This is a genomic window from Blastococcus sp. SYSU DS0753, assembly GCF_054051175.1.
In genome coordinates this window covers 1-56,340 of sequence record NZ_JBJHAT010000005.1, presented here as the reverse complement: position 1 = coordinate 56,340, position 56,340 = coordinate 1, and the positions used below count along the sequence as shown (strand labels likewise).

Sequence of the window (56,340 nt, the reverse complement as noted above, 5' to 3'; positions counted from 1 at the left end):
GAGCGTCCGTCGACCTGCTCCTCGCCGAGCTCCCGGGTGCGTGGGAGCTCAGGTGCCGGCGGGCTCGTCGGTCCAGCGGGCGAGGAACTCCTTCTCCTCTGCGGTGATCCGGCGGGGCCGGTTCAGGGCGAAGTCGAACGGCACGAGCAGCGTGCTGCCCGTGACGGCGAGCGCCCCGTGGTCGAAGAGCTCGTAGTGGCAGGTGAACGCTGCGGCGCGGATGCCGGACACCCAGACCTGCACCTCGAGGGGCTCGGCGTCGTAGACGACCGACCGCTTGTAGGCGATCTCGTGCGATGCGACGACGAGCCCGCGGCGCATGCCGGTGCTCTCGTCGTGCGTCGGCTGCTCGAAGAAGAGGTTGACCCGCGCCATCTCGAAGTAGCCGAGGAAGGCGACGTTGTTGATGTGCTGGTAGGCGTCCATGTCCGACCAGCGCATGGGGACGTGCACCGTGTGCCTCACGCCGCCACCCTGCCCTACGCCGACGGGCGAGCCGTGCCGGGGCGGCTGCATCGGGGGGCACCGGGGATCTAGCGTCGTCGATGTGGAGCCGTGGGCGGCGGATGCGCCGGGCGTGCTGACGCTCCCCTCGGGGCGGCGCGTCCGCGGGAGGTCGCTCCGGCGGGTGGCAGCGGGGCCGCAGCCGACGTTCGGGGTCTACCTGGGCGGTCGCCGGCCCCGCGTCCCGTGGGAGAGCCGCTGGGTGCGCTGGCGCGACTTCTCGCTGCCGGCCGACCCGGCGGCGCTGCGGGAGGCACTGCGGGCCGCGCTGGAACGCACCGTCGATGGTCGGGTCGAGGTCGCCTGCCGGGGCGGGACCGGGCGCACCGGTACGGCGCTGGCCTGTCTCGCGGTGCTGGACGGCGTCCCGTCCGACCGGGCCGTGGCGTTCGTCCGTCGCGGCTACCGACGTCGCGCGGTGGAGACGCCGTGGCAGCGCCGCTTCGTCGAGCGGTTCGGCTGACACGCCGGTGGCCGGCAACCGATGCCGGGGGTCATCCGCGGAGGCGCCGGGCCAGCCGCTCCTGGCCGGGTCCGGACAGTTCCCCGACCACACCGCGGCGCCCGGCCACGGTCATGAGGAGCGCCTCAGCCGTGCCCGTGACCTCGGGGCCGCGCCCGAACGTCCAGTCGACGTCCGTGGCCACCAGCCGCACGCCGCGCACGCGGAGCACCCCCAGCAGCGTCGGGGCGAACAGCGCGGTCCGCAGCGCCGGCACCACCCGCTCGGCCGGGATGGACCGGGGCACACCGAGGGGACGGCGGATGTCCTGCTGGTGGATCATCCCGTCGGTCAGCGCGATGGCTCCCCCCATCCCGGCGGTCAGCCCGGAGGGCGTGAGGTGGTCGTCCAGGAGCCGGACCAGCTCAGCAGGTGTCCGGGTGCCGTACTCGCGCAGCCCCACGGCGTTCGTGCGGTCCACCGTGAAGCGGCCGCGGAGGAACCGCTCGGCCAGCTGCCGGGTGCCGAGCTCCTCGTAGCTCAGCACGTGCGCCACCACGTCGCGGACCGACCAGCCCTCGCACAACGACGGGGCAGCCCACTGCTCGGGGGCGAGACCCACCAGGAGCGCGCGGAGGTCCTCGCGTTCGGCCCGGGCCAGGTCCAACAAGTCCATGCGCACCCCGCGGATCGCGGTCGTGCCGGTGCACGACGAGGACGACGCGAGGCTAGGAGGCCGGAGCGCGGTGGACCAGGGGGCACGGAGCCGGACGTCCCCGGTCCCCGCCCCGGAACGCCGACGGCCGGTCCGGAGCAGATGCTCCGGACCGGCCGAGGGTGCGGCGATGGAACGGCCCCGCTGCGGGGACCCGCACCGAACGTGCGAGGCGTGGGGGGCAGCGGGCGGAAGGACCCTCTTCCCCTCGGCCCCCGCAAGCTCGGGCCGAGCCTCCGAAGAGGGCCTTAGTCGCGGGTGAGCTTGCGGTAGGTGGCGCGGTGCGGACGGGCCGCGTCCGGGCCGAGCCGCTCGACCTTGTTCTTCTCGTAGTCGGCGAAGTTGCCCTCGAACCAGAACCACTTCGAGTCGCCCTCGTAGGCGAGGATGTGCGTCGCCACGCGGTCGAGGAACCACCGGTCGTGGCTGACGACGACGGCGCAGCCGGGGAACTCCAGCAGCGCGCCCTCGAGGCTGGTCAGCGTCTCCGTGTCGAGGTCGTTGGTGGGCTCGTCGAGCAGCAGCAGGTTGCCGCCCTGCTTGAGGGTCAGCGCCAGGTTCAGCCGGTTGCGCTCACCGCCGGAGAGCACCCCGGCCGGCTTCTGCTGGTCCGGGCCCTTGAACCCGAACGCGGCGACGTAGGCGCGCGAGGGCATCTCGACGTTGCCGACCTTGATGTGGTCGAGGCCGTCGGAGACGACCTCCCACAGGGTCTTCTTCGGGTCGATGCCGCTGCGGTTCTGCTCCACGTAGGAGAGCTGCACCGTCTCGCCGACCTTGATCTCGCCGTCGTCCGGCTTCTCCTCGCCGACCAGCATCTTGAACAGCGTGGTCTTGCCGACGCCGTTCGGGCCGACGACACCGACGATGCCGTTGCGCGGGAGGGTGAAGGTCAGGTCGTCGATGAGGACGCGGTCGCCGAAGCCCTTGGTGAGGTTCTTCGTCTCGACCACGACGCTGCCCAGCCGCGGGCCCGGCGGGATCTGGATCTCCTCGAAGTCCAGCTTGCGGAACTTCTCGGCCTCGGCGGCCATCTCCTCGTAGCGGGCCAGACGCGCCTTGCTCTTGGCCTGGCGGGCCTTGGCGCCGGAGCGGACCCACTCCAGCTCCTCCTTGAGGCGCTTCTGCCGCTTGGCGTCCTTGGCTCCTTCGACCTGCAGGCGCGCGGCCTTGGTCTCCAGGTAGGTGGAGTAGTTGCCCTCGTAGGGGTACGCCCGGCCCCGGTCGAGCTCGAGGATCCACTGGGCCACGTTGTCCAGGAAGTACCGGTCGTGGGTGACCGCGACGACGGTGCCGGCGTACTTCTCCAGGTGCTGCTCCAGCCAGGCCACGCTCTCGGCGTCGAGGTGGTTGGTCGGCTCGTCCAGCAGCAGCAGGTCGGGCGCCTCGAGCAGCAGCTTGCACAGCGCGACGCGGCGGCGCTCACCACCGGAGAGCACGGTGACGTCGGCGTCGCCCGGCGGGCAGCGCAGCGCGTCCATCGCCTGCTCGATGCGGGCGTCGAGCTCCCAACCGTCGGAGTTCTCGATGACCTCCATGAGCTCGCCCTGCTCGGCCATCAGCGCGTCGAAGTCGGCGTCGGGCTCGCCCATCGCCGCGCTGACCTCCTCGAAGCGGCGCAGGGCGTCGCGGAGCGGCTTGACCGCCTCCTCGACGTTGCCGCGGACGTCAAGCTCCTCGTTCAGCGGCGGCTCCTGCAGCAGGATGCCGACGGTGGCGTCGGGGGCGAGCGTCGCGTCACCGTTGGAGGGCTGCTGCAGGCCGGCCATGATCTGGAGCACGGTCGACTTGCCGGCCCCGTTGGGACCGACCACGCCGATCTTCGCGCCGGGCAGGAAGGACAGGGTGACGTTGTCGAGGATCACCTTGTCGCCGTGCGCCTTGCGCGCGCGGACCATCGTGTAGATGTACTGAGCCACTGGCTTGCCGAGCCTTCCGTCGTCTCGCGAGCGGGGGCGGGGCCGCGGGTCGCGACCCCACCCCGTACGTTCTCGCCTCCGATCCTCCCAGCCCGGGCAACTAGATGTGCGCGGGCTCCTCCGAGGGATCGAGGTCGTCCACCGAGGACAACGTCTCGTCGTCCCCCACGTAGTCCCGTCCCGCCCGCAACTCCTCGGTCGTCGGGTACGCCTCGGCCGGTTCGTCGGCCTCCGGGTGCAGCTCACCGGTCGCGGTGTCGACGCCATCCCTGCCCTCCAGGGCTCGCTCCGACCGGTCGCGCCGGAACACGGCCCTGCCCCGGGTGAGGTCGTGGCCGACCTCGAAGGCCTTGATCTGCGGCTTGCTCCGGCGACCCGTGTCGGAGTCCCAGCTGTGCGTGGTGATCGCGCCCCGGACGATGACCGGGTCGCCCTTGCTCACCGAGGCGGACACGTTGCCGCTCAGCGTGTTCCAGCACTCCACGTCGATCCAGAACGTGCCGGAGTCGACGTACTGCCCGCTGCCGGAGTCGTAGCGGCGGGCGGTGGAGGCCATGCGGAAGTTGGTCACCGCGCCGTTCTGCGTGGTCTTGCGGCGCGGGTCGTCGGCGACGTTGCCGACGACGGTGACGATGGTGTCGTTCACGGTGCTCCTCGGAGGGTGCTGCGCCGGGTGGCGCGACCGGCGCGGTGCCGGTGTGCCGTCGACCCTCACCGCCCGCCGGGGACCGGAGCAGGCCTTTCCCGGAACTGTGGACACGCCTGCCCCTTGTGGACGACCCCGCACCCGGGCGCGGTCCCCCGCGAGCGGGGCGGTGCGATGATCGGTCGCGAGCGCCCGTAGCTCAGCGGATAGAGCAGGTGCCTTCTAAGCACTTGGTCGCAGGTTCGATCCCTGCCGGGCGCGCCGCCGGTCGGCCTTCTCGTCACTCCCCTGCTGCAGGATGCGCGCTGCCGGCACCCCCACCGGGTGCCCGACCCGCAGGAGATGGTGACCATGGCGCCTCCCGACCACCGCACCGAACCGCCGCTGACGGGCGGGGAGGTGACGCTGCTGACCGGCTTCCTGGAGTTCCACCGGCAGACGCTGGAGTGGAAGTGCGCCGGCCTGACCCCCGAGCAGCTGGCCACGCGGGCCGTCCCGACCTCCGAGCTCACGCTGCTGGGCATGGTGCGCCACCTCGCGGCGGTGGAGACCGGCTGGCTCGTCGGCTTCGGCGGCCTCCCCCACGACCTGTGGCCCGACGTCGTCCGCGACCGCGACGAGCAGTGGCGGGTCGACCCCGGCACCGTCACCGCGGACGACGTGACCCGGGCGTGGGCGACCTGGCGGGCGGCGGCCGACGCGGTCGGCGGGGTGGCCCGCCGGCTGCCGCTGGACACCGAGGACCGACCGTGGGGCCGCGAGGACGCGTTCTCGCTCCGCTGGATCCTCCTCCACCTGATCGAGGAGTACGCCCGGCACAACGGCCACGCCGACCTGATCCGCGAGGCCCTGGACGGCGCCACCGGCGAGTGACCCGACCGCGGGGCTCCGGGGACGGGCACCCGTCCGGCGGGCTGTTGGGAGCGCCGGCGACCGGGTAGGGGGCGGACCATGGTGACGAAGGGGACGACGACGCTGGAGGTCCACGAGGCGGGGTTCGACGGGACCGTGACGATCGAGGACGGCACCGTCCGGGTGACCGGGACCCGCCCGCAGGACGGGGCCGCCGTGGTCAAGGACGTGCCCGCCGACCGGGACCCCGAGCTGACCCGGCTGGTCGAGCGCGCCATCGGCGGGGACACCGGGGTGGCCGGACAGCTGCTGGCCCACGTCGGCGTCACCGATCCGGTCTGAGCCGGCCGGTCAGCGGGGCGCGGGCGGCTTCAGGACGGCGAACGGATCGGTGACCTCCAGCCCCGACGTGACGAAGCGGTAGAGCGCCGCGGGGCGGCCCCCCGCCCGGCCGGGCGCCGCGAGCTCGCCGGTCGGCTCCAGCACGCCGCGCCGCAGCAGCACCCGCTGCAGGTTGGTCGCGGTCACCTCGTAGCCGAGCGCGGCGACGTAGATCTCGCGCAGCTCGGCGATGGTGAACGTCGGCGGGGCGAGGGCGAAACCGACGTTGGTGTACGAGAGCTTCGCCCGCAGCCGCTCCAGGGCCGATCCGACGATCGAGCCGTGGTCGAAGGCCGTCCCCGGCAGCGCGTCGACCGGGTGCCAGGCGGTGTCCTCGGGCAGCACCGGGTCCAGGTCGCCCGGGATCAGGCCGAGGTAGGCGGTCGCCACGGTGCGGCTGCGCGGGTCGCGGTGCGGGTCGCTGCGGGTCTCCAGCTGTTCCAGGTGCGCGAGCTGGGCCACCTCCACCTTCGACGCGAGCTGCCGACCGACCGATGCGCCGAGCGTCTCCTCCGGCAGCAGCGGCCCGCCTGGCAGCGCCCAGGAACCGGCGAACGGCTCCTTGGCCCGGTGCCAGAGCATCACGTGCAGGCGCGCGCTCCGGACCTGCAGCACCACCGCGAGCGCCTGGTGCGGATAGGCCGGCCGCTCGGGCGAGGACCAGACGGACGTCACGGATTCCATGCTAGGTTTCTCGGCAGAGGTTTTCGCCTGGTAGTCCGAAACCCCCACTCCTCCGGAGGTCCCGGTGACCGCAACGCTCCCCGCTCCCACCACCGCGCAGTGGACGCCGGAGCAGTGGCAGGACTGGCGCGACGAGGTCCGCCGGCTGGCCGCCGAGCGCGACGCCGTCGTCCTCGCGCACAACTACCAGGCCGCCCCGATCCAGGACGTCGCCGACCACGTGGGCGACTCCCTCGCACTGTCCCGCATCGCGGCGGCCAGCACCGCGAGCACGATCGTCTTCGCCGGCGTCCACTTCATGGCCGAGACGGCGAAGATCCTCAGCCCCGAGAAGACCGTGCTGGTGCCCGACGCCGCCGCCGGCTGCTCGCTGGCCGACACGATCACCGCCGACCAGCTCCGCGCGTGGAAGGCCGAGCACCCGGGCGCCGCCGTCGTCTCGTACGTGAACACCACCGCCGAGGTGAAGGCGGAGACCGACATCTGCTGCACCTCCTCCAACGCCGTCGAGGTCGTGGACTCGATCCCCGCCGACCGCGAGGTGCTCTTCCTCCCCGACCAGTTCCTCGGCGCGCACGTCCAGCGGGTCACCGGCCGGCAGAACATGCGCATCTGGATGGGCGAGTGCCACGTGCACGCCGGCATCTCCCCCACCGACCTGCGGCAGAGCATCGAGGACGCGCCCGACGCCGAGGTGCTCGTGCACCCCGAGTGCGGCTGCGCCACGAGCGCGCTCTGGATGGTCGGCCAGGGCGACCTGCCGTCGGACCGGGTGCACGTCCTCTCCACCGGCGCGATGCTCGACCAGGCGAAGCGGACGACGGCGAAGCGCGTGCTGGTCGCCACCGAGATCGGCATGCTCCACCAGCTGCGCCAGGCCAACCCGGCCGCCGCCTTCGAGGCGGTCAACCCGCGCGCCGAGTGCCCCTACATGAAGATGTCGACGCCGGAGAAGCTGCTGCGCGCGCTGCGCGAGGGCCGCGACGAGGTCACCGTCGACCCGGAGATCGCCGCCCGCGCGCGGTCGGCCGTCGAGGCGATGATCGCCCTCGGCACCCCGTCGCTGGTCGGCGAGTGACGGTGGGGCACCGCCGCACCGCGCCGGTCGCCCCCGCCGTCGTCCCGGCCCTCGCCCTGCCGGCACCGGGCTGGTCCCGCACCACGGAGGTCGCGGTGGTCGGCAGCGGCGCCGCCGGGCTGATGACCGCGCTCGCCCTGGCCGAGGCAGGACGCCGGGTCGCCGTCGTCACCAAGGGCCCGCTCGGCGCCGGCAGCACCCGCTGGGCGCAGGGCGGCCTGGCGGCCGTGCTCGGTGCAGACGACGAGGCCGAACTGCACCTGCGGGACACGCTCACCGCCGGGGCGGGGCTGTGCGACGAGGCGGCGGTGGCCGCGCTCGTCGCCGAGGCCCCGGCTGCGGTCCGCCTGCTGCAGCACCTCGGGGCGCGGCTCGACGTGGATGCGCACGGCGCCCCGGCGCTGACCCGCGAGGGCGGCCACAGCCGCGACCGGATCGTGCACGCCGGCGGTGACGCCAGCGGCGCCGAGGTCACCCGCACGCTCGTCGAGGCGCTGGGCGCGGCGGGCGTGGAGGTGCTCGAGCACACGGTCGCGCTCGACGCGCTGCGCGCCGCCGACGGCACGGTGGTCGGGCTGCGGGTCGCCCGGGTCGCCGCCGACGGCACCCTCGCCGACGCCGGGGACCTGCGCTCGCACGCCGTCGTCCTCGCGACCGGCGGCTACGGGCAGGCCTACGCCGCCGCCACCAGCCCCGCGGGCACGACCGGCGACGGGCTGGCGCTCGCGCTGCGCGCCGGCGCCGAGGTCGCCGACGTCGAGATGGTGCAGTTCCACCCGACCGTGCTCTGGCAGGGGCCGGGCGCCGCCGGGCAGCAGGTGCTGATCTCCGAGGCGGTGCGCGGCGAGGGCGCGGTACTCGTCGACGGCGACGGACGGCGGATCATGGCCGGCGCGCACCCGCTGGCCGACCTCGCGCCCCGCGACGTCGTCTCGGCCACCATCGCCGCCCACCTGGCCGCCACTGGCGAGGACTGCGTCTTCCTCGACGCGACGGACCTGGGGGCCGGCTTCCTGGAGCGCCGGTTCCCCGGCATCCTCCGCGCCTGCCGCGCGGCCGGGTTCGACCCGGCCACCGAGCCGGTGCCGGTGGCCCCGGGCGCCCACTACACCTGCGGCGGCGTGCTCGCCGACCTCGACGGCCGCACCAGCGTCCCGGGGCTCTTCGCCGTGGGCGAGGTCGCCTGCACCGGTGTGCACGGTGCGAACCGGCTGGCGTCGAACTCGATCACCGAGGGGCTGGTCGCCGCCCGCCGCTGCGCCGACCTGCTGGACGCCACGCTCCCCGCGGGCACACCCGCCACCCCCGCCTCCCCCCGCGCCCTGGCGACCGGTGCGGTGGACCCCGCGTCGCGTGCGGCCATCGGTGCGGCCACCAGCCGGCACGCCGGGGTCGTCCGCACCGCCGACGGCCTGACCGAGCTCACCGGCACGCTGGCCGCCGCGCCCCGCCTGCCCGCCGGCCGGCCGCTCGACCTGGCCGCCGTCGAGGCGACCGCGGTGCACACGGTCGCCACCCTGCTGGCCACCGCGGCACTCGCCCGCCCGGAGAGCCGCGGCTGCCATCGGCGCGCCGACGCCCCCGGCACCCGGCCCGAGTGGCAGCTGCGGCTCGCCCACCGCATCGACGCCTCCGGCCACCTGCACACCCGCACCGTGCCGCTGAGCGCGCGCGGCACCCGGCAGACCCAGGGAGTGGCATGACCGGCACCGAGTGGCACCCGCTGCGACCGGAGCTGGCCGATGTCCTCCGCGACGGCGGCCTGGACCCGGCGGGCGTCGAGCGGGTGATCCGCCGGGCGCTGGACGAGGACCTGGCGCTCGGCCCCGACGTCACCACGGCCGCCACGGTGCCGGCCGACGCCCGCGCCTCCGGTGACGTGGTGCCGCGTTCGCCCGGCGTGCTGGCCGGTGTCCCGGTCGCCGCGGCGGTGTTCGCCATCGTCGGCGGGGACGACGTCGCCGTGACGGTGCAGGCCGCCGACGGGATGGCGGCCCGCACGAACGCCCCCGTGCTCACCGCGACGGGGCCGACGCGGTCCCTGCTGACGGCGGAGCGCACCGCGCTCAACCTGGTCGGCCACCTCTCCGGCATCGCCACGTTGACCCGGCGCTGGGTCGACGCCGTCGAGGGCACCGGCGCCGCCATCCGCGACACCCGCAAGACGCTGCCCGGGCTGCGCGTGCTGGAGAAGTACGCCGTCCGCTGCGGCGGCGGGGTCAACCACCGCATGGCCCTGGGCGACGCCGCCCTGGTCAAGGACAACCACGTGGCGGCAGCAGGCGGCATCGCAGCGGCGGTGGAGGCGGTGCGAGCGCACTCCCCGCAGATCCCGCTCGAGGTGGAGTGCGACACCCTCGACCAGGTGCGCGAGGCGATCGACGCCGGCGTGCAGCTGGTGCTGCTCGACAACTTCTCGCTCGCCGACACCCGCGCGGCGGTGGAGCTGGTGGGCGGCACCGGCGTTCGGCTGGAGGCCAGCGGCGGGCTGTCGCTGGAGCGGGCCGCCGAGGTGGCGGCGACCGGCGTCGACTATCTCGCCGTCGGCGCGCTCACGCACAGCGCTCCGGTGCTCGACCTCGGCTTCGACCTGCGCTGACCCGCTGCCCGGCCGCCGCTCTGGGGGTATTCCTCGCGCCTCGGGAGTCCTGCAGCACCCCCAGAGCGCGGGCAGCACCCTTAGAGCGGCTCGCGGGCGGGGCGCTCAACGAGGAATCGGCGGGCCCGCCGCTCGTTGCGGAGCACCAGCGGGAGGAGCACGGCCATGCCGAGGGCCATCACCACGACCAGGCCCAGGCGCCAGGGCGACGGCGAGCCGATGAACTGCCCGACGAACATGAGCAGCAGGCCGAGCTGGAGGATCAGCAGCCACCGCTGAGCGGTCAGCCGCTCGGCCAGGTGGCGTACCAGGGGCACGTGCGTCGGATCGACCGGCACGCTGCCGCGCAACTCCTGCAGGAGCAGCTTCTGCTGTCGACGGTCCAGCACCGTCAGGGGGCTGCGCAGGCCGCCGAGCCGACGGGTGGCACGCCACTGCCCGATCGCGCCGACCGCCACGAGCACCCACGCGGACATGGCGGCGACGAGCGCTGCGATCTCCTGCCAGAGCGGTTCGTCCTCCGTCGCGGACGGCTCGCCGCCCGCCCACGCAGCCACCGCGAAGGCGATGGCCACGCACAGCACGAGCAGGCCCGCCACCAGCAGGACGACGAGCCGGCGTCCCCGGCGGACGCGCGCCTCGAGCGCCTCGGACGGCAGCCCGTCGAGAATCCGCCGGGCTTCAGCCCAGGCCTCGGCATCGGTGGTGGGCACCCGCAGAGTCTGGTGTGGAACCGGCACCGACGCGCCCGCCTCCAGCGGATTCCACCGGGCGGGTGACGCCGCCCGACGTCAGCAGTTGTCGACACGTGGTGGTGTCGACAGGCCGGAAGACGACGACGAGTCGACACGGAGGCCGTCGGGGCGGGCCCGCGGCGCTACCGCGAGTCCGGGTGCACCCAGCCGATCGCGGGCGCGACGTGCTCGACGATGGTCCGCAGCAGGTGGGCGTTGTACTCGACGCCCAGCATGTTCGGCACGGTGAGCAGAAGGCTGTCGGCCTCGCGGACGGCGGCGTCCTTGGCCAGCTCCTCGGCGAGCACGTCGGGCTCGCCGGTGTAGCTCTTGCCGAAGCGGGCCCGCACGCCCTCGAGGATGCCGACCTGGTCCTCACCCTCGCGGCCGCCGCCGAAGTACTGCCGGTCCAGGTCGCTGGTGATCGGCAGCACGCTGCGGCTCACCGAGACCCGCGGCTCGCGCTGCCACCCCGCCTCGGCCCAGGCGGCGCGGTAGCGGGCGATCTGCTCGGCCTGCAGCTCGTCGAAGGGGACGCCGGTGTCCTCGACCAGCAGGGTGGAGCTCATCAGGTTCAGCCCCTGCCGCGCCGTCCACTCCGCCGTCGCGCGGGTGCCCGAACCCCACCAGATGCGGTCGGCCAGCCCCGGCGACTGCGGCTGGATCGCGAGCTTCCCCGTCGCGCCACCGGTCATCCGCGGGTCGGCGTCCACCACCGGCTGCCCGTTGATCGCCGCGAGGAAGAGGGCGGTCTTCTGCCGGGCCAGCTCGGCGTCGGTGCTGCCCTCGCCGGGCACGTACCCGAACGCCTCGGACCCGCGCAGCGCCGTCTCCGGTGATCCCCGGCTGACGCCCAGCTGCAGCCGGCCGTCGGCGAGCAGGTCGGTCGCCGCCGCCTCCTCGGCCATGTAGAGCGGGTTCTCGTAGCGCATGTCGATGACGCCGGTACCGAGCTCGATCCGGCTGGTGCGGGCCGCCATCGCGGCCAGCAGCGGGAAGGGGGAGGCGAGCTGGCGGGCGAAGTGGTGCACCCGCACGTAGGCGCCGTCGAGCCCCAGCTCCTCGGCGGCCACCGCGAGCTCCACGCTCTGCACGAGGGCGTCCCGCCCGGTGCGCACCTGCGAGCCCGGGATGGGCTGCCAGTGCCCGAAGGACAGGAAGCCGATCCGCTTGTCCACGACTGGTCCTTTCGTCGATGTCTGCTCCAGCAGCACCCGGGGACCGGCCCGGATTCCCGTGCCCTGTGGCAGATCACCGCAGCGGACGCGATGGGTGGGACGGGTGAGGTCTCCTGCGACGGAGTGTGACGGGACGATCACGACTCTCCGTGAACCGGTTCCGTCACTTCTCGCCTGCGATGCGTGACGCTGTCCGGGTGAGCCTCCCCGCACCCGAGATGCCCCGTTCCCCGGGCACGCCCGGCGGTGGCGCCGGGCAGCGCTTGCGGGCGATCGACACGCTGCTCGCCGACCGGGGCCAGCTGTTCCAGGCCCTGTTCCTCGGCGCTCCGATCGCCAAGGCCCTCGTCGACCTCGACGGGCACGTGCTGGTCGCCAACCCGCGGATGTGCGCCCTCACCGGCCGCACAGCCGAGAACCTGGCCGGCCGGCACATCGACCTGCTGGCCCACCCCGACGACCCGCCGGTGGGCGACCTCGGCCTGGAACCAAGCCCGGGTGAGCCCGCGCTCGATCCGAACCTGCTGCTCGACGGCGAGCGCCGGCTGCGCCGCTCCGACGGCACGGAGCTGTGGGTGGTCCAGTCCCACGAGGTGGTGCGGCAGAACAACGGCACGGCGCAGTTCGTCGTCCTCTCGCTGGTCGACGTCACCGACCGCCGCCGCGCGGAGGAGGACGCCGTCCGCCGCGCGTTCATGGACCCGCTCACCGGCCTGCCCAACCGCCGCGCCCTCACCGACCGGCTGCGGCACGCCGTGGCGCTCTCCCGGCGCCGGGGCCTGCAGGTCGGCCTGGTGCACCTCAACATCGACCGGTTCCAGGCGGTCAACGACGCCCTCGGCCACGAGGCCGGCGACCTGCTGCTCAGCCAGTTCGCCGACCGGCTGCGGTGGAGTACCCGCGTCGAGGACACCGCCGTGCGCCTGGGCGCCGACGAGTTCCTGGTGGTCGCCGAGGACGTCGAGGACCTCGACGGGCTGCGCGCCCTGGCCGACCGCCTGCTGAGCGTGCTCGACGAGCCGTTCGTGGTGAGCGGCCGGGAGATCACCCTCTCGGCCAGCGTGGGCCTCACCCTCGGCGCCGACATGACCCCCGACGACCTGCTGCGCCAGGCGCAGAGCGCGCTGACGAAGGCCAAGGCCGACGGCCAGCGTGCCCGCATCGAGGTACACGAGGGGGCGCTCAGCCGCAGCGACGTCGACGCGCTGCAGCTGGAGACCGAGCTGCGGCACGCCCTCGACAACGACGAGCTGCGGCTGTTCTACCAGCCGATCGTGCACCTGGCCGACGAGACGCTGCTCGGCTACGAGGCGCTGATCCGCTGGCAGCACCCCACCCGCGGCCTGCTGCCGCCCGGTGTCTTCCTGGACGTCGCGGAGAACAACCGGCTCACGTCCAAGCTCGGCGCGTGGGTGCTGCGGCGGGCCTGCCTGGACGCCGCCACCTGGACCGACGACCTGCGGGTGCACGTCAACATCTCCGCCCGCCACCTCGCCGAGGACGGCTTCAGCGAGCTGGTCGCCGCCGCGCTGGAGGAGTCCGGCCTGCCGCCGCACCGGCTCGAGCTGGAGATCACCGAGTCGACCGCGCTGTTCGCCGCCGAGGCGACGCTGCACTCGGTCGCCGTCGTCACCGAGCAGGGCGTGACGCTCGCGCTGGACGACTTCGGCACCGGGTACTCGGCGATCACCGCGCTGCACCGGCTGCCCATCCACACGGTGAAGATCGACCGGTCGTTCGTGGCCGACGTCGTCACCGAGCCCTCGACGGCGGCGCTCGTGCACGGGCTGCTGCAGCTCGGCCGCGGCATGGGCCTGCAGGTCATCGCCGAGGGCATCGAGGACCTCGACCAGGCCGCCTGGCTGCTCGACCACGGGTGCGCCATGGCGCAGGGCTACGCGTTCGGCCGCCCCGCGCCGCTGCCCAGCCCGGCGGAGGTGCTCATCGGCGAGGTCACCGAGACCCCGGCCGAGGACGTCGCCGGCGAGCTGCTGCCCGAGCCGCCGGCGCCGCTCCCGCTCCCCCGGCAGCGGCCGCCCTCGACCCCGCAGGGGCACGACGTCACCGACACCGGCCGGTTGTCGGCCCGCACGCTCTTCGACGAGCTCGCCGACCCCGACGAGGACTAGGTCCTCACTGCTTCATGGCGGCGAGCTGGATCAGGTTGCCGCAGGTGTCGTCGAGGACGGCGGTGACCACCGGCCCGAGGTCGGTGGCGTCCTGGGTGAACTCCACACCCAGGCCCTTCAGCCGCTCGACCTCGGCGTGCACGTCGTCGACGGCGAACTGGGTGAACGGGATGCCGTCGGCGACCAGCGCCTCCTTGAGCGGGCGTGCCGCGGGGTGGCCGTCGGGCTCCAGCAGCAGCTCGACGCCGTCCGGGTCGGCGGGCGAGACCACGGTGAGCCAGCGCGCCTCGCCGGCGGGCACGTCGGTCTTCCTCACGAACCCCAGCTTCTCGGTGTAGAAGGCGAGCGCCTTCTCCTGGTCGTCGACCCACACGCTGGTGAGGTGGATGCGCATCACGGTGTCGGTTCCTCTCGCTGGATCGGCCACCGCTCGACGATCGAGCGCAGCGGGCCCGTGTCGAGGTGGTGGAACTTGTACCGGCCCTGCCGCCGGGTGCGCACCAGACCGGCCTGCTCCAGCACCGCGAGGTGCTGGGAGATGGCCTGGCGCGAGGAGGCCAGCCCGTGCTTCATGGCCAGCCGGCCGCAGATCTCGAACAGCGTCTGACCGTCCCGGTCGTGCAGCTCGTCGAGGATCGTGCGTCGGGTCGCGTCACCGAGCGCCTTGAACAGCTCCGGGTCCGTGTCCACGGCTCAGTATCAGGCAAGTGCGCACTTGCCTGTCAAGAGGTTTCGTCGTCCGTGCCGGTACGGGGCGTCAGGGACGCGGGAGCGCCAGGGGCACGGGACGCTTGGGCGCCCGGCCGTCACCGGAGGACCGGCCGCGCAGCCGCCGGCCGATCCAGGGGGCCACGAAGCCGCGCACCCAGGCCGCCTCCTCGGCCAGGGCCGCCCGCAGCTCGCGCGGCGGCTGCGGCGGGAGCGGGGTGCGCCAGTCCTCGCCGTCGGCCCCGGGAAGGCCCAGCGCCGCAGCGGCGGCCAGCGCCATCCGGCGGTGCCCCTCGTCCGTCAGGTGGATGCGGTCGGTGTCCCAGAGCCGGAAGTCCTGGAGCCACTGCGCCCCCCACTGGTCCAGGACGACGGCGCCCTGGCGGGTGGCGATCGACCAGATGTTGGCGTTGAAGACGGCGATCTTGCCGCGGACCCGCCGCAGGATCGGGGTGTTGCGGGTGTCGACCGCGGTGGCCAGCAGCACGTCGGCGCCCGCGGCGCGGAGGCGGACGACGGCCGCCTCCAGAGTGGCGGCGAGCTGGTCCGGGTCGGCGCCGGGACGCATCAGGTCGTTCCCGCCGGCGACCAGGCTGACCAGGTCCGGCTCGGCCTCGAGCGCCACCGGCACCTGCTCGTCGACGACCTGGTGCAGCAGCCGGCCCCGGATCGCCAGGTTCGCGTACTCGACGTCGGCGTGCGGCGCCGCGGCCACGAGGTGCTCGGCCAGCCGGTCGGCCCAGCCGCGGAACTCCCCCGGACGCCCGGGGTCGGGATCGCTCAACCCCTCGGTGAACGAGTCGCCGAGAGCGATGTAGCGGTGCCAGGGTGAACGCGACGAACGGTCGAACTGCACGACGCAACTCCAGCACGCGCGCCGGCGTCGCCGTCGCGGGGGTGCGGCCGCCGCGACCTCCCGCCCCTGCACCGCGGTCGCGAGCCCAGCCGTACGCGCACGGGGCGGTGGCCACGGGGCTGGGGTGACGGGCCGCTCAGCCGCGGTAGGTCTCCAGCAGCCGCAGCCAGATCTCGCTGATCGTCGGGTAGGCCGGAACGGCGTGCCAGAGCCGGGCGATCGGCACCTCGCCGACGACGGCGATCGTCGCCGCGTGCAGCAGCTCGGCGACCGCCGGGCCGACGAAGGTCACACCCAGCAGCACCTCGCGCTCGGTGTCGACCACCGCGATCGCCGTCCCGGTGTAGCCGTCGGCGAACACCGAGGCGCCCGCGACGCTGCCGATCGGGTACTCGACGACGCGGTGCGGCAGCCCCGCCTCCTGCGCCTGCGCGGCGGTGCGCCCCACGCTGGCCACCTGCGGATCGGTGAAGACCACCGACGGCGTCGCGACGTCGTCCGCGGTGTCGACGAACGGCGACCACGGGGAGGTGTCCACCTGCTCGCCGCGGGCCCGTGCGACGATCGCCGCCCCTGCCTGGCGGGCCTGGTACTTGCCCATGTGGGTGAGCTGCTGCCGGCCGTTGACGTCGCCGACGCCGTAGAGCCAGGGCACCCCCTCGACCTGCAGCGTGGCGTCGACGGGCAGGTACTCCCCCGGCTCCAGCCCGACGGTCTCCACCCCGAGGTCGGTGGTGCGCCCGGCCCGGCCGATCGCGACCAGCACCTCGTCCCCGCGGACCTCGCCGTCCGCCGTCGTCAGCACGACCTCGGTGCCGTCGCGGCGGGCGGCGGTGACCTCCGTGCCCAGCCGCACGTCCACGCCGGCTTCCCGCAGCGCGCCGGCGACGGCGTCCCCCGCCTGCGGCTCCAGCCGCGGCAGCAGGCGGTCGCCGCGCTGCAGGACGGTGACCTGCGAGCCCAGCGCCTGCCAGGCCGTGGCCATCTCGCAGCCGACGTAGCCGCCACCGAGCACGAGCAGCCGGCCCGGCGCCTCCTTGGCGCTGGTGGCCTCGCGCGGGCCCCACGGGTCGACGTCGGCCAGCCCCTCGATCGGCGGGGTCGCCGCCGCAGACCCGGTGCACACGGCGACCGCGTGGCGGGCCGTCAGTCGGATCGCGGTCCCGTCCTCGGCGGTGACGACGACAGTCCGCTCGCCGTCGAGCCGGCCGGCGCCCCGCAGCAGGTCGATGCCGGCGCCCTGCACCCACTCGACCTGGCCCGAGTCGTCCCAGTGGGAGGTGAAGGAGTCGCGGCGGGCGAGGGTGGCCGCCACGTCCTGGTCACCGGTGACCGCCTGGCGGGCGCCGTCGACGGCGCGCGCCTCGGCCAGCACCTCGGTGCCGCGCAGCAGCGCCTTGCTCGGCATGCACGCCCAGTACGAGCACTCGCCGCCCACCAGCTCCGGTTCCACCAGGACGGCCGACAGGCCGCCCCGGACGACGATGTCGGCGACGTTCTCCCCGGTGGACCCGGCCCCCAGGACGACGACGTCGTAGGTCCGCTCCGCTGCATCGCTCACCGGCTCATCCTGGTCATGTGGTCGACTGGCCGCCATGCCGGTCGACGCCCGCGAGTTCACCGCCGCCCTGGCCCAGTACGCCGCCGGGGTGTGCCTGCTGACCGTGCAGGACGACATCGACGACGTCGGGACGACGGTCAGCTCGGTCATGAGCGTCTCGGCCGCCCCCCCGCTGGTCGCCGTCGGCCTGACCGCGGGCGGCTACCCCGCCGAGGTGCTGGAGGCGGTCGGCCGCTGCGCGCTGACCGTGCTGGCCGCGCCGCACGCCATCGTGGCCTCCCGGTTCGCCTCGGCGGGGCGGCCCAGCGCGCGGCACCTGCTGGAGACCGTGCCCTGGACCCGGGCCGCCGGCAGCGGCGCCATCGTCCTGAGCGAGGCGCCGGCCGCCCTGGACTGCCGCCTGGAACGGCTGGTCGAGGCCGGCGACCACGTGCTGGCGCTGCTGACCGTGGACGACGTGCCGGTGCTCAACCCTGACGCCCGCCCGCTGCTGCGACTGCGCGGGCGGTTCGTCGACGAGACGGGGGCCGCCGCCGGGCGCGGTTGAGCGACTGGTCGGAGGTCTCCGGGGCCGGTTGTCACATCCGCGGGCCCGGCGGTGCTATCCGTACATGGACCTCGTACGGCACGGACGGCCGGCACCGGCAGCCGTCCTGACTTTTCCCGGCGCGCTCGGCCGGGTCGGAGGGGCGGGCAGCGTGCCGGCAGCAGCGACCCGCGGTGCGGTGCGGCCCGACCTCGAGGAGGTCTTCCGCCGCGACTACCAGCGGGTCGTCGGGGTCGCCGCGAGGGTGCTCGGTTCCCGCGACCAGGCGGAGGACGTGGCGCAGGAGGTGTTCCTGTCCTTCGGCCGCTCGTCCGTGCCCGCGGCCGAGGCCGCCGGCTGGCTGTCGGTCGCCGCCGCGCACACCGCGCTGAACCTGATCCGCTCGGGTCGCCGCCGCGCCGCCCGGGAGGAGACGGTGGCCTCGGCCGCCGACCCCACCACCCCCGACGTGGCCGACGCGGTCCTCACCCTCGAGGACCGCAGCCGCGTCCGGGCGGCCCTCGCCCGGCTCCCCCGCACGCAGGCGACCGCGCTCGTGCTGCGCCACAGCGGCCTGAGCTACGCCGAGGTCGCCACCGCACTCGATCTGTCCCCCGGCAGCGTCGGCACCACCGTCCGCCGCGCCGAAGCCGCACTTCGCAAGGAGCTGAACCGCCATGCGTCATCCGAATGAGGGCGTCCTCCGCCGGCTGATCGACGAGCCGGCCGGGGTCTCCGACGCCGACCGCGCGCACGTCGCCGGCTGCCCGGTCTGCCTGCGCGCCCTCGACGACGCCCGCGCGGACGCGCAGCTGGTCGGTGCGGCGCTCGGCGGGTCCGATACCGCCTCCGGCGCCGTCGACACCGACGCCGCGTGGGCCCGGTTCTCGGCCGCCTCGGCCCCGTCGACCGTGACCGCCTTCCGCCCGGCGCGCACCGCCGGCCGCAACCGCTGGGGCACGGCCGTCCGCCGTCCCGCCGTGGCGGCGCTCGGCGCGGTGGTCCTGCTGACCGGCGCCGGGGTCGCGGCCGCGAACGACTGGCTGCCGATCTTCCAGACCGAGCGCGTCGACCCGGTCGAGGTGAGCGCCACCGACCTGGTGCAGATCCCGGACCTCTCCGCCTACGGCGACCTCGAGTTCGCCGAGGAGCCCGCGCCGGAGCCGGTGACCGACGCCGAGGCGGCGCGGGAGCGCACCGGCCTCACCGTCCCGGAGGTCGCCGAGCTGCCCGCGGGCGTGACCGGCGAGCCTGCCTACCTGGCGGCCGACGTGGCCCGCGCGACGTTCACCTTCTCCGCCGCCAAGGCCGCGCAGGCCGCGGCCGCCGAGGGCGAGGTCCTGCCTCCCCCGCCGCCCGGGCTCGACGGCGCCCAGCTGCGGCTGGAGGCCGGCCCCGGGGTCGCGGCGGTGTGGTCGCAGCCGACCGGCGTGCCCAGCCTCGTCGTCGCCCGGGCGAACGCGCCGACGGTGCTCTCCTCGGGGGTGCCGTTCGAGACGGTCCGCGACTACCTGCTGTCGCTGCCCGGCCTCCCCGACGGCCTGGCCGACCAGCTGCGCGACCTCTCCACCGACGCCGCGACGCTGCCGCTGCCGGTTCCCGCGGAGATGGTGACCAGCTCGACGGCCGACGTCGACGGGGCGGAGGCGACGGTGCTCACCTCCCGCAACGGGCTCTTCGCCGGCGTGGTCTGGGTGGAGGACGGCGTGATGACCGGCGTCGCCGGAACGCTCAGCGCCGACGAGCTCCTCGACGTCGCCCGTGACCTCCGCTGACGCCGCTACCGTCCGCGGGGTGACCTCGAACGCTCCCGCGGCGGGCGGGCTCGACGGCCTGCCGCCGTCGCCGGCGGTCTGGTGCTCCGGGCTGCGCAAGCGGTACGGACGCCGGACCGCCGTCGACGACGTCTCCTTCACCGTCGGCCGCGGCGAGGTCGTCGGCCTGCTCGGCCCCAACGGCGCCGGGAAGACCAGCGTCATCAAGATGCTGCTCGGCCTCGTGCGACCGGACGCCGGTGAGGTGCTGCTGCTCGGCCGGCCCGCGTCGGACCCGCGCAGCCGCAGCGCCGTCGGGTACCTCCCCGAGCTGTTCCGCTACCAGCCGTGGCTGACCGCGGCGGAGGTGCTCGACCTGCACGTGAAGCTGGCCCGCCTCGACGTCCCCGCCGAGGAGCGCCGCGCGTGCCTGGCGGCGGTCGGGCTGGCCGAGCGGAGCGGCGACCGCGTGGGGAGCTTCTCCAAGGGCATGCAGCAGCGGCTGGGGCTGGCGGTCGCCCTGGTCGCCCGGCCGCAGCTGGTCGTCCTCGACGAGCCCACCAGCGCGCTGGACCCGCTGGGCCGGGTGGACGTCCGCGACCTCGTGCTGGCGCTGAAGTCCCGCGGCGTCGCCGTCCTGCTCAACTCGCACCTGATCGGCGAGGTGGAGCGGGTGTGCGACCGGGTGGTGATCCTCGACAAGGGCCAGGTGGCGGCGTCGGGCACGCTCGCCGAGCTGCTCGGCCAGCGCGAGGTCCGGCTGCGGCTGGCCGACGTCGACGAGCGGGTCGAGCAGCGGCTCCGGGCGGCCGGCTCGCTGACCCGCAGCGGTGACTGGTTCACCGTCGCCCTGGCGTCCGAGGACGACGGCGTCACCGTGCCCGACCTGGTGCGCGACCTCGTCGGGCTCGGGGTCCGGGTGCACGCGGTCGAACCGGTGCGGATCAGCCTCGAGGAGCGGCTGCTCGCCGTCCTCCGGCACGACGAACCCATGCACCAGGAGCCGGCCCCGTGACCGTGCTGACGATCGCCGGCCTCACCCTGCGCGAGGCGTTCCGGCGCAAGGTCGTCTGGGCGCTGCTGATCCTGACCGTGGCGCTGCTCGCGCTCAGCGGCTGGGGCTTCTCCAGGCTCATCGGCCTGGACACCGAGCTCGGCACGCTCACCAGCGGCGAGGCCCGACTGGTCGCCTCCATGCTGATCAACCTGATCATGTTCGGCTTCAGTTTGATCGCGGCGATCGGCACCGCGTTCCTCGCCGGGCCCACGCTCGCCGGCGAGGTCGAGTCGGGCCAGGCGCTGGCGATGCTCGCCCGGCCGGTCCGCCGCTCGTCGATCCTGCTCGGGAAGTGGCTCGGCCTGCTCACCTTCGGCTGCGGGTACGTGGTGCTGGCCGGCCTGGCGCAGCTGCTCATCGTGCGCGGGGTGGTCGGCTACTGGCCGCCGTCACCCGCGGCAGGGCTCGCGCTGCTGGCGGCCGAGACGATCGTGCTGCTGACGCTGGCGCTGCTGCTCTCCAGCGTCGTCTCGCCGATGGCCTCCGGCATCATCGCCGTCGGGCTCTTCGGCGCCACCTGGGTCGCGGGCGTCGTCGGCGGCATCGGCGGCGCGCTGGGCAACGAGGGTGTGGAGCGGGTCGGCAGCGTCTCGCGGGTGCTGCTGCCCACCGACGGCCTGTGGCGCGGCGCCATGAACGCCTTCCAGGACCCGTCGGCGCTCGTCCAGCTGGGCCCCGAGGGCGGTTTCCCGTTCCTGGCCGATGCGCCCCTCACGCCGGTCTACCTGGCGTGGGCCGCGGTGTGGACCGCGGTGATCCTCGGGCTGACCGCGATGTCCTTCCAGCGCCGCGACGTCTGAGCAGTCCCACGACGGGACCACCGGATCACCCGCGCAAGCCAGTGCCTTGCCCACGCCTGTGGGCAGGGCACTAGCTCGCGCGGAAGGCCCCCCGGCCGGGGCGGCCCGACACCTCGTGGCCGGCGGGGCTAGCGTCGGACGCGCTATGAGCGCTGTGCCTGCACCCACCGAGTCCGCCGTCCGCCGCGCCCTGGTTCGCGCCGAGCGGGGCGTGACCCTGGACGCGACCGAGGCGGAGACCCTCCTGCACGCCCGCGGCCTGGGCGACGGGGAGCCGCTGGACCGGCTGCTCACCGCTGCCGGCCGGGTGCGCGACGCGGGGCTGACCAGCGCCGGGCGGCCCGGCGTCGTCACGTACAGCCGCAAGGTGTTCATCCCGCTCACCCACCTGTGCCGCGACCGCTGCCACTACTGCACGTTCGTCACCACGCCGGGGCAGCTGCGCGCCGATGGCAAGGCCCCCTACCTCTCCCCCGACGAGGTGCTCGACATCGCCCGCGCCGGCGCGGCACTGGGCTGCAAGGAGGCGCTGTTCACCCTCGGCGACCGCCCGGAGGACCGCTGGCCGGTCGCGCGCGAGTGGCTGGAGGCGCACGGCTTCGACTCGACGCTGGGCTACCTGCGCGCCATGGCGATCCGGGTGCTCGAGGAGACCGGGCTGCTCCCCCACCTCAACCCCGGCGTGCTGTCGTGGGAGGAGATCCAGCGACTCAAGCCCGTGTCGGCGTCGATGGGCATGATGCTGGAGACGACGGCGACCCGGCTCTGGTCCGAGAAGGGCGGCCCGCACTACGGCAGCCCCGACAAGGAGCCCGCCGTCCGGCTGCGGGTGCTGGAGGACGCCGGGCGCTCCGCCGTCCCCTTCACCACCGGCGTGCTGCTGGGCATCGGCGAGGACTACACCGAGCGGGTCGACGCCATCGGCGCGATCCGGGCCGCGGCGGCGCGGCACGGGCACGTGCAGGAGGTGATCGTCCAGAACTTCCGCGCCAAGCCGCGCACCGCGATGGCCGCGCACGACGACCTGGAGCTGCAGGAGTACGTCGCCGCGGTCGCCGTCACCCGGCTGCTGCTCGGCCCGAAGGCCCGCGTGCAGGCACCGCCGAACCTCAGCGACTCCACCGAGCTCGGGCTGCTGCTGCGCGCCGGCGTCGACGACTGGGGCGGCGTTTCCCCGCTGACCCCGGACCACGTGAACCCCGAGCGGCCGTGGCCGAACATCGACAAGCTGGCGGCGCTCACCGCCGAGGCGGGGTTCGAGCTGCGCGAGCGGCTGGCCGCCCAGCCGGGCTACGTGCTGCAGCCCGAGCCGTGGCTGGACCCGCGAGTGCGCCCGCACGTCGCCGCGCTGGCCGGGCCGGACGGGCTGGCCGTCGAGGGGCGCCTGCCGGCGGGCCTGCCGTGGCAGGAGCCCGACGAGTCGTGGACCTCCTCCGGCCGGGTGGACCTGCACGTCGAGGTGGACACCGTCGGGCGGACGACGGACCGGCGCAGCGACTTCGACGCCGTCTACGGCGACTGGTCGGAGCTGCGCGACCGCACGACGGCCGCACGGGACGGCCGCTCCACCGCGCTGGCCGCGGGCGACCGGGAGGTGCTCGCCGCGCTGCTGCACGCCGAGCAGGACCCGGCCGGACTCACCGACGCCGAGTACCTGGCGCTGCTGGGCGCCGACGGCACCGACCTCGAGAACCTCTGCGCGCTCGCCGACGCCGTCCGCGCCGACGTCAACGGCGACGACGTCACCTACGTCGTGAACCGGAACATCAACTTCACCAACGTCTGCTACACCGGCTGCCGCTTCTGCGCCTTCGCCCAGCGGCGCACCGACGCCGACGCCTACACGCTGTCGATGGAGCAGGTCGGCGACCGGGTGGACGAGGCGTGGGCCGCCGGCGCGACCGAGATCTGCATGCAGGGCGGCATCCACCCCGACCTGCCGGGCACCGCCTACTTCGACCTGGCGCGCGAGGTGAAGCGGCGGCAGCCGGGCATCCACCTGCACGCGTTCTCACCCATGGAGATCGTCAACGGGGCGGCGCGCACCGGGCTGTCGTTCCGCGAGTTCCTCACCGGGCTGAAGGAGGCCGGGCTGGACTCGATCCCCGGCACGGCGGCGGAGATCCTCGACGACGACGTCCGATGGGTGCTGACCAAGGGCAAGCTGCCGACAGCGACCTGGCTGGAGATCATCGGGACGGCGCACGAGGTCGGCATCCCCACGACGTCGACGATGATGTACGGCCACGTCGACACCCCGGCGCACTGGGTCGGGCACCTGCGCACGCTGTCCGCGCTCCAGGACCGCACCGGCGGGTTCACCGAGTTCGTGCTCCTGCCCTTCGTGCACCACAACTCGCCCATCTACCTGGCCGGCGTCGCCCGCCCGGGGCCGACGGTGCGGGAGAACCGGGCGGTGCACGCGGTCGCGCGGCTGCTGCTGCACGGCCGGATCGGCAACATCCAGACCTCGTGGGTGAAGCTCGGCGACACCGGCACCCAGGCGGTGCTGCAGGGCGGGGCGAACGACCTCGGCGGCACGCTGATGGAGGAGACGATCAGCCGGATGGCCGGCAGCGAGAACGGCTCGCTGAAGACCATCGCCGAGCTGGAGGCGATGGCCGCCGCGATCGGCCGGCCCGCCCGCCAGCGCACCACCGAGTACGGCACGCCCTCGGCCGAGCGGATCGCCACCGCCCGCTCCGAGGAAGGCCGCGCCCGGCTCACCCTGTCGATCAGCCCGAGCTGAGCGGCGGGCGGCGGGGTTCCCCGCCACCCGCCTGCTCCGGGGCTACATCGTGTTGACGATCAGCCCGATGTGGGTGAAGTAGTTGAGCGCGCCGAAGAGCAGGAAGGCCAGGCCAGCAAGGCCCCACGCGGCGCTGACGACGGTCGCCACCGCCCCGACGCGGCGGGCGCGGAGCGCGAGCGGGAAGAGCACCGCACCCACCCCCACGAGGACGTAGAGCCCGGAGATGAAGACCGCCTCGACCATCGGGTGGTCGGCGAACTGACCGGAGATGGGCTCCTCCGGCGGCGCGGCGAACAGCGTGTAGCGGACCCCGGCGGCGGCGATGCCGAAGGAGGCCAGGCCCATGCCGACCACGAAGACCGACACGGGCAGGTAGGCCCGGCTGAAGGCCGCGAGCGCGTCCGGCGCCTCGCGGAGCGCCGTCCCCCGGCGCCACAGGTGCACCGCAGCGACCAGCATGAGGACCCCGAACGCGAGGGCCGGCTCCCCGAAGATGATGTTGTCGAAGGGGAAGTCGGGCGCCAGCGGCCAGGTCAGCGTCATGTGGGCGCCGGTGAGCGTGAGGATCAGCCCCAGCACCGCGAAGGCGAGCGCGTACCCCTCGGTGGGGGCCTCGCGCGGGTCCTTGAGCAGCTGGCGGCCGAGCAGCACCACCAGCAGCAGCCCTGCTCCCGCCGCCACGGACATGATCGTGTTGTAGGTGGGGAGCTGTTCCCAGTCGATGGTCAGCGTTCTTCCTCCCGGTCGGGGAGGCCGGCCCCGGCTGCTGGGGGCCGGCCGTGGGCGATGGGTGCACCAGGCAACCGTCCACCTCCCTAACCAGCGAGGACACCGGGAAACGATCTCCGCTGAACAAGATCGCTAGGGTCTCGCCCGTGCGCCTCGCCGCGGTCTCGGATATCCACGGCAACCTCCTTGCGCTGGAGGCGGTGCTCGCCGACCTCGCGCAGCGATCGGTGGACGTCGTGGTCAACCTCGGCGACCTGCTGTCGGGCGCCGTGCAGCCACGCGAGACCGCCGACCGGCTGGTGGAGCTCGGCCTGCCCACCGTCCGCGGGAACCACGAGCGCCAGCTGCTGACGTTCCCCCGTGCCCGCATGGGCGCCTCCGACCGGCTGGCGCACGACACCATCACCGACGCCCACCGGCGGTGGATGGCCGGTCTGCCGCTCACCCTCGCTCCGGCGCCGGGTGTCCTGGCCTTCCACGGCTCCCCCACCGACGACCTGGTCTACCTGCTGGACACCGTGACCCCGGACGGGGCGTGCCCGGCCACGGAGGCCGAGGTCCTCGACCGGCTCGGCGGCTCCGCCACGACCCCGCTGCTGCTGTGCGGGCACACCGACCTGCAGCGGGTGGTGCGGCTGCCGACCGGTGCCGTCGTCGTCAACCCGGGCAGCGTCGGCTGGCCCGCCTACGCCGACGACCACCCCTACCCGCATGTCATGGAGTCCGGGACCCCGCACGCCCGGTACGCCATCGCCGACGACTCGGGCGGGCAGTGGTCGACCGAGTTCCACGCCGTCGAGTACGACTGGGATCAGGCAGCGGCGCTCGCCGCGGCCAACGGCCGACCGGACGTCGCCAGGCAGCTGCGCACCGGCCGCGGCTGAGGACCGGCGGACCCGGGGGGGCGCCGGCGCCCGCAGCACCGAGCACCTCGACTGGTCTTCGGTCGGTGGCCCGATCGACCTATGGCCGATGTGCCGGCGGTCCCTGCGGCGGTTGGCTGTCCGGCGTGAGCAGCACCGACCGCCCCCGCGCCCGCTGGCGCCCCGTCCTGTCCTGGCTCGTCGGGTTCCTGACGCTCTACCAGGGCGTGGTGCCGCTGATCGTGCGGCCGCTGTTCGAGGCCGACCAGCGCTTCGCCGTCGCGCTCGCCCTGCCGTCGCCGTGGTGGTGGCTGGCCTGCGTGGGGATCATCGTCCTCGGGGTGGGTCTGCTGGCCCTGCTGCACCGGGGCGAGGAGCCCCCGCCGGCGGCCGCGCAGCCGGAGAAGCCTCGGGAGGAGACGGGCACCGAGCGCTACGACGTCCTGAGCGCTCTGGTGCTGCTCGCCGGCATCTACAACGGCCTCGCGCCGTTCGTCAGCCGCCTGCTCTTCGACGGCGAGCTGTTCCTCGCCTTCACCCTCCGCCTGCCGGCGCCGTGGTGGTGGATCGCCTCGCTCGCCGTCCTGGTGCTGACCGTCGTGCTGCTCGCGGCGATCGACCGGGTGAAGGAGCGGGCCACCGGCAGCCGGTAGCCGGTGGCCTCACCCCTCCCCGCACCGCCTGGGGTCAGCGGCTGGTACCACCGGTGGTCGGGTCGTCGTCCCGGCGTCCGGCGGCCGTGGCGCCCTGGGTGGTGTCCCCGACCTCGGATCCCTCGAGCCGCGCGTCGGCCGCCGGCACCTCCTCGACGACTGTCACCGGCGGCGAGGCAGGCACCTGGCGCGACTGCTCGGTCTCCGAATCGCTCGTCGAGGTCCTGGAACCGGCCACGGCCGCACCGGCGGCAGCCACCCCGGCCACCGCGGCGGCGCCGGCGGCGACGCCCTTCGCCGAGAGCCCGGCCTTGCCGCTGTCGCCGCGCGAGAGAGCCGCGTCCTCGACGCCGGGCGTGCCGGCGCGGACGCCGTGCTCGATCGACCCGCGCCACGCACCGCTGGCGTAGCCCGCGTCCTCGATGAGGGACTTGAACCGCTGCAGGTCCGACTTCACCTGGTGGCCGACGATGCCGAGCTTGTCGCCGGCCTGCTCCACCACGCCCTCCGGCTCGTACTCCAGGCTCAGGTGGACGATCGTGGAGCCGGGACCGGCGGGTTCGAACCGGACGGCGCCGGCGTTGGTCGCGCCGTCCGTCGCCGCCCAGGCGATCTTCTGGTCGGGGACCTGCTCGAGGATCGCCGCATCCCACTCCCGCCGCACCCCGGCGATCTCGGCCACCCAGTGCAGCCGCCGGTCACCGCGCTGCTGGACCTCCTTGACGCCACTCATGAAGTGGGGGAAGTCCTCGAACTGCGTCCACTGGTCGTACGCCGTGCGTACTGGGACGTCGACCTGGATCGACTGCTCGACCTTGGTGCTCATCGTCGGTTGCTCCTCCGTCGTGGGACCTGCTCCGGCCCACCACCTACCCCGTCACGTGGTCGATGCACCTGTCGCCGCCCCCGGCGGACCCGGCGCCGACGGCTAGCCTCGGGCCATGGGCTACTTCGGCACGCTGGTGTACAGCGAGGGGCGCTGGCGCACGGGACGGCCGACCGCGGTGCCGTTCCTGATGGTCGACGTGCACGACAGCGACATCGCGACCGTCGACTACCGGGCGGCCGACGCGACCGGTGGCCGCTTCTTCCTCGGCTACGAGCCGCGCGTGTACTTCGACGAGCCGGATGCCTCCGCCCCCGTGGACGTCGACGCCGAGGCCGAGGGCTTCGCCCGGTGGGTGCGCGACGCCGTCGGCACCGAGGTCGAGCCGGCCGAGGTGCGTCGGCTGATGGCCTCCCCCGGCGGCGTGCCCCCGACAGACGAGGTGGTCGAGCAGACCGTCGAGCGGCTGCTGGCCGTCTCGGGCCTGCCGATCCCCGAGTGGCCCACCGACGACGACGCGCCGCCCGGCTGAGCCCGCGCACCACCTCCCGGCGCCGTGCCGAGTGAGCCGCCCCTCGTCGGGTAGGAGCCGCGGCGTGCGAGCGATCTCCTACAGCGAACCCGGTGGCCCCGACGTCCTCCAGTTGATCGACCGGCCGGTGCCCGACCCCGGCCCGGGCGAGGTGCGCGTCCGCGTCGCGTTCTCCGGCGTCAACCCCACCGACTGGAAGTCCCGCAGCGCGGCGCAGCCCGGCCCGGACGGCCAGGTGCCGAACCAGGACGGCTCGGGCACCGTCGACGCCGTCGGCCAGGGCGTGGACCCGGCCATGCTCGGCCAGCGGGTGTGGATCTGGGAGGCGGCGTGGCAGCGGCCGTGGGGCACCGCCGCCGAGTTCACCGTCGTCCCGGCCCGGCACGTCGTCCTGCTCGGCGCGGACCCGTCCTTCGAGCTGGGTGCGGCCCTGGGCATCCCCTTCCTCACCGCCCACCGCTGCCTGACCGTCGCCGAGTCGCTGCCCGACCGGCTGGGCCCCGGCTCGCTCACCGGGCACACCGTGCTGGTGCAGGGCGGCGCGGGCGCCGTCGGCAACGCGGCGATCCAGCTGGCCCGCTGGTCCGACGCCACCGTGATCGCCACGGTCAGCAGCCCCCGCAAGGCGCAGCTGGCCGCGGCCGCCGGCGCCGACCACGTCGTGAACTACAAGGACCAGGACGTCGTCGCCGAGGTGCGGAAGATCGCGCCGAAGGGCGTCGACGCGATCGTGGAGGTGTCGGCCGCGGTGAACGCGCCGGTCGACGCCCAGGTGATCGGGATGCACGGCGCGGTCGCCATGTACGCCGACGACGGAGGCGCGGAGGTGACCGTGCCGGTGCGCGCGCAGATGGGACCGAACGCCCGCTGGCAGTTCGTGCTCGTCTACACCGAACCCGAGCGGGCCAAGGTGCTCGGCATCGAGGATGTCTCCACCGCCGTCGCCGACGGCGCCATCCGGGTCGGGGACGACGCCGGGCTGCCGCTGCACCTCTTCCCGCTGGCCGAGACCGCAGGCGCCCACCAGGCGGTGCAGGACGGCGCCGTCGGCAAGGTGCTGATCGACGTCACGGCGTGAGCGGGTGGCGGGCGGCGGGCGGGCGCCCGGATAGCGTGACCCCGGTGACCGACTCCCCCGCGCGCCCGCCGTCCCCGCTGGACCAGCTCGCCGACGGCTTCGTCGAGAGCTACGCCGCGGCGCAGCCGGTGGTCGCCACCTACATCGGGGTGCCCGGCCACGACGACCGGTGGCCGGACCTGAGCACCGACGGGCACGCCGCCCACGCCGAGCTGCTGCGGCGCACGCGCGCGCAGGCCGACGCGCTGGAACCGGTCGACCGGCGCGACGAGATCGCCCGCAGCGCCATGCTGGAGCGGCTCGGCGCCGAACTGGACCGCTACGACGCCGGCTACGCGCAGGCCGACCTGAACACGGTGGACAGCCCTCTGCAGGGCTTCCGCGAGGTCTTCGACCTGATGCCCACCGCGACCGACGAGGACTGGTCCGCGGTCGCGGTGCGGCTCGCCGCGATGCCCAAGGCCCTGCTGGGGTACGCGCGGGGGCTGGACGACGCCGCCGACCGGGGCCGGGTCTCGGCCGCTCGCCAGGTCCGGCTGGCGGCGGAGCGGGCGCGGCAGTGGGCCGGGACGCCGGAGCGCCCCGGCTTCTTCACCCGGCTGGCGCGCGAGGCCCCGGCCGACCCCCGCAGCGCGCTGGGCCGCGACCTGGCCGACGGCGCCGAGCGGGCGTCGGGCGCCCTGCTCGGGTTCGCCGGGCACCTCGAGCGGGTGCTGCTGCCGCTGGCGCCGGACGCCGACGGCGTGGGCCGTGACCGGTACCTGGTCGAGTCCCGCTACCACACCGGCGCGCGGCTGGACCTCGACGAGACCTACGACTGGGGCTGGGCGGAGCTGGCCCGCATCGTCGCCGAGAAGGAGCGCCTCGCCGAGGAGATCGCCCCCGGGCAGGGGGTGGCCGGCGCGATGGCGGTGCTCGACGCCGACCCGGCGCGGATCCTCCGCGGTCGGGAGGCGCTCCAGGCCTGGCTGCAGGAGACCGCCGACCGCGCGGTGGCCGCGCTGGACGGGGTCCACTTCGACATCCCCGAGCCGGTGCGCCGCATCGAGGGCCGGCTCACCCCCACCGCCGGCGAGGGCGTGTACTACACCGCGCCCAGCGAGGACTTCAGCCGGCCGGGCCGGATGTGGTGGTCCCTGCCCGAGGGCGTCGAGGACATGACGACCTGGCGGGAGGCCACGACGGTCTACCACGAGGGCGTGCCCGGCCACCACCTGCAGATCGGGCAGACGGTCCACGACGCCCAGCGGCTCAACCGCTGGCAGCGACTGCTCTGCTCCTGCTCGGGGAACGCCGAGGGGTGGGCCCTCTACGCCGAGCGGCTGATGGGCGAGCTCGGGTTCCTCGAGGACCCGGGCGACCGGCTCGGGATGCTCGACGCCCAGGAGCTGCGGGCGGCGCGGGTCGTGCTGGACATCGGGCTGCACCTCGACCTGCCGATCCCCGCCGGGGCGGCCGCCGGCTCGCGGTGGGACTACGACGTCGCGCTGGCGTTCCTCCGCCGGCACGTCAGCATGGAGGACGCGATGCGGGTCGACGAGCTGCACCGCTACCTCGGGTGGCCCGGGCAGGCGCCGGTCTACAAGGTGGGCGAGCGGGTGTTCCTCACCTGCCGCGAGGAGGCCCGACGGCGAGCCGGGGACGCCTTCGACCTGGCGCAGTGGCACCGCGACGTGCTGGCGCTCGGCCAGCTCGGGCTCGACCCGCTGGCCGCCGAGCTCGCCCGCCGCTGAGTCCGGCGGGTCGACTCCCGCGGGTGTGCGCTCGTCGGGGCTACGGGCACCTCGATCACCCCGGGAAGCGCACACCCGCGCGTCCGGCGTCGGATCAGCCGACGCCGAGGTCTCGGGCGATCAGCATCCGCTGCACCTCGCTGGTGCCCTCGCCGATCTCCAGGATCTTCGCGTCGCGGTAGAACCGGCCCACCGGGAACTCGTTCATGAAGCCGTACCCGCCGTGCACCTGGGTCGCGTAGCGGGCGTTGTCCATCGCCACCTCGGAGCTGTACAGCTTCGCGATCGAGGCCTCGCGCTTGAACGGCTCGCCGCGCAGCATCTTCTCCGCCGCCCGGTAGTAGGCCAGCCGCGCGGTGGAGGCCCGCACCTCCATGTCGGCGATCATGAACTGGACCGCCTGGTTGCGGCCGATCGGCTGCCCGAACGCCTCCCGCTCCCCCGCGTACTTCACCGACTCGTCCACGCACCCCTGGGCCAGCCCGACCGAGAGCGCGGAGATCGCGATCCGGCCCTCGTCGAGGATGGAGAGGAACTGGGCGTAGCCGCGGCCGCGCTGCCCGACGAGGTTCTCCTCGGGCACCCGGCAGTCGTCGAAGGAGAGCTCCCGGGTGTCTGAGGCGTTCCAGCCGACCTTCGAGTACCGCTGCCCGACGGTGAACCCCGGCGTGCCCGAGGGCACGATGATCGCCGAGATCTCCTTCTTGCCGTCGGGCTTCGTGCCGGTCACCGCGGTCACCGTCACCAGCGACGTCAGGTCGGTGCCGGAGTTGGTGATGAAGGCCTTCGAGCCGTTGATCACCCAGTGCCCGTCCTCCAGGCGAGCCGTCGTGCGGGTGGCCCCGGCGTCCGAGCCGCCGCCGGGCTCGGTGAGGCCGAACGCACCCAGCGCCTCCCCGGTGCAGAGCCGGGGCAGCCACTCGCGCTTCTGCTCCTCGGTGCCGAACCGGTAGATCGGCATGGCGCCGAGCGAGACGCCCGCCTCCACGGTGATCGCCATGGAGCTGTCCACCCGGGCCAGCTCCTCCAGCGCCACGCAGAGGTCGAAGTAGGTGCCGCCCGCGCCGCCGTACTCCTCGGGGAACGGCAGGCCGAACAGCCCGAGCTCCCCCATCTGCCGCACGATGTCGGTCGGGAACTCGTCCCGCTCGTAGAAGTCCCCGATCTGCGGGGCGATGACCTCGCGGGCGAACTCCCGCACGGTCGTCCGCAGGGCTTCGGTCTCGTCGCTGAGCCGGTAGTCCAACATCAGTTCTCCTGCTGCTCGGGCCCGGCCACCGGGGTCACCAGCGCCAGCCGCTCGTCCAGCGCGACCGTCTGGCCCGCCGTCACTCCGAGCTCGGCCACCGTCCCCGCGATGGGGGCGGTGAGCACGTGCTCCATCTTCATCGCCTCGACGACGAGCAGCGGGGTGCCCGCCTCCACCTCGTCGCCGACCGCGGCCCGCACCACCGTCACCGTGCCCGGCATGGGCGAGGTGACGACGCCGTCGCCCCCGGCCGACCCGGCCGACGACGACAGCCGCTCGTGCTCCCGCAGCGCCGTCACGTGCCCGTCGGCGGCCAGCCACACCGTCCCGCCGGAGTGCACGACGGCGTAGCCGGCGGTCTGGTCGCCCACGGTCACGGTCAGCCGATCACCGTCCCGGATCGCCCGGGCCGGCACCACACCCCCCGCCACCTGGATCTCGGCGGCCGACGAACGGCCGCGCAGCCGCACCTCGACCGGCTCACCGCCGGCGGCCTGCAGACGGCGCACGGTCCACGCGGGCTCGCCCAGCCGCCAGCCGTCGGGCACGTCCCACCGGTCGACGACGGGGCTGGTCGGCTCGCTCTCGACGAGCAGCGCCAGGGCTGCCGCCGCGTAGGCGATGAACGGCACCGGGTCGGGGGTGGTCAGCGCGTCACCCCGCCGCTCGATCAGCCCGGTGTCGAGCGTCCCGGCGACGACGTCGTCATCGGTGAGCAGCGCCCGCAGGAAGGCGGCGTTGGTCGTCACCCCGAGGACGGCGGTGCGGCCGAGCGCGCCGACGAGCCGGGCCCGGGCGGTCTCCCGGTCCGGGCCCCAGGCGACGACCTTGGCCAGCATCGGGTCGTAGTCGGTGCCGACGACCGTGCCCACGGCCAGCGAGCTGTCCACCCGGATGCCGGCGCCGTCGGGCTCCACCAGCCCCAGCACCGTGCCGGCCTGCGGGAGGAAGCCGCGCGCCGGGTCCTCGGCGTAGAGCCGCCCCTCGATCGCGTGCCCGTCGAGGGAGACGTCGTCCTGGTCCACGGGCAACCGCTCGCCCGCCGCCACCCGCACCTGCAGCTCGACGAGGTCCAGGCCGGTGACGCACTCGGTGACGGGGTGCTCGACCTGCAGCCGGGTGTTCATCTCGAGGAAGAAGAAATCGCGCGGCCGGTCGGCGTCGACGATGAACTCGACCGTGCCGGCGCCGGTGTACCCGACGGCCTTCGCCGCCTCGACCGCCGCCCGGCCCATGGTGGCGCGCATGCCGGTGTCCAGCAGCGGCGACGGCGCCTCCTCGATCACCTTCTGGTGCCGGCGCTGGAGCGAGCACTCGCGCTCGCCGAGGTGGATGACGTTCCCGTGGGCGTCCCCCAGCACCTGCACCTCGATGTGCCGCGAGTTGCCGACGTAGCGCTCCACGAGCAGGGTGTCGTCGCCGAAGGAGCTCCTCGCCTCGCGGCGCGCCCCGGCGATCGCGTCGGACAGCTCGTCGGCGGAGCGGACGACCCGCATGCCCTTGCCGCCACCGCCCGCGCTCGGCTTGAGCAGCACCGGGAAGCCGACGGCGACGGCGGCGTCGGCGACCTCGGCGTCGGTCATCCCGGGCTCCGTGCGGCCCGGCACGACCGGGACCCCGGCGGCCATGACCGTCTGCTTGGCGCGGATCTTGTCGCCCATGGCCTCGATCGCGGCTACCGGCGGGCCGATGAAGACGATCCCCGCCTTCTCGCACGCGCGGGCGAACTCCACGTTCTCCGACAGGAAGCCGTAACCGGGGTGGATCGCCTGGGCGCCGGTGGCGGCCGCGGCCTGCAGCACCCGCTCGACCGACAGGTAGCTCTGCGCCGCAGGAGCCGGCCCGATGTGCACGGCGACGTCGGCCACGCGGGTGTGCAGCGCCCCGGCATCGGCGTCGCTGTAGACGGCGACCGACCGGATGCCCATCTCCCGCAGGGTGCGGATGACCCGGACGGCGATCTCGCCGCGGTTCGCGACCAGGACGGTGTCGAACATGCCTCGCCTCACTGCTCCCTCGCCGACGCTCTGACAGTGAGTGCGTGTGCACTCAGCGGACGAGCGCCGCCGAACCAGGGGGACTCGGTGCCGGGGTTCACGCCGGTCACATCCGGAAGACGCCGTAGCCGACGTCCTCGAGCGGCGCGTTGGCGCAGGCGGACAGGGCGAGGCCGAGCACGGTGCGGGTCTGGGCGGGGTCGATGACGCCGTCGTCCCAGAGCCGCGCCGTGGCGTAGTAGGGGTGGCCCTGGGACTCGTACTGGTCGCGGATCGGCGCCTTGAACGCCTCCTCCTCCTCGGCCGGCCACTCCTCCCCGCGGGCCTCGATGCCGTCCCGGCGGACCGTCGCCAGCACCGACGCCGCCTGCTCCCCGCCCATCACCGAGATGCGGGCGTTGGGCCAGGTGAACAGGAAGCGGGGCGAGTACGCCCGGCCGCACATCGAGTAGTTGCCGGCTCCGAACGAGCCGCCGATGACCACGGTCAGCTTCGGCACCCGGGCGCAGGCGACGGCGGTGACCATCTTGGCGCCGTGCTTGGCGATGCCGCCGGCCTCGTAGTCGCGGCCGACCATGAAGCCGGTGATGTTCTGCAGGAACAGCAGCGGGATCTTCCGGCGGTCGCACAGCTCGATGAAGTGCGCGCCCTTGAGTGCCGACTCGGCGAAGAGCACGCCGTTGTTGGCGACGATCCCGACGGGGTGCCCGTGCAGCCGGGCGAAGCCGGTGACCAGCGTCTGCCCGTAGAGCGGCTTGAACTCGGCGAACCGGCTGCCGTCGACCAGCCGGGCGATGACCTCGCGGACGTCGTAGGGGGTGCGCGGATCCGGCGGCACCACCTCGTAGATCGACTCCGGCGGGTGCTGCGGCTCCTCGACCGGCTCCAGGTCCCACGGCCGGGGCTCCCGCGGCCCGAGGGTGGACACGATCTGCCGGACGATCTGCAGGGCGTGCGCGTCGTCGTCGGCCAGGTGGTCGGTGACCCCGCTGACCCGGCTGTGCAGGTCTCCCCCGCCGAGCTCCTCGGCGGTGACCACCTCGCCGGTCGCGGCCTTCACCAGCGGCGGGCCGCCCAGGAAGATCGTGCCCTGCTCGCGGACGATCACCGCCTCGTCGCTCATCGCGGGCACGTACGCGCCCCCGGCGGTGCAGGAGCCCATCACCGCCGCGATCTGGGCGATGCCGGCCTTGGAGAGGTTCGCCTGGTTGTAGAAGATCCGGCCGAAGTGCTCGCGGTCGGGGAAGACCTCGTCCTGCATCGGGAGGAAGGCGCCGCCGGAGTCGACCAGGTAGATGCACGGCAGCCGGTTGTGCAGCGCCACCTCCTGGGCGCGCAGGTGCTTCTTCACCGTCATCGGGTAGTAGGTGCCGCCCTTGACAGTGGCGTCGTTGGCGACGACGACGCACTCGCGGCCGGAGACGCGGCCGATACCCGTGATGATCCCCGCCGCCGGCGCCTCGCCGCCGTAGAGGCCGTGCGCGGCCAGCGGCGACAGCTCGAGGAAGGGGCTCCCCGGGTCGAGCAGCGCGTCGACCCGCTCGCGGGGCAGCAGCTTTCCGCGAGCGGAGTGCCGCTCGCGGGCCCGCTCGCCGCCGCCGAGACCCACCGCGCGCAGCTGGCCGGCCAGATCGGCGACGAGCTCCGCGTGCGCCGCGGCGTTGCGGGCAGCGCCCGCCGGGTCGGCCGACAGGGCGTGGGAGAGCACCGGTGCGTCCACGGGGCAGAGGTTAACCACGGTTCACGGTGAGGTCCAGCCCACTCGTCGTGGGGTTAACCGATGTTCACCGGCGGGGCTAGCATCCGTCGCATGACGTCGGCCGGCACGGATCTGGGCGCGGGCGCCCGCGCGCAGGACGCCGCCATGCATGCCGATGCCGCCCGCCCGTCCCGGCGGGAGCAAATCCTGCAGGCGGCCGCCCGGCTGTTCGCCGAACGCGGGTCCCGCGCGGTGGGGGTGGACGACGTCGGCGCGGCCGTCGGGGTGACCGGGCCGGCGATCTACCGGCACTTCGCCAGCAAGGACGCGATGCTCGCCGAGATGCTGCTGCGCATCAGCGCGCGCCTCGCCGACGGCGGCCGCGACCGGGTGGCGGCCGCGGGCAGCGACCCCGCCGCCCAGCTGCGTGCGCTCATCGACTTCCAGGTCGACTTCGCGCTGGACAACCCGGCGCTGATCGTCGTGCACGACCGGGACCTCGGCTCCCTGCCCGAGGCCGAGGCCGCGCAGGTGCGCCGGCTGCAGCGCCGGTACGTCGAGGTGTGGGTGGCCGTGCTGGCGCGGGTGCACCCGGGCGCCGAGGCGGCCGCCTGCCGGGCCCGCGCGCACGCCGTCTTCGGGCTGATCAACTCCACCCCGCACAGCGCCGGCCGGCTGACCCGCCCCGCGATGGCCGAACTCCTCAACGCGATGGCCTGGGCGGCGGCCACCACCTGAGGTGCGGGCGCCGGGAAGGACCTCAGCCCTCCGGGAGAGGTGGCACCGGCAGCGCGAGCCCGTCCGAGGCCACCTTGTCCACCGCCGCCGCACCACCCGGCCCCGGCGCACCGGCCCACGCGCTCTCGACCACGGTGACGGTCGACCCCGACACCGCGCTGGCGTACTCCGCCGACCGCAGCCCTACCGGGCCGCCGTCGTAGGTGACCCCCTCGCGCAGCAGGTCGTTGACGTTGCCGCTGCCGTCGCGGTCGGTGAGAGCACGCAGCTCCCGGGCCGCGGCGGGGTCGGACATGGCGACCCGCGACACCGAGACCACCACCGGGGCGCCGCCGACCTCGGCCGAGTAGAGCGCCCGGGAGAGCCCGGTGCAGTCGGTCGCGGCGAAGAAGCCGGCCACCTCCCCGTAGGCGTGCCCGGCGCAGGTGTCGTCCACCTGCACGGCCTCCACCGTGTAGGCGGTGCCGTTCACCTCCCGCACCTCGCCGATCGTGGGACCCGCCGCGACGGCGTCGGACGGCGACCCGTCGTCGCCCGCGGCGCCCTCGCCCCCGGAGCCGTCGCCGCCGAGCAGCAGGGCGGCGATCGCGCAGACGGCCACCAGGGCCACCACCGCCGCGATCAGCGCAGCGGCCCGCCGGCGGTCGCCCGGCGCCCGCGCCTCGCCCCGACCGGATGCGGTGGCACCCCACGCCGGGGACAGCGGCGGGCGCCCGGGCGGCTCCGCGGCCCGGGGCACTGGCGGCTCCGCGGCCCGGGGCGCGGCCGGGAGCACCGCCGTGCGGGGCCCGGGCGGGGTGGCCGCGTCGTCGTCCTCGGGCACGGTGCGTCCCGCGACGTCGTCCTCGCGCTCGGTGCGTCCCGCGTCGCCGTCCGCGGCGCCGACGAGCCCGGCGGCACGCGGCGGTGCCGGCGCGCCCCCCACCTCGACGGTGTCCCGCTGCACGGCGACGCCCGGCGCGGAGCCCGTGGGCGCCGCCGCCGCCACTGCGGCGGCGTGCGCGGAGGCCACCGAGGCGGCGACCGCGCGGGCCACGGCGGTGGCGCTCAGCGGATCGCCGTCGTACGCCGCGCCGGCGGCGCCGTCGCGCGGCTCCCTGTCGGGCGTGCCCGGCGGGGTGATCGCCGGGGAGGCGGCCATCGCGGCCGGGGTCAGCAGCTCGGGGCGGCGGAGGACGTACGGCGAGTACGGGAAGGCCTCGCCGTTGAGCTCCTCGACCGTGGGCCCCCGGCCGGGCAGCTCCAGCGCCGCGAGGGCCGCCCGCACGTCGGCGGTGGTCCACAGCCGGGGGTTGTCGACCCCGGCGTGCCGTGCGGCGCGGGCGAACGCGAGCAGGAGGGAGCGGGGGTCCAGCGTGGCCACCAGGTCGCCCTCGCCCAGGTCGCCGTCGGCCGGGACCAGCCCGGTGATCTCGCCGACCAGGACGGTGAGACGCGCGATCCGCCCGGGCTGCAGGCCGGCGCGCCGCAGCTTCACCGCGGTGTCCATGCCCGCTCGCATGAGCCCGTCGAGCGGCGTCGAGCCGCCCCCGGCCTGGTGCAGCACCTGCTCGGGCCCGTCCCCCGGGGCGGCGATCGTCCACGGGCCTTCGGGCTTCGCCGTCACCACACCGGACTGCCGGGGGACCTCGACCACGCGGATGACGGCGAGACCCTCGGGCACCAGCAGCACCGCGTCGGACTGCCGGCGGCCCAGCGGCTCGTCCACCAGCGGCAGGGAGGCCACCACGGCCGCCCGCACGGAACCACCGGTGCCCCACCGCTCGAGCTCCCCGAAGAACGCGCGCTCGCCCGCCGTCTCCAGCGGCGCCGGGGTCAGGACCAGCACGTCGTCCTCCGGGCGGTCGGGTTCTGCGGTCAGGAGATCCGTCGGCTGGGTCCCGGCGCGGGGCACCGACGGCGACCCCGCGGGGCAGCCGCCACCGACGCTACGTCATCGCCGCGACCTCTCCCGTCGCGCTCGGCGTGGCCCGGCGGGTTCAGGCGGGGACGGGTTCGGCGGCCGCCGGCTCGTCCGGGACGCGCCACCGCGCCAGCCAGGTGCTGGCGGCCAGCACGTCGACCGCCGCCCACAACGCGCCGAACGCGACGGCCACCGGCAGCGCCGACCACCAGTTCCAGGGCGGGAGCAGGCCCAGCGACTCCAGCGGGAAGGCGACGGCGTAGACCGCCGCGGCGACCGCCGGACCCGCCACCCAGCCGGGGACCCGGCGATCGGCGGCGACGTCGACGAGCAGCGCGCCCACGACGAGCACCACCGGGAGCACCGACGGCGGGAAGCCCGTCGCCACCAGCCCGAGCCACATGACGCCGCGGTAGCCGAGGTAGACGACGGCGATCACCGTCGCCGTCCAGCGCAGCGCGACGACCCGGCGGGCCACCACGAGCGCCAGCAGGCCGGCGCAGATCAGCCACGCCGGGTGCACCCACGACGGCACCGGGAGCATGAACATGGCCGGCGACTGGCCCTGCGAGGCGGCGAAGTCCAGCAGCTGCGGCTCGGCCGTCGTCCGGCCGGCGTCGTAGGCCTCCAGCGACAGCACCCCGTACTCCTGGTGCTGGTTGGGGAAGACCACGTTCTCGACGAAGAACAGCCACAGGCCCAGCGAGACGAGGTCGCGGGTGCGCCCCGGCGCCGCGTACAGCCACCACCCGCGCAGCGCGCCGGCCAGCATGATCGCCGTCCCCAGGTACAGGAGCGCGTGGCTGGGGCTCCAGCTGGTGATGTCCAGCCCGTTGATCCGGTGGTTGACGATGTCGACCGGGACAGCGACGAGGAACGTGGCGGTGCCCACCTGCATCAGCCGCAGCGCACGCCGGTCCACGCCGTACCCGCTGTAGCTGTGGAACAGCACCAGCACGACGACGACGACGGTGCCCACCGTGTTGAGCAGGTGCGGCGGGGCCAGGTCGTCACGCAGCCACATGAAGTGCCAGGAGACGTCCCAGGACGACCCCAGCATCTTCAGCAGGAAGGCCGCCAGCCACGCGGTGTAGACCCAGCGCAGCTCGGTCTGGGTGGTGGGCCGCCCGGGCCGACCGGGGGTCACGTACGCCGTCCACAACCACCGGAGCAGGGCGATCGGGTGGGCCAGGCCGGCGCGGAGCGTGCCCGGCGCCAGTGGCACGGGCGTGGCGACGGGAGCGGGTGCAGAGGACACGGGGATCTTTCTGACGGCGGGCGTTCGGGCGACCCTAACGGTGATCAGCGCCGTTTCCGAGCCTTCCGATCGCGCGTCCGCGGCGGCTGGGATGCGCGTGGACACGAGGGGTGATCGGGGCGGCCGGGGCGCGCGGTGCGTACTGTCGGACGACGTGGCGGAGAACGGCGGGCACCTGGTCTGGATCGACTGCGAGATGACCGGGCTGGACCTCACCAAGGACAAGCTGATCGAGGTCGCGGTGCTGATCACCGACTCCGAGCTGAACGTCCTCGACCCGGGCCTGGACCTCATCATCGCCGCCGACGACGCCGACCTCGACGGCATGACCGACTTCGTGGCCGAGATGCACGCGAAGTCGGGGCTGACCGACGCCGTCCGCGCCGCCACGCTCACCCTGGCCGAGGCCGAGCAGCAGATCCTGGCCTACGTGAAGCGGTTCGTCCCCGACCGGCGCACCGCCCCGCTGTGCGGCAACTCGATCGGGACCGACCGTGGTTTCCTCGCCCGGGACATGCCCGAGCTCGACGACCACCTGCACTACCGGATGGTCGACGTCTCCTCGGTGAAGGAGCTGGCCCGCCGCTGGTTCCCCCGCGTCTACTTCGCGCAGCCGCCCAAGGGGCTGGCCCACCGGGCACTGGCCGACATCATCGAGTCGGTACGGGAGCTGGCGTACTACCGGCGGACGCTGTTCGTGGCCGCACCCGGGCCCAGCGGCGAGCAGGCCAAGCAGGCCGCCGACGAGGTCATCGGCTCGTTCGCCGAGCTGCTGTCGGCGGGAGACGCCGGCGCCGCCTGACGACGGCGACTCCCCCGGCGGGCCGCCGCGGGGGCTCCGGTATCGTTGGCGCGTTCCCCCGGGCCGTCGCGCCCGGACGGATGCACGGTGGGTGTAGCTCAGCTGGTAGAGCACCAGGTTGTGATCCTGGGTGTCGCGGGTTCGAGCCCCGTCACTCACCCCAGCGGTGGAGGCCCTGGTCAGGCGACTGACCGGGGCCTCCGCCCGTTCCGGCTCGTGCGGGCCACCCCTCCGGTACCGGCGCGACAGGGGTCTTCCTGCGTGCGTGGCGCGGCGCCAGGGCCCGCTGGAGCCTTCCGCCTCACCGCCCCGCCAGCGCCACGTCGGTGGCGCGGCGGATGGCCCCGTAGCAGTCGCAGGCGTGGGCACGCAGCCGCGGCCGGTCGACGATGGTGATCGCGCCGCGGGTGTAGGTGATGCAGCCGTCCTCGGCCAGTGACCGCGCCGCCTCGCTGACCGAGGTCCGCCGCACCGCGAGCATCTGGGCGAGGAAGTGCTGGGTGAGTTCGAAGGTGGGTCGGTCCATCCGGTCGGCGGTCATCAGCAGCCACCGGGCGGCCCGCTGGCGCACTGTGTGCACCCGGTTGCAGGCGGCGTTGCGGGCGAGCTGGGTGAACATCGCCTGCGTGACGCGGCGGAGTCGGGCCGCCAGCGGGCCGTCGACGTCGGCGGTGTGCCGGTGGAGGTCCTCGGCGCTCATGGTCAGCGCATCCCCAGCCACCTGCACCAGGGCGCGCTCGGTCGGGGCGCCGCCGTCGGCGCCGAGGAACGCCGACAGGCCGACCATGCCCTCCTGGCCGATGGTGGCGGTCTCCACCAGCTCGTCGTCGCCGACGTCCGCGACGACGGAGACGACACCCACGAGCGGGAAGTAGACGGCGGTGACCGGCTCGCCGGGCTCGTGCAGCACCTGCCCCAGCGTCAGCGGGGTCTGGTGCAGATCGGGCAGCAGGGGGGCGAGCGCCTGTTCGTCCATGCCGCCCAGGACCGCGTTGCGGCGTGCGGCGGCGGGGTCGGTGGCCACGAGCGGGCTCCTCCGTGCGGTGCTGCCTGGGCCGGACCTTCGACGGGATGAGGTGATCCCACGTCCAGGTCTGCGTACTCAGGCGGAGGCTGCTCCTACGTGCGGGGCGTCCTCATCCTGGCACACGAGAGCCCGTCAGCGGATCGGCGCCGATCGGCTGCTCCTCCGCGGCAATGTCCGATAGCGTGCATTCAGCCACCGGACCTGCCCGGCCACCGACGAGTGCGCCCAGTGGTGACAGCTGGATCGCTCGAGACCCACCGCGGCTCCGGGCGGCCGTCGGGTGGGCCCGGGCGACCACCGTCGGAGCCCACCGGGCTGACAGCGGCTCCGGTGTGCCGTCGGCCGTTCGTGCAACTCGTCCGCGGCGACCAGAGCAGGGGGACGACGCCGGTGACCGATCCCGTGGCCAGGCCCATCCCGCCGGGGCCCCGGAAGGCGGTGGACGAGCTCGCTCGGCTGGTGCTGGCGGAGGAGGACCGCCAGTCGGTGCTGGAGCGCGCCGTCGGACTGGTGACGAGCCTGATGCCGGCCGGTGCGCAGGCCTCGATCACGGTGGTGCGCAACCGGCGGCCCACGACCGCGGCCTTCACCGGGGAGCTGGCGCTGCGGCTGGACGAGACGCAGTACGGGCAGGGGTACGGCCCCTGCATGGACGCCGCCCTGAGCGGCCAGTTCATCGAGATCACCGACGGCCGCACCGAGGACCGGTGGCCGGACTACGTGGCGACCTTCCTCCGCCACGGCGCCCTGAGCTCCCTCTCGGTACCGGCGCCCGCCACGCAGCTGGCCGCGTGCGTGAACGTGTACTCCCCGGCCGCCGGCGCCTTCACCGGAGAGCACCGGCAGGCCCTGGCTGAGTTCGCTGCCTACGCCGGCGTGGTGCTGACCAACATCGAGGCCCTGCAGGACGCCCGCGACCAGGCGGAGAACATGCGGGCGGCGCTGGAGTCCCGGGCGGCCATCGAGCAGGCCAAGGGCATCTTGATGGAGCGGCACAAGCTCACCCCGGACCAGGCCTTCCGACTGCTGGCCGACGCCTCGATGCACACCAACCGCAAGGTCCGCGACCTGGCCGAGCAGCTCGTGCTCACCGGCGAGCTCACCCCTGATCCCACCCCAGCCGGCCGGCACGTCGCCCACCGCCTGCCGCACGCAGCTCCGACATCCACCGCCGGACGGGAACACCGATGACCGATCCCACTGCACCGGGGAACGTCACCGCTGACGGCATGGCGAGGACCGTGCCGAGCAGGTGCCCGGCCGTGGCCACCCACGACCGTCGGCGACTCGGCCGGTGGTCGCCTGTCCGCCGCGCAACCTCCCCCACCTGACCGAACGGTCGGGAACGAGGACGACCCCATTGTGGCCCAGAGCACATTGAGCTACCGTCCCGCACCGGACTGACCGTCCGGTCAGTAAATGCACACCCACCGAGCGACGGCGGAGCTGCCATGCCCCTCTCCACAGATGCCCCCTCTCGCGAGCGCCACCGGATGACCACCGAGGAGCGCAAGGTCCTCGCGGGCACCCTCGCCGGCACCACGATCGAGTGGTACGACTTCTTCATCTACGCCCAGGCGGCGAGCCTGGTGCTGGCCCCGCTCTTCCTCTCCCCGCTCAGCGAGGACTCCCCCGGGCTGGCCACCGTGCTGTCGCTGGCCACCATCGGCATCAGCTTCCTGTTCCGCCCGCTCGGAGCCATCGTGGCCGGGCGCTTCGGCGACCGGCTCGGCCGCAAGCGGATGCTGGTCTTCACCCTGCTGCTGATGGGGACGGCCACCGCACTCATCGGGCTGCTGCCGACGTACGAGCAGATCGGGTTCGCCGCGCCGGCCATCCTGATCCTGCTGCGAATCCTGCAGGGCTTCTCCGCAGGCGGCGAGTGGGGCGGCGCGGCGCTCATGTCGGTGGAGCACGCCCCGGTGGCGCGGCGCGGCCTGTTCGGCGCCTACCCGCAGGTGGGCGTGCCGGTCGGCATGATCCTCGCGACGGGCGTGCTGTGGCTGCTGTCGACGCTGACCACGCCCGAGCAGTTCCAGTCCTGGGGCTGGCGCATCCCCTTCCTGCTGTCGGTCGTGCTGATCGTCATCGGCTACCTGATCCGCCGCGCCGTGGAGGAAAGCCCGGTCTTCAAGGAGATGCAGCTGCGGAAGAAGGAGTCGTCCGCCCCGCTGCGCGACCTCTTCCGCCGCAACACCCGGCAGGTGGTGCTCAGCGCACTGATCTTCATCGCCAACAACGCCGCCGGGTACCTGCTCATCGCCTTCTTCATCGCCTACGCCAGCACCACCTTGGACATGCCGCGCGAATCCGTCCTGCTGGCCACCACCCTGGCGTCCTTCGGCTGGCTCGCCTTCACGATGTACGGCGGCATCCTGTCCGACCGGATCGGCCGGGTGCGCACGTTCCAGATCGGCTACGCCCTGGTCTTCCTCTGGATGATCCCGATGTTCCTGCTCATCGACACGGGGAACATCTGGCTCTACGGCGTCGCGCTGTTCCTGCTGACCATCGGGCTCGGGCTGTCGTACGGGCCGATGTCGGCGATGTACGCCGAGATGTTCCCGGTCGCGGTCCGCTACTCCGGTGTCTCGATCGGCTACGCCCTGGGAGCGATCCTCGGAGGCGCCTTCGCCCCGATGATCGCCGAGCTGCTCCTGCAGTCGACCGGGTGGTCGGGCTCGGTCGGCATCTACATCATGGTGCTCTGCGTCATCTCCTTCACCGCGGTGACGGTCGCCGGGGAGACGAAGGGCGCGAGCCTGCGGGTGGCCGAGGCCCACGAGGAGTACCTGCGCGCGCACCCCGAGGAGGCCGAGGCCCTCGGCTTCCGGCCCTGACCGGCGAGCGGGGGCACCTCCGGGCCTGACGGAGCGGGACCGCCGGCGCCGGGTGGCGGACGCGTCCGCCGCTCGGCGCCGCACCCCGGCGGGGCCCCCGGCGCCGTGGTGGCCGCGGCCGTCGACCCTGGTCGCGACGGCGGCAGGCGTCGCCGGCGATTGCTTCCCGGAGACGCCGCCACCACAGTGGGGCCACCACCTCCGGACCGGACGGTCGGCCCTCCCCCACCCCCCGGGACCCGCCGGGTCCGGCGAATTCCAGGAGCGACGATGCAGGAGCACACCGAGATCCGCCAGGTCGGCCGACGGGTCGCACGCGGGCGCGGTCGCCCCGGCGACCCCGCCGCGCGGGTGCGCGTCGACCGGGACACCACGACGAACGCGGAGACGGCGTGAGCGCCCCGGTCCCCGCCCGCGTCGCCGTCATCGGCGGCGGGCGCATGGGCGCCGGCATCGCCCAGGCCTTCCTGACCGCCGGCGCCCGCGTCGAGGTCGTGGAGGCCGGCGCAGAGGCTGCCGACGCCGCCCACGGCCGGGTGGCCGAGGGGCTGGCGGAGGCCGCCCGCCGCGGAAAGCTCGACGGCGACGTCGCCGCCGCGCTGGACCGGCTGACCCTGGTGGACTCCCCCGCCGCGCTGGACCGGGAGAACGGGCTGGTCGTCGAGGCCGTCCCCGAGCGGGCCGACCTCAAGGCGGAGGTGCTGGGCGCCGCGGAGTCCGCCGTCGGCCCGGACGCGGTGCTCGCCACGAACACCAGCTCCCTCTCGGTCACCGAGCTCGCCGCGGCGCTGGAGCGCCCGGCCCGGTTCCTCGGCCTGCACTTCTTCAACCCCGTGCCGGCGTCCAAGCTCGTGGAGGTGGTGGTCGCCCGCGAGACCGCGGCCGAGCTCGTCGGGATCGCCTCCGGCTGGGTGCGCGCACTCGGCAAGACCGACGTCGTGGTGAAGGACTCCCCCGGCTTCGCCTCCTCCCGGCTCGGGGTGCTGCTGGGGCTGGAGGCGATCCGGATGCTCGAGGAGGGGGTCGCCGACGCCGAGGCCATCGACGCCGCCATGGAGCTGGGCTACCGGCACCCGATGGGGCCCCTGCGCTCCACCGACTTCGTGGGCCTCGACGTGCGGCTGGCGATCGCCGAGTACCTCCACCGGACCCTCGGCGAGCGGTTTGCCCCACCGCAACTGCTCCGCGACAAGGTCGCGGCGGGCGAGCTCGGCCGCACCACCGGTCGCGGATTCCACACCTACGACTGACCCGAGGCGGCCCCGATGACCAGCCCTGCCCCGCAGCGCCTCGCCGAGGAGACCGTCCGCCGCTACCTGGCGGAGGATTCCGCGGCGCGGGCACTCGGCGTCACCGTCAGCTCCGTGGCGCCGGGTTCGGTCACGGCGCACATGATCATCCGGCCCCAGATGCTCAACGGGCACGGCACCGCGCACGGCGCTGCACTGTTCGCCGTCGCCGACATCGCCTTCGCGATGGCCTGCAACTCGCACGGACAGCCGGCGGTGGGGCGGTCGTGCAGCATCGAGTACCTCGCGCCGGCCCGCGCCGGCGACACCGTCACCGCCACCGCGGTGGAACGATCGCTCGTGGGGCGGGGCGGGATCTACGACGTCGCGGTGACCCGCGACGCGGACGGGCTACTCCTCGCCGAGATGCGGGGACACAGCCGCCAGGTGCCCCCCGCCCCGCCCGGACGCGCCTGACGGTCCGAGGGCCGGCCGGCCCGGGTCAGGACGCCGGTGGCGCCGGGGCGCGGGTCCGCAGGCCCCGGAAGGTCGTGGTCACGAGGGCGTCGGCGAGGTCGTCCGCGGACAGGCCGCCGCCGGGCCGGTACCACTCGGTCAGCGAGTTGACGGTGCCGAAGAGCAGGCGGCTGGTGACGGCGGGATCGACGTCGGGGCGCACGTCGCCCTCGTCCTCGGCGGCGCGCACCAGGTCGGTGACGACCCGGTCGAACTCCCGTCGCCGCTGCAGCGCCGCCTGCTCGACCGGGGAGTTGCCCCGGACCCGGAGCAGGAGCGTCACGAAGGGCAGCTCGGCCGCGAGCACGCGGACCGACCCGCGGACGACGTGCTCCAGCCGGTCGATCGCCGGGCCGGTGGTGCCGCCGGGCTCATCGGTGACGGCGAACAACGCGTCCAGCGCACGGTCGAGCGCCAGCCGCAGCAGCTCCACCTTGCTGGGCACGTGGTGGTAGATCGCCGACTTGGTGACGCCGAGCCGGGTGGCCAGCTCCTCCATGCTGGTGGCGTCGTAGCCGCGCTCGTTGAAGACCTCGACGGCGACGTCGAGCAGCGAGTCCAGCGAGTGCCCCGGGCGGCCGCGTCGGGCCGGGGGCGCGTCGGCGGTCGACGTCATGCACGGTTCCGGTTGTCGGTCATGCGCTTGAGTTTGCCAACCGATCGGGGCAGCGTCTCGGGGTCCACCACGAGCACCTCGATGCTGGACCCGACGACGTCCTTGACGCCCGTGCGCACCGCGGCCGCCGCGGCAGATCTCGCCTCCGCCGGGCAGTCCGGCCGCGCCTCGACGCGGCAGATCAGGTGGTCCATCCGCTCCCGGGTGACGAGCTCGAGGGCGAAGTGCGGGGAGAGCCCCGGCGTCCGCAGCACGATCTCCTCGATCTGGGTGGGGAACAGGTTCACCCCCCGCAGGATGATCATGTCGTCGGTGCGGCCGGTGATCTTCTGCATCCGCCGGAACGCCGGGCGCGCGGTGCCGGGCAGCAGCCGGGTGAGGTCGCGGGTCCGGTAGCGGACGACCGGCATCGCCTCCTTGGTCAGCGAGGTGAAGACGAGCTCCCCCTCCTCGCCGTCGGGCAGCACCTCACCGGTGAGCGGGTCGATGACCTCCGGGTAGAAGTGGTCCTCCCAGACGTGCAGCCCGTCCTTGGTCTCCACGCACTCCTGGGCGACGCCGGGGCCCATCACCTCGGACAGGCCGTAGATGTCCACGGCGTGGATGCCGGCCCGCTCCTCCATCTCGCGGCGCATCTGCTCGGTCCAGGGCTCGGCGCCGAAGATGCCGATCTCGAGGCTGCTCTCCCGCGGGTCCACGCCCTGCTTCTCGAACTCGTCGATGACGGTGAGCATGTAGGAGGGCGTGACCATGATGATCCGCGGCTCGAAGTCGCGGATCAGCTGCACCTGCCGCGGCGTCATGCCACCGGACACGGGGACGACGGTGCACCCCAGCTTCTCGGCTCCGTAGTGGGCGCCCAGGCCGCCGGTGAACAGGCCGTAGCCGTAGGCGTTGTGCAGCGTGTCCCCCGGCCGGCCCCCCGCGGCGCGGATGGAGCGGGCCATGACCGTCGCCCAGGTGTCGAGGTCGCGCTCGGTGTAGCCGACGACGGTCGGCTTGCCGGTGGTGCCGGAGGAGGCGTGCACGCGGCGCACCTGGTCCTTCGGGACCGCGAACATCCCGAAGGGGTAGTTCTCGCGCAGGTCGGCCTTGCTGGTCGTCGGGAACTTCGCGAGGTCGGCGAGCTCCCGGCAGTCGTCGGGGTGCACGCCGGCCGCGTCGAAGGCCCGGCGGTAGTGCGGCACGTTGTCGTAGGCGTGCCGCAGCGACCACTGGAGCCGCTCCAGCTGCTGCGCGCGCAGCTCATCGACGCCCAGGCGCTCGGCGGGGTCCAGCAGCGCCGGGTCGGGCGCCTCCCCCGGGCGCCCGTTCGTCTCCGTGGTCGCAACCGTCATGGCAGTGGCCTCCGATGTCCTGAGCGTCGTCACCGGGCGGTCGGCGCGCGAGCTCGGCTCCGAATTACCGACCGGGCGGTCAGGTAAGCATCCCCTCCTCTCGACCGCTGTCAAGACCCGCCCGGGGAGCGCCGCGGACAGGGTTGTGCGGCGGCCTCCGCTCGTGCACACTGATTACCGACCGTCCGGTCAGTAAATGACCCGAGACGCACCCGAGGGGAACGAGATGTCCGCACCCACCCTGGACCGGCCCGCGCCCGACGAGACCGCGCTGCAGGACCAGTTCGACGCCACCATCGCGGCCGGCCATCGCATCGAGCCGCGGGACTGGATGCCCGAGGGGTACCGGAAGACGCTCATCCGCCAGGTCGCGCAGCACGCGCACTCGGAGATCATCGGCATGCAGCCCGAGGGCGACTGGCTGCTCGCCGCGCCCAGCCTGCGGCGCAAGGCCGTCCTGCTGGCCAAGGTGCAGGACGAGGCCGGTCACGGCCTGTACCTGTACTCCGCGGCCGAGACGCTCGGCGCCGACCGCGCCGACCTCACCGACAAGCTGATCGAGGGCAGGCAGAAGTACAGCTCGATCTTCAACTACCCGACGCTCACCTACGCCGACGTCGGCGTCATCGGCTGGCTGGTCGACGGCGCGGCCATCTGCAACCAGGTGCCGCTGTGCCGCTCCTCCTACGGGCCCTACGCCCGGGCGATGATCCGGGTCTGCAAGGAGGAGTCGTTCCACCAGCGGCAGGGCTACGAGCTGCTGATGACGATGATGCGCGGCACCGACGAACAGCGCGCCATGGTGCAGGACGCCGTCGACCGCTGGTGGTGGCCCTCGCTCATGATGTTCGGCCCGCCCGACGACGACAGCCCCAACACCGCGCAGTCGATGGCCTGGGGCATCAAGCGGCACACCAACGACGAGCTGCGCCAGCGGTTCGTGGACATGTCCGTGCCGCAGGCCGAGGTCCTCGGTGTCACGCTCCCCGACCCCGACCTCTCCTACGACCCCGAGACCGGCCACTACCGGTTCGGCCGGATCGACTGGGACGAGTTCAAGCGGGTCATCTCCGGCGAGGGCCCGATGAACGCCGTGCGCGTCGCCCGCCGCCGCGCGGCCCGGGACGACAACGCCTGGGTCACCGAGGCGGCCACGGCCTACGCCCGCAAGCACGAGGGGGCGGCCGCGTGAGCGGCGAGGTCACCGCCGAGGGCGGGCACGGCGCGGTCCCGACCGGGCCGGAGGTGCCGGTGCAGGCCCAGCGGCCGGCCGTGCGCCGGGACTGGCCGCTGTACGAGGTCTTCGTCCGCGGCAAGCGCGGGCTCAACCACGTGCACGTCGGCTCGCTGCACGCACCCGACGACGAGATGGCCGTGCACGCCGCCCGCGACCTCTACACCCGGCGCAACGAGGGCGTGAGCATCTGGGTGGTCAAGGCCGCCGACATCACCGCGTCCAGCCCCGACGAGAAGGACCCGATGTTCGCCCCCAGCGGCGACAAGGTCTACCGCCACCCGACGTTCTACGAGATCCCCGAGAACGTCCCCCACATGTGAGGCGAGATCTGCACAGTGGCCCGCATCGGCTCCCCGACGGCGGCCACTGTGCAGATCTCGCCGGAGTCAGGAGCGAGGCCATGCACGAGGAGACGGTGTACGACGCGCTGGCCAATGCGCACGACGACGCGGGGCACTGGGCCTTCGGCACCGGCTTCGACGACCCGCTGGCCGGCGTCGACACCACGGTGCCCCACGGCGTCGACGCCGCCGACCTCGGCACCTACTGCCTGATGCTCGGCGACGACGCGCTCGTGCTCGCCCAGCGGCTCACCCAGTGGATGACCAACGCGCCGGAGCTCGAGGAGGAGGTGGCGCTGGGCAACATCGGCCTGGACCTCCTCGGCCAGGCCCGGCTCCTGCTCGCCCGCGCCGGGGCGGCCGGGGTGCTCGGCCGCTCGCGGGAGCTCGCCGCGGAGACCATCCCCGACGAGGATGCCCTGGCCTACTTCCGGGACGCCGACGAGTTCCGCTGCACCGGCCTGGTCGAGGCGGAGAACGGCGACTTCGCGCAGACGATGGTCCGCCTGCTCGTCGCCTCGACGGTGCGGCTGGCGGCCTTCGCCCGGCTGCGGGAGTCCCGCGACCCGGTGCTCGCCGCCATCGCCGCGAAGGGCGTGCACGAGCTCGCCTACCACCGCGACCACGCCGCCCGCTGGGTGCTGCGCCTGGGCGACGGCACCGAGGAGTCGCACCGGCGGGCCCAAGACGGCGTCGCCGCGGTGTGGCCGCTGCTGGCCGACCTGTTCACCGCCACGGATGTCGAGGCCCGGCTGGTCGCCGCCGGGGTCGCCGTCGACCCGGCCGACGTCCGCGACGAGGTGCGCGACGTCCTCACCACCGTGCTGGAGCGCGCCACGCTGCCGGTGCCCGCCTGGCCGGCCGACGCCGCCCCGCGCGGCCGGATCGGGCAGCACGGCGCGGAGCTGACCGAGCTGCTGGCCACCCTGCAGGGCCTGGCCCGCCGGCACCCGGCGGCGACCTGGTGAGCGCCGTGCTGACCGACCCCCGCTCGGTGGCGGAGACGGTCACCGACCCGGAGCTGCCGATGCTGACCCTCGCGGATCTCGGCGTGCTCCGCGAGGTGCGTGTCGAGCAGGGCACCGTCGTCGTCGAGATCACGCCGACCTACTCCGGCTGCCCCGCGATGGGCGTCATGCGGGCGGACCTCGTGCATGCCCTGCACCGGGCGGGCTTCGCCGACGTCGACGTCCGCACCGTGCTCTCGCCCGCCTGGTCCTCCGACTGGATCAGCGAGGAGGGCCGGCGCAAGCTCGCCGCGGCCGGCATCGCCCCGCCCGGGACGGCACCGGTCCGGTCCCCCGGCCCCGTCCCGCTCCAGCTGGGGCCGACGCGGCGGACGGCCGGCTGCCCCCAGTGCGGGTCGGCCGACACCGTCGAGCAGAGCGAGTTCGGCGCCACGGCCTGCAAGGCCCTGCGCCGCTGCCGCAGCTGCGGCGAGCCGTTCGAGCACTTCAAGGAGATCTGATGACGGCGACCGTTCCCGCCGCCGGTTCCGCCCCCACCCGTCCGCGGCGGCGACCGCAGTTCCACCCGCTCCGGGTGGCCGCGGTCGAGCGGCTCACCGACGACTCCGTCGCGGTCACCTTCGACGTCCCCGCCGAGCTCGCCGAGGAGTACCGCTTCCGGCCCGGCCAGGCCCTCACCCTCCGCCGGGTCGACGGCGACCGGGACGAGCGCCGCTCCTACTCCATCTGCGCACCGATGGGCGCCGCTCCGCGGGTCGGCGTCCGCGAGGTCCCCGGCGGGTTCTTCTCCAGCTACCTGGTGCACGAGGTGCGCCCGGGCGACGAGATCGAGGTGCTCCCGCCCTCGGGCACCTTCACCGCTGACCTGTCGCAGCCCGCCGACCACGTCTTCGTCGTCGCCGGCTCGGGCATCACCCCGGCACTGAGCCTGGCCGCCACCGTGCTGCGCGACGGCGAGTCGACGGTCACCGTCTTCTACGGCAACCGCCGCACCAACACGGTGATGTTCGCCGACGAGCTCGCCGACCTGAAGGACGCCTACGGCACCCGGCTGCAGCTGGTGCACGTCCTCTCCCGCGAGCCCCGCGACGCCGACCTGACCAGCGGTCGACTCGACGGCGAGCGGCTGCGCAGCCTCGTGCAGAACCTCGTCGAGGTCGAGCGCGTCGACCACTGGTGGCTGTGCGGTCCGCACGGGATGGTGACCGACGCCCGCGCCCTGCTCGCCGAGCTCGGCGTCCCCGCGGGGAAGGTCCACCAGGAGCTGTTCTTCGTCGACGACGTCCCGCCCCAGCCGGTGCGGGGCGACGAGCAGACCGTCACCGGGCCCAGCAGCCAGGTGACCGTCGTCCTCGACGGCCGCTCGACCACGCTGGCGCTGCCGAAGGACCAGAGCGTGCTGGACTCCGCGCAGCGCGTCCGCTCCGACCTGCCCTTCGCGTGCAAGGGCGGGGTGTGCGGCACCTGCCGGGCGCGGGTGACCGACGGCGAGGTGGCGATGCGGCGCAACTACGCGCTCGAGGCCCAGGAGGTCGAGGCCGGCTACGTGCTCACCTGCCAGTCGCTGCCCGTCTCCGACGCCGTCACCGTCGACTACGACGCCTGACCCCGGTGGGCGACGCGGCGCCACGGGCGGCGCACCCGCACGGCGCCTCCCGGTGCGCGGCACGGACCGCTCGCGGGGTGCGCGCATGAGGCCCGTGCCCGTCGGCGAGTCCGCCGTCCTCGACGTCGTGGTGACCCCGGAGATGACCGTCCGCTTCGACGAGCTCGGCCCGGTGCACCCGGTGTACGCCACCTACTCGATGGCCAAGCACTTCGAGGAGGCCGGCCGGAAGCTGCTGCTGCGCCACCTCGAGCCCGGCGAGGCCGGGATCGGCAGCGCCCTGTCGGTGGAGCACCTGGCCCCGGCCTGGGTCGGCGACGCCATCCGGGTGACGGCCCGGTGCGCCGAGGTGCGCGGCAACCGCCTGACCTGCGACTGCAGCGCCGTCGATGCCGAGGGGCGGCTGCTGGGCCGTGGGACGACCGTCCAGGCAGTGCTGAGCGAGGAGGCGGTGCAGGCCCGGGTCACCCGCCCGCGGCGGACACGTCCGGGGGGCGCGCCGCCGGACGCCGGCTGACCCGAGGGCTCCAGGTCACGCGGGTTGCGGGAGAACCGGCCGCAGCCGACGCTGGAACCACTGGCGGCCGCGCCTGGGGCGCCGCCCCCGACCGCGCCACCGAACTCCCGGGGCGGTCGCTGCGACGGCGCGCGGCCGCCCCGGGGTCCGCCTCCCGAGGCGTCACTCCGGGGAGCGCGCGTCAGGTCGCCCGGCCCCGCATCCGCCGGTACTCGGCCACCACCGCCGTCGTGGCGGCATCCTGGTCCAGCGCCACGGGCTCCGGGCTGGTGAGCGCCGGCGCCAGCTCGCGCGCCATCACCTTGCCCAGCTCGACACCCCACTGGTCGAACGAGTCGATCTGCCAGATCACGCCCTGGGTGAGGACGACGTGCTCGTAGAGCGCCACCAGCTGCCCGAGCGTCCCCGGCGTCAGCCGCGGCGCGAGGATCACCGTGCTCGGCCGGTTCCCGGGCATGACCTTGTGCGGCACGAGGGCCGGGGGTGTGCCGTCGGCCGCCACCTCCTCGGCGGTGCGGCCGAAGGCCAGGACGGCCGCCTGGGCGAACATGTTGGCCATCAGCAGGTCGTGCATCTCACCGATGTCGTGGCTCGGCTCGCCGAAGCCGATGAAGTCGGCTGGGACCAGCGAGGTCCCCTGGTGCAGCAGCTGGTGGAAGGCGTGCTGGCCGTTCGTGCCGGGCTCCCCCCAGAACACCTCGCCCGTCGCCGTGGTGACCGGCTGCCCGTCCGTGCGCACCGACTTGCCGTTGCTCTCCATCGTCAGCTGCTGCAGGTAGGCCGGCAGCCGGGAGAGGTACTGGCTGTAGGGCAGGACGGCGTGGGTCTGGGCGTCGAAGAAGTTGCGGTACCAGACACCCAGCAGGCCCAGCAGCACCGGGACGTTGCGCCCGAGCGGGGTGGTGCGGAGGTGCTCGTCGACGGCGTGGAAGCCGGCGAGCATCTCGTCGTAGGCGTCCGGGCCGATCGCCACCATCAGCGAGAGCCCGATGGCGGAGGTGAAGGAGTACCGGCCCCCGACCCAGTCCCAGAACTCGAACATGTTCTGCGGATCGATGCCGAACGCGCGCACGGCGTCGGTGTTGGTGGACACCGCGGCGAAGTGCTTCGCCACGGCGGACTCGTCGGCCCCCAGCCCGCGCAGCAGCCAGTCCCGGGCGACGCCGGCGTTGGTGAGCGTCTCCAGCGTGGTGAAGGTCTTGGAGCTGACGACGAAGAGCGTCTCGGCGGGGTCGAGGTCGCGGGTGGCCTCGGCGAAGTCGGTGGGGTCGATGTTGGAGACGAACCGCAGGGTGAGGTTCCGGTCGGCGTGGTGCCGCAGGGCGGTGTACGCCATCGCGGGGCCCAGGTCGGAGCCGCCGATGCCGATGTTGACCACCGCCCGGATCGGCTTCCCCGTGTGCCCGCGCCATTCCCCCGAGCGCACCTGCTCGGCGAAACGGCGCATCCGCCCCAGCACCTCGTGCACGTCGCGGACCACGTGCTGGCCGTCCACCACGAGCTCCTCGCCCGGCGGCATGCGCAGCGCGACGTGCAGGACGGCGCGGTCCTCGGTGGTGTTGATGTGCTCGCCGCGGAACATCGCCTGGATGCGGTCGGGCAGACCCGCACGCTCGGCGAGGGCGACCAGCAGCCGCAGCGTCTCGTCGGTCACGCGGTGCCGGGACCAGTCGACGTGCAGCTCACCGACCTGCCCGGTCAGCCGCTCCGCGCGCTCGGGATCGCCGTCGAAGAGGTCCCGCAGGTGCGTGTCCCCGAGGGTGCGGCGGTGCTCGTCGAGCGCGCGCCACTCCGTGGTGTCCGTGATGTCCATGCTGGCTCCGTCCAGGTGCGGTCGACGTCTGGGTCGATCCTGGCGCTGCTGGTCCTCCCCCGCTCACGGGGGTCCGAACGTGACGAACGGCTCACCACCCAACACTGACGTGAAGGACGAGTTCCCGGCAGACTGTCGATGACACCGGCGACGCCGCCGATGCGCACCGATGCTCCCGGCTCGGCGACCCCGACCGACATCGTCGCCACGGAACACGAGCTCCGCCGCTCCGGGTGCACCGCCGCACCGCCCTCAGAGACCTGGCACCGCCTCCGGTGCTGCCGCCCGCGCCGACGCCTGCGCACCGAACGAGACGGAACCATGTCCTCAGCCCTGCCTGCACTGCCCAAGCCCAGACTGTCGCGCCCCGCCTGGCTCTCGCCGAAGGTCGCCCGCACCGAGGTGCTCGCCGGCCTCGTCGTCGCCCTGGCGCTGATCCCCGAGGCGATCAGCTTCTCCATCCTCGCCGGCGTCGACCCCCGCGTCGGGCTGTTCTCCTCGTTCGTGATGGCCGTGGTCATCGCCTTCACCGGCGGCCGGCCGGCGATGATCACCGCTGCCACCGGCGCCATCGCCCTCGTCGTGGCCCCGCTGACGCTCGAGTACGGCGTCCAGTACCTGTTCGCCGCGGTGATCCTCGGCGGCATCTTCCAGATCGTGCTGGCCGCCACGGGCTTCGCCCGGCTGATGCGGTTCATCCCGCGCAGCGTCATGGTGGGCTTCGTCAACGCGCTGGCGATCCTCATCTTCACCGCGCAGCTGCCGCAGCTGACCGACGTGCCGTGGCTGGTCTACCCGATGGTGGCCGCCGGGCTGGCGATCATCTTCCTGCTCCCCCGGCTGACGACGGCGATCCCCGCACCCCTGGTCGCGATCGTCGTGCTGACGGCCCTGGCGGTGACAGCCGGCTGGGAGATCCCCGACGTCGGCGGCGAGGGCGACCTGCCCGACAGCCTGCCGTTCTTCCTGCTGCCCGACGTGCCGTTCACCGTCGAGACGCTGACCATCATCGCCCCCTACGCCCTCGGCGTGGCCTTCGTCGGGCTGATGGAGTCGCTGATGACGGCGAAGCTGGTCGACGACATCACCGACACCCACTCCGACAAGACCCGCGAGTCCTGGGGTCAGGGCGTGGCGAACATGGCCTCCGGCTTCTTCGGCGGCATGGGCGGCTGCGCGATGATCGGCCAGACGATGATCAACGTGAAGGCGTCGGGAGCCCGTACGCGGCTGTCCACATTCCTGTCCGGGGTGTTCCTGCTGATCCTCGTGGTCGCCCTCGGCGACATCGTGGCGACCATCCCGATGGCCGCCCTGGTCGCGGTGATGATCTTCGTGTCGATCGCCACCTTCGACTGGCACAGCCTGCGCACCATCCACCGGATGCCCAAGAGCGAGACCGCCGTCATGCTCACGACCGTCGCCGGCACGCTCTTCACCCACAACCTCGCCGTCGGCGTCGGCGCCGGCGTCCTCGCGGCCTGCGTGCTCTTCGCCCGCCGGGTCGCCCACCTGGCCGAGGTCACCAGCGTCACGGACGACGAAGGCACCCGGATCTACTCGGTGACGGGGGCGCTGTTCTTCGCCTCCAGCAACGACCTCTACACCCAGTTCGACTACGCCGGCGACCCCGGGAACGTGGTGATCGACCTGACCGACGCCCACATCTGGGACGCCTCGACCGTGGCTGCCCTCGACGCGATCACCCACAAGTACGAGACCCGCGGCAAGAACGTCCAGATCGTCGGGCTGACCGGGCACTCCGCCGACCGCTTCGACCGGCACACCGGCCAGCTCACCGGAGCGCACTGATGCCCGCTGCGGCAGCGCGCGCCGGGCGCGTGGCCTATGAAGGGGGCGTGACCGGAACGCCCCGCGAGCAACTCATGCAGATCGGTCAGGTCGCCGAGCGCACCGGTCTGAGCCTGCGCACGATCCGCTTCTACGAGGAGAACGGGCTGGTCATCCCCACCGCCCGCTCCGAGGGCGGGTTCCGGCTGTACAGCTCCGAGGACGTCGCCCGCCTCGAGGTCGTGAAGCGGATGAAGCCCCTGGGGTTCACCCTCGAGGAGATGCAGGAGCTGCTCACCCTGCTGGCCGACCTGGACTCCGGCAGCGGCGACCGGGCGCAGCTGGTGGATCGGCTGCGCATGTTCCACGAGGCGGCCACGGCTCGGGTCACCGCGCTGAAGGAGCAGCTCGCCGTCGCCGAAGGGTTCGCCGACACCCTCGCGGAGCGGCTGGAAACGAGCCGCTGACCTGCGGTCGACGGACTCGTCCAGGTCCTCGCCGGTGACCACGGCGATCCTGACCGACCCCGGTTCGAGCGGTGGTGGCGCGAGGTACCGCGCCACCACC

General features: G+C 74.0%; 55 protein-coding genes and 2 tRNA genes. 35 read left to right on the top strand and 22 right to left on the bottom strand.

Features of this window, described 5'->3' with window-relative positions:
* Positions 1–48 precede the first annotated feature (48 nt).
* Positions 49–465 (bottom strand): acyl-CoA thioesterase, encoded by a 417-nt coding sequence (locus ACI799_RS06325; RefSeq protein WP_456587690.1) that lies wholly within the window; start codon positions 463–465, stop codon positions 49–51.
* 163 nt (positions 466–628) lie between these two features.
* On the opposite strand from ACI799_RS06325, the gene ACI799_RS06320 reads away from it, so the two are divergent.
* A complete protein-coding gene (locus ACI799_RS06320; protein ID WP_456612648.1) occupies positions 629–967 on the top strand; it encodes a protein-tyrosine phosphatase family protein in 339 nt (112 codons plus the stop codon).
* A gap of 31 nt (positions 968–998) precedes the next feature.
* Here ACI799_RS06320 and ACI799_RS06315 read toward each other — a convergent pair whose 3' ends face one another.
* From ACI799_RS06315 to ACI799_RS06305, 3 genes are all read right to left on the bottom strand, one after another.
* Positions 999–1,622: a maleylpyruvate isomerase family mycothiol-dependent enzyme gene (locus tag ACI799_RS06315; protein WP_456587692.1), complete on the bottom strand. Its 624-nt coding sequence runs from the start codon at positions 1,620–1,622 to the stop codon at positions 999–1,001.
* A 287-nt stretch (positions 1,623–1,909) separates the two neighbouring features.
* Positions 1,910–3,580, bottom strand: a complete 1,671-nt coding sequence (gene ettA / locus ACI799_RS06310) for an energy-dependent translational throttle protein EttA (RefSeq protein WP_456587693.1) — start codon at positions 3,578–3,580, stop codon at positions 1,910–1,912.
* A 100-nt stretch (positions 3,581–3,680) separates the two neighbouring features.
* The gene (locus tag ACI799_RS06305) at positions 3,681–4,226 is read right to left on the bottom strand and encodes a single-stranded DNA-binding protein (RefSeq protein WP_456599446.1); all 546 of its coding nucleotides are present in this window, start codon (positions 4,224–4,226) and stop codon (positions 3,681–3,683) included.
* Positions 4,227–4,414: 188 nt separating this feature from the next.
* Here ACI799_RS06305 and ACI799_RS06300 point away from each other — a divergent pair.
* From ACI799_RS06300 to ACI799_RS06290, 3 genes are all read left to right on the top strand, one after another.
* A tRNA-Arg gene (locus ACI799_RS06300) sits at positions 4,415–4,487 on the top strand.
* Between the two features lie 63 nt (positions 4,488–4,550).
* Positions 4,551–5,099: a DinB family protein gene (locus tag ACI799_RS06295; RefSeq protein ID WP_456612647.1), complete on the top strand. Its 549-nt coding sequence runs from the start codon at positions 4,551–4,553 to the stop codon at positions 5,097–5,099.
* A gap of 78 nt (positions 5,100–5,177) precedes the next feature.
* Positions 5,178–5,420 carry a hypothetical protein gene (locus ACI799_RS06290; RefSeq protein ID WP_456612646.1) on the top strand — a complete coding sequence of 81 codons (243 nt, stop codon included), beginning with the start codon at positions 5,178–5,180 and terminating at the stop codon, positions 5,418–5,420.
* A gap of 9 nt (positions 5,421–5,429) precedes the next feature.
* Here the strand turns inward: ACI799_RS06290 and ACI799_RS06285 are convergent, their stop codons facing one another.
* Positions 5,430–6,134, bottom strand: a complete 705-nt coding sequence (locus ACI799_RS06285; protein WP_456612645.1) for an NUDIX hydrolase — start codon at positions 6,132–6,134, stop codon at positions 5,430–5,432.
* A gap of 73 nt (positions 6,135–6,207) precedes the next feature.
* On the opposite strand from ACI799_RS06285, the gene nadA reads away from it, so the two are divergent.
* The 3 genes from nadA to nadC are packed head-to-tail and all read left to right on the top strand — an operon-like array spanning position 6,208 to position 9,820.
* Positions 6,208–7,221: a quinolinate synthase NadA gene (gene nadA / locus ACI799_RS06280; protein WP_456599443.1), complete on the top strand. Its 1,014-nt coding sequence runs from the start codon at positions 6,208–6,210 to the stop codon at positions 7,219–7,221.
* Positions 7,218–8,924 (top strand): L-aspartate oxidase, encoded by a 1,707-nt coding sequence (locus ACI799_RS06275; protein WP_456612644.1) that lies wholly within the window; start codon positions 7,218–7,220, stop codon positions 8,922–8,924. Before nadA ends, ACI799_RS06275 begins: the two co-directional genes overlap by 4 nt.
* A complete protein-coding gene (gene nadC, locus ACI799_RS06270) occupies positions 8,921–9,820 on the top strand; it encodes a carboxylating nicotinate-nucleotide diphosphorylase (RefSeq protein WP_456587705.1) in 900 nt (299 codons plus the stop codon). The genes ACI799_RS06275 and nadC overlap by 4 nt, the downstream gene beginning before the upstream one ends.
* Before the next feature lie 80 nt (positions 9,821–9,900).
* Here nadC and ACI799_RS06265 read toward each other — a convergent pair whose 3' ends face one another.
* Both ACI799_RS06265 and ACI799_RS06260 read right to left on the bottom strand, forming a co-directional pair.
* Positions 9,901–10,533 (bottom strand): hypothetical protein, encoded by a 633-nt coding sequence (locus tag ACI799_RS06265; RefSeq protein WP_456587706.1) that lies wholly within the window; start codon positions 10,531–10,533, stop codon positions 9,901–9,903.
* Between the two features lie 164 nt (positions 10,534–10,697).
* Complete coding sequence (locus ACI799_RS06260) at positions 10,698–11,732, bottom strand: LLM class flavin-dependent oxidoreductase (protein WP_456612643.1); 1,035 nt, start codon at positions 11,730–11,732, stop codon at positions 10,698–10,700.
* A 197-nt stretch (positions 11,733–11,929) separates the two neighbouring features.
* Here ACI799_RS06260 and ACI799_RS06255 point away from each other — a divergent pair, with 197 nt between their 5' ends.
* Positions 11,930–13,861: a putative bifunctional diguanylate cyclase/phosphodiesterase gene (locus tag ACI799_RS06255; protein WP_456612642.1), complete on the top strand. Its 1,932-nt coding sequence runs from the start codon at positions 11,930–11,932 to the stop codon at positions 13,859–13,861.
* A 4-nt stretch (positions 13,862–13,865) separates the two neighbouring features.
* Here the strand turns inward: ACI799_RS06255 and ACI799_RS06250 are convergent, their stop codons facing one another.
* The 4 genes from ACI799_RS06250 to ACI799_RS06235 form a co-directional block, all read right to left on the bottom strand.
* The gene (locus tag ACI799_RS06250) at positions 13,866–14,255 is read right to left on the bottom strand and encodes a VOC family protein (protein ID WP_456612641.1); all 390 of its coding nucleotides are present in this window, start codon (positions 14,253–14,255) and stop codon (positions 13,866–13,868) included.
* A complete protein-coding gene (locus ACI799_RS06245; protein WP_456587710.1) occupies positions 14,255–14,551 on the bottom strand; it encodes an ArsR/SmtB family transcription factor in 297 nt (98 codons plus the stop codon). The genes ACI799_RS06250 and ACI799_RS06245 overlap by 1 nt, the downstream gene beginning before the upstream one ends.
* A 67-nt stretch (positions 14,552–14,618) precedes the next feature.
* Positions 14,619–15,425: an SGNH/GDSL hydrolase family protein gene (locus ACI799_RS06240; RefSeq protein ID WP_456612640.1), complete on the bottom strand. Its 807-nt coding sequence runs from the start codon at positions 15,423–15,425 to the stop codon at positions 14,619–14,621.
* 136 nt (positions 15,426–15,561) lie between these two features.
* A complete protein-coding gene (locus ACI799_RS06235) occupies positions 15,562–16,986 on the bottom strand; it encodes a dihydrolipoyl dehydrogenase family protein (protein WP_456612639.1) in 1,425 nt (474 codons plus the stop codon).
* 34 nt (positions 16,987–17,020) lie between these two features.
* Here ACI799_RS06235 and ACI799_RS06230 point away from each other — a divergent pair, with 34 nt between their 5' ends.
* From ACI799_RS06230 to ACI799_RS06205, 6 genes are all read left to right on the top strand, one after another.
* Positions 17,021–17,533 (top strand): flavin reductase family protein, encoded by a 513-nt coding sequence (locus tag ACI799_RS06230; protein WP_456612638.1) that lies wholly within the window; start codon positions 17,021–17,023, stop codon positions 17,531–17,533.
* Positions 17,534–17,684: 151 nt separating this feature from the next.
* Complete coding sequence (locus ACI799_RS06225; RefSeq protein ID WP_456599433.1) at positions 17,685–18,206, top strand: sigma-70 family RNA polymerase sigma factor; 522 nt, start codon at positions 17,685–17,687, stop codon at positions 18,204–18,206.
* Positions 18,190–19,287: a hypothetical protein gene (locus ACI799_RS06220; RefSeq protein ID WP_456612637.1), complete on the top strand. Its 1,098-nt coding sequence runs from the start codon at positions 18,190–18,192 to the stop codon at positions 19,285–19,287. Before ACI799_RS06225 ends, ACI799_RS06220 begins: the two co-directional genes overlap by 17 nt.
* Before the next feature lie 19 nt (positions 19,288–19,306).
* Entirely contained in the window at positions 19,307–20,281 is a 975-nt protein-coding gene (locus ACI799_RS06215) for an ABC transporter ATP-binding protein (RefSeq protein WP_456587716.1), read from the top strand.
* Positions 20,278–21,123 (top strand): ABC transporter permease, encoded by an 846-nt coding sequence (locus ACI799_RS06210; protein ID WP_456587717.1) that lies wholly within the window; start codon positions 20,278–20,280, stop codon positions 21,121–21,123. Before ACI799_RS06215 ends, ACI799_RS06210 begins: the two co-directional genes overlap by 4 nt.
* A gap of 145 nt (positions 21,124–21,268) precedes the next feature.
* Complete coding sequence (locus ACI799_RS06205; RefSeq protein WP_456612636.1) at positions 21,269–23,872, top strand: bifunctional FO biosynthesis protein CofGH; 2,604 nt, start codon at positions 21,269–21,271, stop codon at positions 23,870–23,872.
* Positions 23,873–23,914: 42 nt separating this feature from the next.
* On the opposite strand, the gene ACI799_RS06200 is transcribed toward ACI799_RS06205, so the two are convergent.
* A complete protein-coding gene (locus ACI799_RS06200) occupies positions 23,915–24,562 on the bottom strand; it encodes a DUF981 family protein (protein WP_456612635.1) in 648 nt (215 codons plus the stop codon).
* Positions 24,563–24,750: 188 nt separating this feature from the next.
* Between ACI799_RS06200 and ACI799_RS06195 the strand changes: the two genes are divergently transcribed.
* Positions 24,751–25,488 (top strand): metallophosphoesterase family protein, encoded by a 738-nt coding sequence (locus ACI799_RS06195; RefSeq protein ID WP_456612634.1) that lies wholly within the window; start codon positions 24,751–24,753, stop codon positions 25,486–25,488.
* A gap of 125 nt (positions 25,489–25,613) precedes the next feature.
* Positions 25,614–26,120 (top strand): hypothetical protein, encoded by a 507-nt coding sequence (locus ACI799_RS06190; RefSeq protein ID WP_456587721.1) that lies wholly within the window; start codon positions 25,614–25,616, stop codon positions 26,118–26,120.
* 34 nt (positions 26,121–26,154) lie between these two features.
* On the opposite strand, the gene ACI799_RS06185 is transcribed toward ACI799_RS06190, so the two are convergent.
* Positions 26,155–26,946: an SRPBCC family protein gene (locus ACI799_RS06185; protein ID WP_456612633.1), complete on the bottom strand. Its 792-nt coding sequence runs from the start codon at positions 26,944–26,946 to the stop codon at positions 26,155–26,157.
* Positions 26,947–27,061: 115 nt separating this feature from the next.
* Between ACI799_RS06185 and ACI799_RS06180 the strand changes: the two genes are divergently transcribed.
* From ACI799_RS06180 to ACI799_RS06170, 3 genes are all read left to right on the top strand, one after another.
* The gene (locus ACI799_RS06180) at positions 27,062–27,478 is read left to right on the top strand and encodes a hypothetical protein (protein ID WP_456587723.1); all 417 of its coding nucleotides are present in this window, start codon (positions 27,062–27,064) and stop codon (positions 27,476–27,478) included.
* A 64-nt stretch (positions 27,479–27,542) separates the two neighbouring features.
* Positions 27,543–28,556 (top strand): NADPH:quinone reductase, encoded by a 1,014-nt coding sequence (locus ACI799_RS06175; RefSeq protein ID WP_456612632.1) that lies wholly within the window; start codon positions 27,543–27,545, stop codon positions 28,554–28,556.
* Positions 28,557–28,600: 44 nt separating this feature from the next.
* A complete protein-coding gene (locus tag ACI799_RS06170) occupies positions 28,601–30,289 on the top strand; it encodes a DUF885 domain-containing protein (protein WP_456587725.1) in 1,689 nt (562 codons plus the stop codon).
* 94 nt (positions 30,290–30,383) lie between these two features.
* Here the strand turns inward: ACI799_RS06170 and ACI799_RS06165 are convergent, their stop codons facing one another.
* The 3 genes from ACI799_RS06165 to ACI799_RS06155 all read right to left on the bottom strand — a co-directional run bounded on the left by ACI799_RS06165 (position 30,384) and on the right by ACI799_RS06155 (position 35,255).
* Positions 30,384–31,538: an acyl-CoA dehydrogenase family protein gene (locus ACI799_RS06165; protein WP_456612631.1), complete on the bottom strand. Its 1,155-nt coding sequence runs from the start codon at positions 31,536–31,538 to the stop codon at positions 30,384–30,386.
* On the bottom strand, positions 31,538–33,535 hold the full coding sequence (locus ACI799_RS06160; RefSeq protein WP_456612630.1) for an ATP-binding protein: 1,998 nt from the start codon (positions 33,533–33,535) through the stop codon (positions 31,538–31,540). The genes ACI799_RS06165 and ACI799_RS06160 overlap by 1 nt, the downstream gene beginning before the upstream one ends.
* Positions 33,536–33,641: 106 nt before the next feature.
* Entirely contained in the window at positions 33,642–35,255 is a 1,614-nt protein-coding gene (locus ACI799_RS06155; RefSeq protein WP_456612629.1) for a carboxyl transferase domain-containing protein, read from the bottom strand.
* A gap of 90 nt (positions 35,256–35,345) precedes the next feature.
* On the opposite strand from ACI799_RS06155, the gene ACI799_RS06150 reads away from it, so the two are divergent.
* Positions 35,346–35,972, top strand: coding sequence for an SACE_7040 family transcriptional regulator (locus tag ACI799_RS06150; RefSeq protein ID WP_456612628.1), 627 nt, complete (start codon positions 35,346–35,348; stop codon positions 35,970–35,972).
* A gap of 22 nt (positions 35,973–35,994) precedes the next feature.
* Here ACI799_RS06150 and ACI799_RS06145 read toward each other — a convergent pair whose 3' ends face one another.
* Both ACI799_RS06145 and ACI799_RS06140 read right to left on the bottom strand, forming a co-directional pair.
* Positions 35,995–37,866 (bottom strand): hypothetical protein, encoded by a 1,872-nt coding sequence (locus ACI799_RS06145; RefSeq protein WP_456612627.1) that lies wholly within the window; start codon positions 37,864–37,866, stop codon positions 35,995–35,997.
* A gap of 85 nt (positions 37,867–37,951) precedes the next feature.
* On the bottom strand, positions 37,952–39,133 hold the full coding sequence (locus ACI799_RS06140) for a hypothetical protein (protein WP_456612626.1): 1,182 nt from the start codon (positions 39,131–39,133) through the stop codon (positions 37,952–37,954).
* Between the two features lie 154 nt (positions 39,134–39,287).
* Here ACI799_RS06140 and orn point away from each other — a divergent pair, with 154 nt between their 5' ends.
* Positions 39,288–39,935: an oligoribonuclease gene (orn, locus tag ACI799_RS06135; RefSeq protein ID WP_456587732.1), complete on the top strand. Its 648-nt coding sequence runs from the start codon at positions 39,288–39,290 to the stop codon at positions 39,933–39,935.
* Positions 39,936–40,022: 87 nt separating this feature from the next.
* Positions 40,023–40,098: transfer RNA gene (locus ACI799_RS06130), tRNA-His, on the top strand.
* A 138-nt stretch (positions 40,099–40,236) separates the two neighbouring features.
* On the opposite strand, the gene ACI799_RS06125 is transcribed toward ACI799_RS06130, so the two are convergent.
* Positions 40,237–40,959: a Crp/Fnr family transcriptional regulator gene (locus ACI799_RS06125; protein ID WP_456612625.1), complete on the bottom strand. Its 723-nt coding sequence runs from the start codon at positions 40,957–40,959 to the stop codon at positions 40,237–40,239.
* Between the two features lie 393 nt (positions 40,960–41,352).
* On the opposite strand from ACI799_RS06125, the gene ACI799_RS06120 reads away from it, so the two are divergent.
* The 5 genes from ACI799_RS06120 (at position 41,353) to paaI (ending at position 45,508) form a co-directional block, all read left to right on the top strand.
* Positions 41,353–42,153, top strand: a complete 801-nt coding sequence (locus tag ACI799_RS06120; RefSeq protein WP_456587562.1) for an ANTAR domain-containing protein — start codon at positions 41,353–41,355, stop codon at positions 42,151–42,153.
* Positions 42,154–42,455: 302 nt separating this feature from the next.
* Positions 42,456–43,802 carry an MFS transporter gene (locus ACI799_RS06115; protein WP_456587561.1) on the top strand — a complete coding sequence of 449 codons (1,347 nt, stop codon included), beginning with the start codon at positions 42,456–42,458 and terminating at the stop codon, positions 43,800–43,802.
* 270 nt (positions 43,803–44,072) lie between these two features.
* A complete protein-coding gene (locus ACI799_RS06110) occupies positions 44,073–44,198 on the top strand; it encodes a hypothetical protein (RefSeq protein ID WP_456599012.1) in 126 nt (41 codons plus the stop codon).
* Positions 44,195–45,052: a 3-hydroxyacyl-CoA dehydrogenase family protein gene (locus ACI799_RS06105; RefSeq protein ID WP_456599011.1), complete on the top strand. Its 858-nt coding sequence runs from the start codon at positions 44,195–44,197 to the stop codon at positions 45,050–45,052. The genes ACI799_RS06110 and ACI799_RS06105 overlap by 4 nt, the downstream gene beginning before the upstream one ends.
* Positions 45,053–45,067: 15 nt before the next feature.
* Positions 45,068–45,508, top strand: coding sequence for a hydroxyphenylacetyl-CoA thioesterase PaaI (gene paaI / locus ACI799_RS06100; RefSeq protein WP_456587559.1), 441 nt, complete (start codon positions 45,068–45,070; stop codon positions 45,506–45,508).
* 25 nt (positions 45,509–45,533) lie between these two features.
* Here the strand turns inward: paaI and ACI799_RS06095 are convergent, their stop codons facing one another.
* Both ACI799_RS06095 and paaK read right to left on the bottom strand, forming a co-directional pair.
* Positions 45,534–46,163: a TetR/AcrR family transcriptional regulator gene (locus ACI799_RS06095; protein ID WP_456587558.1), complete on the bottom strand. Its 630-nt coding sequence runs from the start codon at positions 46,161–46,163 to the stop codon at positions 45,534–45,536.
* On the bottom strand, positions 46,160–47,500 hold the full coding sequence (gene paaK, locus ACI799_RS06090; RefSeq protein ID WP_456587557.1) for a phenylacetate--CoA ligase PaaK: 1,341 nt from the start codon (positions 47,498–47,500) through the stop codon (positions 46,160–46,162). The genes ACI799_RS06095 and paaK overlap by 4 nt, the downstream gene beginning before the upstream one ends.
* A gap of 226 nt (positions 47,501–47,726) precedes the next feature.
* Here paaK and paaA point away from each other — a divergent pair, with 226 nt between their 5' ends.
* The 6 genes from paaA to ACI799_RS06060 all read left to right on the top strand — a co-directional run bounded on the left by paaA (position 47,727) and on the right by ACI799_RS06060 (position 52,169).
* Entirely contained in the window at positions 47,727–48,692 is a 966-nt protein-coding gene (gene paaA / locus ACI799_RS06085; protein ID WP_456587556.1) for a 1,2-phenylacetyl-CoA epoxidase subunit PaaA, read from the top strand.
* Entirely contained in the window at positions 48,689–49,057 is a 369-nt protein-coding gene (gene paaB, locus ACI799_RS06080) for a 1,2-phenylacetyl-CoA epoxidase subunit PaaB (RefSeq protein ID WP_456587555.1), read from the top strand. Before paaA ends, paaB begins: the two co-directional genes overlap by 4 nt.
* 80 nt (positions 49,058–49,137) lie before the next feature.
* Positions 49,138–50,046, top strand: a complete 909-nt coding sequence (gene paaC, locus ACI799_RS06075; RefSeq protein WP_456587554.1) for a 1,2-phenylacetyl-CoA epoxidase subunit PaaC — start codon at positions 49,138–49,140, stop codon at positions 50,044–50,046.
* Complete coding sequence (gene paaD, locus ACI799_RS06070) at positions 50,043–50,546, top strand: 1,2-phenylacetyl-CoA epoxidase subunit PaaD (protein WP_456587553.1); 504 nt, start codon at positions 50,043–50,045, stop codon at positions 50,544–50,546. The genes paaC and paaD overlap by 4 nt, the downstream gene beginning before the upstream one ends.
* Positions 50,546–51,652: a 1,2-phenylacetyl-CoA epoxidase subunit PaaE gene (paaE, locus tag ACI799_RS06065; protein WP_456599008.1), complete on the top strand. Its 1,107-nt coding sequence runs from the start codon at positions 50,546–50,548 to the stop codon at positions 51,650–51,652. The genes paaD and paaE overlap by 1 nt, the downstream gene beginning before the upstream one ends.
* A gap of 85 nt (positions 51,653–51,737) precedes the next feature.
* Positions 51,738–52,169 (top strand): thioesterase family protein, encoded by a 432-nt coding sequence (locus tag ACI799_RS06060; protein ID WP_456599007.1) that lies wholly within the window; start codon positions 51,738–51,740, stop codon positions 52,167–52,169.
* Between the two features lie 181 nt (positions 52,170–52,350).
* Here the strand turns inward: ACI799_RS06060 and pgi are convergent, their stop codons facing one another.
* Entirely contained in the window at positions 52,351–53,982 is a 1,632-nt protein-coding gene (gene pgi / locus ACI799_RS06055; protein WP_456612624.1) for a glucose-6-phosphate isomerase, read from the bottom strand.
* Between the two features lie 321 nt (positions 53,983–54,303).
* On the opposite strand from pgi, the gene ACI799_RS06050 reads away from it, so the two are divergent.
* Both ACI799_RS06050 and ACI799_RS06045 read left to right on the top strand, forming a co-directional pair.
* Entirely contained in the window at positions 54,304–55,794 is a 1,491-nt protein-coding gene (locus ACI799_RS06050; RefSeq protein WP_456587549.1) for a SulP family inorganic anion transporter, read from the top strand.
* Positions 55,795–55,841: 47 nt separating this feature from the next.
* The gene (locus ACI799_RS06045; protein ID WP_456587548.1) at positions 55,842–56,240 is read left to right on the top strand and encodes a MerR family transcriptional regulator; all 399 of its coding nucleotides are present in this window, start codon (positions 55,842–55,844) and stop codon (positions 56,238–56,240) included.
* Positions 56,241–56,340 lie beyond the last annotated feature (100 nt).

Bases quoted from the DNA above. Each gene is read 5' to 3' on its own strand.
- ACI799_RS06315 (WP_456587692.1), bottom strand. From the start codon at position 1,622: ATGGACTTGTTGGACCTGGCCCGGGCCGAACGCGAGGACCTCCGCGCG.
- ACI799_RS06290 (WP_456612646.1), top strand. From the start codon at position 5,178: ATGGTGACGAAGGGGACGACGACGCTGGAGGTCCACGAGGCGGGGTTC.
- nadC (WP_456587705.1), top strand. From the start codon at position 8,921: ATGACCGGCACCGAGTGGCACCCGCTGCGACCGGAGCTGGCCGATGTC.
- ACI799_RS06250 (WP_456612641.1), bottom strand. From the start codon at position 14,255: ATGCGCATCCACCTCACCAGCGTGTGGGTCGACGACCAGGAGAAGGCG.
- ACI799_RS06230 (WP_456612638.1), top strand. From the start codon at position 17,021: ATGCCGGTCGACGCCCGCGAGTTCACCGCCGCCCTGGCCCAGTACGCC.
- ACI799_RS06220 (WP_456612637.1), top strand. From the start codon at position 18,190: ATGCGTCATCCGAATGAGGGCGTCCTCCGCCGGCTGATCGACGAGCCG.
- ACI799_RS06205 (WP_456612636.1), top strand. From the start codon at position 21,269: ATGAGCGCTGTGCCTGCACCCACCGAGTCCGCCGTCCGCCGCGCCCTG.
- ACI799_RS06200 (WP_456612635.1), bottom strand. From the start codon at position 24,562: ATGTCCGTGGCGGCGGGAGCAGGGCTGCTGCTGGTGGTGCTGCTCGGC.
- ACI799_RS06185 (WP_456612633.1), bottom strand. From the start codon at position 26,946: ATGAGCACCAAGGTCGAGCAGTCGATCCAGGTCGACGTCCCAGTACGC.
- ACI799_RS06180 (WP_456587723.1), top strand. From the start codon at position 27,062: ATGGGCTACTTCGGCACGCTGGTGTACAGCGAGGGGCGCTGGCGCACG.
- ACI799_RS06165 (WP_456612631.1), bottom strand. From the start codon at position 31,538: ATGTTGGACTACCGGCTCAGCGACGAGACCGAAGCCCTGCGGACGACC.
- ACI799_RS06160 (WP_456612630.1), bottom strand. From the start codon at position 33,535: ATGTTCGACACCGTCCTGGTCGCGAACCGCGGCGAGATCGCCGTCCGG.
- ACI799_RS06150 (WP_456612628.1), top strand. From the start codon at position 35,346: ATGACGTCGGCCGGCACGGATCTGGGCGCGGGCGCCCGCGCGCAGGAC.
- ACI799_RS06115 (WP_456587561.1), top strand. From the start codon at position 42,456: ATGACCACCGAGGAGCGCAAGGTCCTCGCGGGCACCCTCGCCGGCACC.
- ACI799_RS06110 (WP_456599012.1), top strand. From the start codon at position 44,073: ATGCAGGAGCACACCGAGATCCGCCAGGTCGGCCGACGGGTCGCACGC.
- paaI (WP_456587559.1), top strand. From the start codon at position 45,068: ATGACCAGCCCTGCCCCGCAGCGCCTCGCCGAGGAGACCGTCCGCCGC.
- ACI799_RS06095 (WP_456587558.1), bottom strand. From the start codon at position 46,163: ATGACGTCGACCGCCGACGCGCCCCCGGCCCGACGCGGCCGCCCGGGG.
- paaK (WP_456587557.1), bottom strand. From the start codon at position 47,500: ATGACGGTTGCGACCACGGAGACGAACGGGCGCCCGGGGGAGGCGCCC.
- paaA (WP_456587556.1), top strand. From the start codon at position 47,727: ATGTCCGCACCCACCCTGGACCGGCCCGCGCCCGACGAGACCGCGCTG.
- paaC (WP_456587554.1), top strand. From the start codon at position 49,138: ATGCACGAGGAGACGGTGTACGACGCGCTGGCCAATGCGCACGACGAC.
- paaE (WP_456599008.1), top strand. From the start codon at position 50,546: ATGACGGCGACCGTTCCCGCCGCCGGTTCCGCCCCCACCCGTCCGCGG.
- ACI799_RS06060 (WP_456599007.1), top strand. From the start codon at position 51,738: ATGAGGCCCGTGCCCGTCGGCGAGTCCGCCGTCCTCGACGTCGTGGTG.
- pgi (WP_456612624.1), bottom strand. From the start codon at position 53,982: ATGGACATCACGGACACCACGGAGTGGCGCGCGCTCGACGAGCACCGC.
- ACI799_RS06050 (WP_456587549.1), top strand. From the start codon at position 54,304: ATGTCCTCAGCCCTGCCTGCACTGCCCAAGCCCAGACTGTCGCGCCCC.